This window comes from Ruegeria sp. AL1, from assembly GCF_056540905.1.
Genome location: NZ_JBQFXP010000004.1, coordinates 112468 through 168917, shown reverse-complemented (window position 1 = coordinate 168917; position 56450 = coordinate 112468). Strand labels below are relative to the sequence as shown.

At 59.0% G+C, this 56450-nt stretch carries 56 protein-coding genes and 1 riboswitch (2 of these 57 only partly in view); of the genes, 26 read left to right on the top strand and 30 right to left on the bottom strand.

The window, feature by feature from the left end:
* From ACRZ9X_RS08125 to ACRZ9X_RS08115, 3 genes are all read left to right on the top strand, one after another.
* Positions 1-111, top strand: the end of a protein-coding gene (locus ACRZ9X_RS08125) for a bifunctional allantoicase/(S)-ureidoglycine aminohydrolase (RefSeq protein WP_480517991.1). The gene continues 723 nt to the left of window position 1, outside the view; only the last 111 of its 834 coding nucleotides appear in the window; the start codon falls outside the window, past its left edge; the stop codon is at positions 109-111.
* 76 nt (positions 112-187) lie between these two features.
* Positions 188-511: a hypothetical protein gene (locus ACRZ9X_RS08120; protein ID WP_480517613.1), complete on the top strand. Its 324-nt coding sequence runs from the start codon at positions 188-190 to the stop codon at positions 509-511.
* Between the two features lie 54 nt (positions 512-565).
* The gene (locus ACRZ9X_RS08115) at positions 566-1552 is read left to right on the top strand and encodes a type I glyceraldehyde-3-phosphate dehydrogenase (protein WP_480517611.1); all 987 of its coding nucleotides are present in this window, start codon (positions 566-568) and stop codon (positions 1550-1552) included.
* Between the two features lie 23 nt (positions 1553-1575).
* Here ACRZ9X_RS08115 and ACRZ9X_RS08110 read toward each other — a convergent pair whose 3' ends face one another.
* Both ACRZ9X_RS08110 and puuE read right to left on the bottom strand, forming a co-directional pair.
* Positions 1576-2061, bottom strand: coding sequence for an ureidoglycolate lyase (locus tag ACRZ9X_RS08110; RefSeq protein ID WP_480517609.1), 486 nt, complete (start codon positions 2059-2061; stop codon positions 1576-1578).
* Positions 2058-3476: an allantoinase PuuE gene (gene puuE, locus ACRZ9X_RS08105; RefSeq protein ID WP_480517607.1), complete on the bottom strand. Its 1419-nt coding sequence runs from the start codon at positions 3474-3476 to the stop codon at positions 2058-2060. Before puuE ends, ACRZ9X_RS08110 begins: the two co-directional genes overlap by 4 nt.
* A gap of 213 nt (positions 3477-3689) precedes the next feature.
* Between puuE and uraH the strand changes: the two genes are divergently transcribed.
* Positions 3690-4046 (top strand): hydroxyisourate hydrolase, encoded by a 357-nt coding sequence (gene uraH, locus ACRZ9X_RS08100; protein ID WP_480517605.1) that lies wholly within the window; start codon positions 3690-3692, stop codon positions 4044-4046.
* 202 nt (positions 4047-4248) lie between these two features.
* On the opposite strand, the gene ACRZ9X_RS08095 is transcribed toward uraH, so the two are convergent.
* Positions 4249-5169, bottom strand: coding sequence for a LysR family transcriptional regulator (locus tag ACRZ9X_RS08095; protein ID WP_480517603.1), 921 nt, complete (start codon positions 5167-5169; stop codon positions 4249-4251).
* 96 nt (positions 5170-5265) lie between these two features.
* On the opposite strand from ACRZ9X_RS08095, the gene ACRZ9X_RS08090 reads away from it, so the two are divergent.
* The 3 genes from ACRZ9X_RS08090 to ACRZ9X_RS08080 all read left to right on the top strand — a co-directional run bounded on the left by ACRZ9X_RS08090 (position 5266) and on the right by ACRZ9X_RS08080 (position 12873).
* Positions 5266-6489: a urate hydroxylase PuuD gene (locus tag ACRZ9X_RS08090; protein WP_480517601.1), complete on the top strand. Its 1224-nt coding sequence runs from the start codon at positions 5266-5268 to the stop codon at positions 6487-6489.
* Positions 6490-6649: 160 nt separating this feature from the next.
* Positions 6650-8455 carry an autotransporter assembly complex protein TamA gene (locus tag ACRZ9X_RS08085; protein ID WP_480517989.1) on the top strand — a complete coding sequence of 602 codons (1806 nt, stop codon included), beginning with the start codon at positions 6650-6652 and terminating at the stop codon, positions 8453-8455.
* On the top strand, positions 8455-12873 hold the full coding sequence (locus ACRZ9X_RS08080) for a translocation/assembly module TamB domain-containing protein (protein WP_480517599.1): 4419 nt from the start codon (positions 8455-8457) through the stop codon (positions 12871-12873). The genes ACRZ9X_RS08085 and ACRZ9X_RS08080 overlap by 1 nt, the downstream gene beginning before the upstream one ends.
* 70 nt (positions 12874-12943) lie before the next feature.
* Here the strand turns inward: ACRZ9X_RS08080 and fdhF are convergent, their stop codons facing one another.
* The 3 genes from fdhF to ACRZ9X_RS08065 form a co-directional block, all read right to left on the bottom strand.
* Positions 12944-15727, bottom strand: coding sequence for a formate dehydrogenase subunit alpha (fdhF, locus tag ACRZ9X_RS08075; RefSeq protein ID WP_480517597.1), 2784 nt, complete (start codon positions 15725-15727; stop codon positions 12944-12946).
* Between the two features lie 14 nt (positions 15728-15741).
* Positions 15742-17445, bottom strand: coding sequence for an NAD(P)H-dependent oxidoreductase subunit E (locus ACRZ9X_RS08070; protein ID WP_480517595.1), 1704 nt, complete (start codon positions 17443-17445; stop codon positions 15742-15744).
* Between the two features lie 85 nt (positions 17446-17530).
* Positions 17531-18412, bottom strand: coding sequence for a LysR family transcriptional regulator (locus ACRZ9X_RS08065; RefSeq protein WP_480517593.1), 882 nt, complete (start codon positions 18410-18412; stop codon positions 17531-17533).
* Between the two features lie 275 nt (positions 18413-18687).
* On the opposite strand from ACRZ9X_RS08065, the gene ACRZ9X_RS08060 reads away from it, so the two are divergent.
* On the top strand, positions 18688-19296 hold the full coding sequence (locus tag ACRZ9X_RS08060) for a hypothetical protein (RefSeq protein WP_480517591.1): 609 nt from the start codon (positions 18688-18690) through the stop codon (positions 19294-19296).
* Between the two features lie 104 nt (positions 19297-19400).
* On the opposite strand, the gene ychF is transcribed toward ACRZ9X_RS08060, so the two are convergent.
* Positions 19401-20498: a redox-regulated ATPase YchF gene (gene ychF / locus ACRZ9X_RS08055; protein ID WP_480517589.1), complete on the bottom strand. Its 1098-nt coding sequence runs from the start codon at positions 20496-20498 to the stop codon at positions 19401-19403.
* A 206-nt stretch (positions 20499-20704) separates the two neighbouring features.
* On the opposite strand from ychF, the gene ACRZ9X_RS08050 reads away from it, so the two are divergent.
* From ACRZ9X_RS08050 to ACRZ9X_RS08020, 7 genes are all read left to right on the top strand, one after another.
* Positions 20705-21190: an acyloxyacyl hydrolase gene (locus ACRZ9X_RS08050; RefSeq protein ID WP_480517588.1), complete on the top strand. Its 486-nt coding sequence runs from the start codon at positions 20705-20707 to the stop codon at positions 21188-21190.
* 78 nt (positions 21191-21268) lie between these two features.
* A complete protein-coding gene (trpA, locus tag ACRZ9X_RS08045) occupies positions 21269-22060 on the top strand; it encodes a tryptophan synthase subunit alpha (RefSeq protein ID WP_480517586.1) in 792 nt (263 codons plus the stop codon).
* Between the two features lie 140 nt (positions 22061-22200).
* Positions 22201-23367: an alpha-hydroxy acid oxidase gene (locus ACRZ9X_RS08040; RefSeq protein ID WP_480517584.1), complete on the top strand. Its 1167-nt coding sequence runs from the start codon at positions 22201-22203 to the stop codon at positions 23365-23367.
* Positions 23368-23613: 246 nt separating this feature from the next.
* Positions 23614-24270 carry a 50S ribosomal protein L25/general stress protein Ctc gene (locus ACRZ9X_RS08035; RefSeq protein WP_480517582.1) on the top strand — a complete coding sequence of 219 codons (657 nt, stop codon included), beginning with the start codon at positions 23614-23616 and terminating at the stop codon, positions 24268-24270.
* Between the two features lie 128 nt (positions 24271-24398).
* Positions 24399-25079: an aminoacyl-tRNA hydrolase gene (gene pth, locus ACRZ9X_RS08030; RefSeq protein ID WP_480517580.1), complete on the top strand. Its 681-nt coding sequence runs from the start codon at positions 24399-24401 to the stop codon at positions 25077-25079.
* 82 nt (positions 25080-25161) lie between these two features.
* A complete protein-coding gene (locus ACRZ9X_RS08025; protein WP_480517578.1) occupies positions 25162-26325 on the top strand; it encodes a serine hydrolase domain-containing protein in 1164 nt (387 codons plus the stop codon).
* Positions 26326-26334: 9 nt separating this feature from the next.
* Entirely contained in the window at positions 26335-26709 is a 375-nt protein-coding gene (locus ACRZ9X_RS08020) for a DUF2237 family protein (RefSeq protein WP_480517576.1), read from the top strand.
* 1 nt (position 26710) lies between these two features.
* Here the strand turns inward: ACRZ9X_RS08020 and ACRZ9X_RS08015 are convergent, their stop codons facing one another.
* The 10 genes from ACRZ9X_RS08015 to ACRZ9X_RS07970 form a co-directional block, all read right to left on the bottom strand.
* A complete protein-coding gene (locus ACRZ9X_RS08015; RefSeq protein WP_480517574.1) occupies positions 26711-27262 on the bottom strand; it encodes a class I SAM-dependent methyltransferase in 552 nt (183 codons plus the stop codon).
* 109 nt (positions 27263-27371) lie between these two features.
* Complete coding sequence (locus tag ACRZ9X_RS08010; protein ID WP_480517572.1) at positions 27372-28778, bottom strand: autotransporter domain-containing protein; 1407 nt, start codon at positions 28776-28778, stop codon at positions 27372-27374.
* A 473-nt stretch (positions 28779-29251) separates the two neighbouring features.
* A complete protein-coding gene (gene trpB, locus ACRZ9X_RS08005; RefSeq protein WP_480517570.1) occupies positions 29252-30499 on the bottom strand; it encodes a tryptophan synthase subunit beta in 1248 nt (415 codons plus the stop codon).
* A gap of 67 nt (positions 30500-30566) precedes the next feature.
* Positions 30567-30902 carry a hypothetical protein gene (locus tag ACRZ9X_RS08000; protein ID WP_480517568.1) on the bottom strand — a complete coding sequence of 112 codons (336 nt, stop codon included), beginning with the start codon at positions 30900-30902 and terminating at the stop codon, positions 30567-30569.
* A 45-nt stretch (positions 30903-30947) separates the two neighbouring features.
* Positions 30948-31589, bottom strand: a complete 642-nt coding sequence (locus ACRZ9X_RS07995; RefSeq protein ID WP_480517566.1) for a phosphoribosylanthranilate isomerase — start codon at positions 31587-31589, stop codon at positions 30948-30950.
* Between the two features lie 9 nt (positions 31590-31598).
* Positions 31599-31949: a lipopolysaccharide assembly protein LapA domain-containing protein gene (locus ACRZ9X_RS07990; protein WP_480517987.1), complete on the bottom strand. Its 351-nt coding sequence runs from the start codon at positions 31947-31949 to the stop codon at positions 31599-31601.
* 7 nt (positions 31950-31956) lie between these two features.
* Positions 31957-32241, bottom strand: a complete 285-nt coding sequence (gene ihfB / locus ACRZ9X_RS07985; protein ID WP_008758048.1) for an integration host factor subunit beta — start codon at positions 32239-32241, stop codon at positions 31957-31959.
* 269 nt (positions 32242-32510) lie between these two features.
* Positions 32511-34187, bottom strand: coding sequence for a 30S ribosomal protein S1 (gene rpsA, locus ACRZ9X_RS07980; RefSeq protein ID WP_480517564.1), 1677 nt, complete (start codon positions 34185-34187; stop codon positions 32511-32513).
* Positions 34188-34432: 245 nt separating this feature from the next.
* Positions 34433-34672, bottom strand: coding sequence for a DUF6525 family protein (locus ACRZ9X_RS07975; protein WP_480517562.1), 240 nt, complete (start codon positions 34670-34672; stop codon positions 34433-34435).
* A gap of 155 nt (positions 34673-34827) precedes the next feature.
* Positions 34828-35364, bottom strand: coding sequence for a hypothetical protein (locus tag ACRZ9X_RS07970; RefSeq protein WP_480517560.1), 537 nt, complete (start codon positions 35362-35364; stop codon positions 34828-34830).
* Between the two features lie 217 nt (positions 35365-35581).
* Between ACRZ9X_RS07970 and ACRZ9X_RS07965 the strand changes: the two genes are divergently transcribed.
* Positions 35582-36061 carry a YHS domain-containing (seleno)protein gene (locus ACRZ9X_RS07965; RefSeq protein WP_480517558.1) on the top strand — a complete coding sequence of 160 codons (480 nt, stop codon included), beginning with the start codon at positions 35582-35584 and terminating at the stop codon, positions 36059-36061.
* 24 nt (positions 36062-36085) lie between these two features.
* Here ACRZ9X_RS07965 and ACRZ9X_RS07960 read toward each other — a convergent pair whose 3' ends face one another.
* From ACRZ9X_RS07960 to miaB, 10 genes are all read right to left on the bottom strand, one after another.
* A complete protein-coding gene (locus ACRZ9X_RS07960; protein ID WP_480517556.1) occupies positions 36086-36712 on the bottom strand; it encodes a (d)CMP kinase in 627 nt (208 codons plus the stop codon).
* On the bottom strand, positions 36712-38070 hold the full coding sequence (gene aroA, locus ACRZ9X_RS07955) for a 3-phosphoshikimate 1-carboxyvinyltransferase (RefSeq protein WP_480517554.1): 1359 nt from the start codon (positions 38068-38070) through the stop codon (positions 36712-36714). The genes ACRZ9X_RS07960 and aroA overlap by 1 nt, the downstream gene beginning before the upstream one ends.
* A 68-nt stretch (positions 38071-38138) precedes the next feature.
* Complete coding sequence (trmB, locus tag ACRZ9X_RS07950; RefSeq protein WP_480517552.1) at positions 38139-38849, bottom strand: tRNA (guanosine(46)-N7)-methyltransferase TrmB; 711 nt, start codon at positions 38847-38849, stop codon at positions 38139-38141.
* Positions 38850-38975: 126 nt separating this feature from the next.
* On the bottom strand, positions 38976-40157 hold the full coding sequence (gene metK, locus ACRZ9X_RS07945) for a methionine adenosyltransferase (protein ID WP_480517550.1): 1182 nt from the start codon (positions 40155-40157) through the stop codon (positions 38976-38978).
* 6 nt (positions 40158-40163) lie between these two features.
* Positions 40164-40212: riboswitch (SAM-SAH riboswitch) on the bottom strand.
* Positions 40213-40254: 42 nt separating this feature from the next.
* The gene (lnt, locus tag ACRZ9X_RS07940) at positions 40255-41760 is read right to left on the bottom strand and encodes an apolipoprotein N-acyltransferase (RefSeq protein WP_480517548.1); all 1506 of its coding nucleotides are present in this window, start codon (positions 41758-41760) and stop codon (positions 40255-40257) included.
* On the bottom strand, positions 41757-42641 hold the full coding sequence (locus ACRZ9X_RS07935; protein ID WP_480517546.1) for a hemolysin family protein: 885 nt from the start codon (positions 42639-42641) through the stop codon (positions 41757-41759). Before ACRZ9X_RS07935 ends, lnt begins: the two co-directional genes overlap by 4 nt.
* 36 nt (positions 42642-42677) lie before the next feature.
* Complete coding sequence (ybeY, locus tag ACRZ9X_RS07930; RefSeq protein WP_480517544.1) at positions 42678-43172, bottom strand: rRNA maturation RNase YbeY; 495 nt, start codon at positions 43170-43172, stop codon at positions 42678-42680.
* A 42-nt stretch (positions 43173-43214) separates the two neighbouring features.
* Positions 43215-44237: a PhoH family protein gene (locus tag ACRZ9X_RS07925; protein ID WP_480517542.1), complete on the bottom strand. Its 1023-nt coding sequence runs from the start codon at positions 44235-44237 to the stop codon at positions 43215-43217.
* A 144-nt stretch (positions 44238-44381) separates the two neighbouring features.
* Positions 44382-45137 (bottom strand): outer membrane protein, encoded by a 756-nt coding sequence (locus ACRZ9X_RS07920; RefSeq protein ID WP_480517540.1) that lies wholly within the window; start codon positions 45135-45137, stop codon positions 44382-44384.
* 168 nt (positions 45138-45305) lie between these two features.
* The gene (gene miaB, locus ACRZ9X_RS07915; RefSeq protein ID WP_480517538.1) at positions 45306-46625 is read right to left on the bottom strand and encodes a tRNA (N6-isopentenyl adenosine(37)-C2)-methylthiotransferase MiaB; all 1320 of its coding nucleotides are present in this window, start codon (positions 46623-46625) and stop codon (positions 45306-45308) included.
* Positions 46626-46745: 120 nt separating this feature from the next.
* On the opposite strand from miaB, the gene ACRZ9X_RS07910 reads away from it, so the two are divergent.
* Positions 46746-47609: a hypothetical protein gene (locus ACRZ9X_RS07910; protein WP_480517536.1), complete on the top strand. Its 864-nt coding sequence runs from the start codon at positions 46746-46748 to the stop codon at positions 47607-47609.
* A 57-nt stretch (positions 47610-47666) separates the two neighbouring features.
* Here the strand turns inward: ACRZ9X_RS07910 and ACRZ9X_RS07905 are convergent, their stop codons facing one another.
* Both ACRZ9X_RS07905 and irrA read right to left on the bottom strand, forming a co-directional pair.
* A complete protein-coding gene (locus ACRZ9X_RS07905; RefSeq protein WP_480517985.1) occupies positions 47667-48464 on the bottom strand; it encodes a phytanoyl-CoA dioxygenase family protein in 798 nt (265 codons plus the stop codon).
* A gap of 136 nt (positions 48465-48600) precedes the next feature.
* On the bottom strand, positions 48601-49017 hold the full coding sequence (irrA, locus tag ACRZ9X_RS07900) for an iron response transcriptional regulator IrrA (protein ID WP_480517534.1): 417 nt from the start codon (positions 49015-49017) through the stop codon (positions 48601-48603).
* 188 nt (positions 49018-49205) lie between these two features.
* Between irrA and fabA the strand changes: the two genes are divergently transcribed.
* Genes fabA through ACRZ9X_RS07880 form a run of 4 tightly spaced genes read left to right on the top strand, consistent with a single transcriptional unit; the run spans position 49206 to position 52024 of the window.
* Positions 49206-49715 (top strand): bifunctional 3-hydroxydecanoyl-ACP dehydratase/trans-2-decenoyl-ACP isomerase, encoded by a 510-nt coding sequence (fabA, locus tag ACRZ9X_RS07895; RefSeq protein ID WP_480517532.1) that lies wholly within the window; start codon positions 49206-49208, stop codon positions 49713-49715.
* A gap of 31 nt (positions 49716-49746) precedes the next feature.
* Complete coding sequence (gene fabB, locus ACRZ9X_RS07890; RefSeq protein ID WP_480517530.1) at positions 49747-50976, top strand: beta-ketoacyl-ACP synthase I; 1230 nt, start codon at positions 49747-49749, stop codon at positions 50974-50976.
* A gap of 5 nt (positions 50977-50981) precedes the next feature.
* Positions 50982-51773 (top strand): enoyl-ACP reductase FabI, encoded by a 792-nt coding sequence (locus ACRZ9X_RS07885; RefSeq protein ID WP_480517528.1) that lies wholly within the window; start codon positions 50982-50984, stop codon positions 51771-51773.
* Positions 51774-51832: 59 nt separating this feature from the next.
* A complete protein-coding gene (locus ACRZ9X_RS07880; RefSeq protein WP_480517526.1) occupies positions 51833-52024 on the top strand; it encodes a hypothetical protein in 192 nt (63 codons plus the stop codon).
* 9 nt (positions 52025-52033) lie between these two features.
* Here ACRZ9X_RS07880 and ACRZ9X_RS07875 read toward each other — a convergent pair whose 3' ends face one another.
* A complete protein-coding gene (locus ACRZ9X_RS07875; RefSeq protein WP_480517524.1) occupies positions 52034-52462 on the bottom strand; it encodes an FKBP-type peptidyl-prolyl cis-trans isomerase in 429 nt (142 codons plus the stop codon).
* Positions 52463-52586: 124 nt separating this feature from the next.
* Between ACRZ9X_RS07875 and ACRZ9X_RS07870 the strand changes: the two genes are divergently transcribed.
* The 5 genes from ACRZ9X_RS07870 to ACRZ9X_RS07850 all read left to right on the top strand — a co-directional run.
* Positions 52587-53273, top strand: a complete 687-nt coding sequence (locus ACRZ9X_RS07870; RefSeq protein ID WP_480517522.1) for a haloacid dehalogenase type II — start codon at positions 52587-52589, stop codon at positions 53271-53273.
* Positions 53273-54100, top strand: a complete 828-nt coding sequence (locus ACRZ9X_RS07865; RefSeq protein WP_480517520.1) for an alpha/beta fold hydrolase — start codon at positions 53273-53275, stop codon at positions 54098-54100. Before ACRZ9X_RS07870 ends, ACRZ9X_RS07865 begins: the two co-directional genes overlap by 1 nt.
* Positions 54097-55071 (top strand): threonine ammonia-lyase, encoded by a 975-nt coding sequence (locus ACRZ9X_RS07860; RefSeq protein ID WP_480517518.1) that lies wholly within the window; start codon positions 54097-54099, stop codon positions 55069-55071. The genes ACRZ9X_RS07865 and ACRZ9X_RS07860 overlap by 4 nt, the downstream gene beginning before the upstream one ends.
* 70 nt (positions 55072-55141) lie before the next feature.
* A complete protein-coding gene (gene pcaD, locus ACRZ9X_RS07855) occupies positions 55142-55930 on the top strand; it encodes a 3-oxoadipate enol-lactonase (protein WP_480517516.1) in 789 nt (262 codons plus the stop codon).
* A gap of 12 nt (positions 55931-55942) precedes the next feature.
* Positions 55943-56450: the 5' portion of an alpha/beta fold hydrolase gene (locus ACRZ9X_RS07850; RefSeq protein WP_480517514.1), read on the top strand. It continues 206 nt past the right edge of the window; 508 of the gene's 714 nt are visible here — the first part of the coding sequence; its start codon is at positions 55943-55945; the stop codon falls past the right edge of the window.

Genomic DNA, 56450 nt, shown 5'->3' with positions numbered 1-56450 from the left:
CTGCGCGCATTCTGCCCGCAGGCGTGTTATGCGGGCGGTCCGGGGCGTTTCCGCTATCTGCTATACAAGGATGTGAACCGGCACATGCCGCTGTCACTGGCCCACAGATAGGCCCTTTGACCGGCAGGGGTTCACATGAGCCCGGGAATCTGTTGAAATAACAGCAGTTTTAGCATCGGAGATTGTGATGGTACTGCGCGGAGCATTTGTGGCATTGGCAGCTGTAATCGGAACATTGGCGTTTGATGCCACGCCGGTAGCGGCCAAGGAAGAAACCAAATCGGTTTTCGTCATGAGCCGCACCTGGGCGGTGACGCAGGTCTCGGACGCGCCGGTCATCTACAGGGCCACACGCGACAACAACAATCTCAACCCGTTTGGCCCGCCGCCCCGTTTGCGCACCGTTCAGGCGATTGCCGCGATTCAGGAAGCGACCGGGTGCAAGCCGATTGTCTCAAGCATGTATCAGAACATCTCGGGGCAGTTTTTTTCTCAGGTCAGCTGCAACTGACCCCTGACTGAAAGCGGCATTGAGGTCTGACCGACCCGCTGCCATAGCGTGCTTATGAAACTTGCAATCAACGGATTCGGCCGGATTGGCCGCACGATTCTGCGGCAGCTGATGGCCCTGCCGCAGAACAGCAATGTCGAACTGGCACTGATCAACGACATCGCGCCGCTGGACACCTGTGCCTATCTGTTCAAATACGATAGCACCTTTGGCCCCTATCCCGGCGGTGTGGAACAAGGCACGGCCCATCTGCGGGTAGATGGGCGTTCTATCCCGATGACCCACAGTCCGGACCTGAGCAAGGTGGATTTGTCAGGCGTAGATGTGCTGATGGATTGTACCGGTGTTGCCCGAACCTCGGATGTGGCGCGACAGGGATTGGTTGCCGGGGCCGCAAAGGTCCTGATCTCGGGCCCGTCGCCTGCGACTGAAGTCACGATTGTCCTTGGCGCGAACGAGGATCAGCTGGACGACGCGCGGATTGTATCCAATGCATCATGCACCACAAACGGGCTGGCACCGCTGGTCAAGGTGCTGGACGGTTTAGGGGGGGTCGCGTCCGGTCATATGACGACGATCCATTGTTACACCAACAGCCAGCCTATGGTGGATGCGCCGCGCGGCGATCTGGCCCGGTCGCGGGCCGGTGCGCTGTCGATGGTGCCCACAACCACCAGCGCCATGCATCTGATTGATGAGGTTCTGCCCCATCTGGCGGGCCGGATTTCCGGCGCAGCGGTTCGGGTTCCGACCGCCAGCGTCTCAGCGGTTGATTTGATCGTGACGCTGGAGCGCGGGATGTCAGGTGCAGCATTTGACGCGGCCTTGCGCGACGCGGTCGACAGATCGCCGGTTCTGGGCTGGACAGATGAACCTCTGGTCTCAAGCGATCTGCGCACGCGGCCGGAATCGCTGGTGATTGCCGCCCCCGAGACCCGTCAGATCGGAAAGCATCAGGTGCGGGTTTTTGGCTGGTACGACAATGAATGGGGATTCTCGGCCCGGATGCTGGATGTCGCCCGCCTTATGGCGGCCAGCTAAGCCACACCGGATAGTCCAACCCCTCAGCGAGAGACAATTTCGAACGGGGCGTCGAACCAGAACTCCTCTAGGTTCGCGCCTGCGCCGATCCGGTCAACAACGGCAAACAGGCCCGGACCATGCAAAGGTGTCAGAACACCATGCCAGGTTCCACGGTGGAAGTTTATCGCCTGACCCGGCGAGGTTACGAATGCCTGCGGCTGCCCGGGCTTCCCGTTTTCGTCAGGTGCGGCGATCACCAGAAAGGGCTGATGGGTCATGGGAATGAACGCCTGACTGCCCAGCGGATGGCGCTCGACCATGTCCAGCTTATACGGCAAAAGTCGCGGATTTGCATTGAACAGGCTGATCCCGGCTCGGCCATCCGAAAACTCCATCTGCGCCAGATCGTGAAAACGCCCGCATTGGCCCTGATTGATGATCTTGTCCGGTTGCCCCGTGATCTCGATCACGTCTCCGAACAGGGCAAAGGCATCCGACGTCAGCGGTGCGGTCGCGATTTGTTTCATGACGGCAGCACATCTTGCAGACGGAATGCGGCAATGCGTTCGACCTGACGGCACGCCTCGGCGAACTCGGTGTCGCGGTCTTGCTCAATCCGCCGCTCGAACGCCTGCAGGATCGAGGCCTTGTCGTGATCCCGGACCGCTATGATGAAGGGAAATCCGAATTTCTGAGTGTAGCGCGTGTTCAGATCGGTGAAGGCCGCGCGCTCCGCGTCTGTCAACGCGTCCAACCCCGCGGATGCCTGCTCGGCGGTGCTCTCCTGCGTCAGCCGCCTGGCTTGCGCCAGCTTGCCTGCCAGATCGGGGTGCGCGGTCAAAACGCCCAGCCGCTCGGTCTCCGAGGCCGAACGGAACACGCGGGTCAACGCATTGTGCAGACCGCCCGCCGTATCATGGGCCGGACCCAGTTCCAGCGCAAATGCACATTCGGCGATCCAGGCTGAGTGTTCGAAAACACCGCCATAGGCGGCGACAAAGGTATCACGCTGCATACCGGATGGCTTTTCACGTGCCACCGGCGGATGCAATGCCGCCCAATGCTGCGCGATCTGCAGACGGGTGGCAAACCACACATCCGAGTAACCGCGCGCATAATCCAGAAACCGTTTCAGGGCCATGACCCGCCCGGGCCGCCCGATCAGACGGCAATGCAGACCGATCGACAACATCTTGGGGACACCCGCCTCACCCTCGGCATAAAGCGCGTCGAAGCTGTCCTTGAGATAGGTGTAAAACTGGTCGCCCGCGTTGAATCCCTGCGGAGTGGCAAAACGCATGTCGTTGCAATCCAGCGTATAGGGCACGATCAACTGATCTCGCCCGGCGATGTTCATCCAGTAGGGCAGATCGTCCGCATAGGTGTCGGCCACATAGTCAAAACCGCCCTCTTCAGCAACAAGACGCACGGTGTTTTCCGAGCAGCGCCCCGTATACCAGCCGCGCGGGCGGTCACCGACAACCTCGGCATGCAGTCGAATGGCCTCGGCGATCTGCGCACGTTCTTCGTCCTCAGGCATATCCTTGTGCTCGATCCATTTCAGACCGTGACTGGCAATCTCCCACCCTGCCGATGTCATCGCCGCGACCTGATCGGGCGAGCGGGCCAACGCCGTCGCGACCCCGTAAACCGTGATCGGCAGGTCTTGCATCAACCGGTGCAGCCGCCAGAACCCGGCCCGCGCGCCGTATTCGTAGATCGATTCCATGTTCCAATGGCGTTGCCCCGGCCATGGCACCGCACCGACGGTTTCGGACAAAAAGGCCTCGGAGGCGGCGTCGCCATGCAGCACGCAGTTTTCGCCGCCCTCTTCGTAGTTGAGCACGATCTGAACAGCCAGCCGGGCCCCGTTTGGCCACTGGGCATCCGGTGGATTGGCACCATAGCCGATCATGTCGCGGGGATAGCGAGGGGGAGTCATCTTATCAGTCATCCTGGCCAGTTCGTTTTACTAGCCTTAACCCAGAAACAGAGGCGGGATTATCAAATCAATCCGAACACTGTTTCCAACTGTTTCGGCATTCCCAATGCTTCCGGGTTTGTCACAGACTGTGTCAAACAAAAAAGACAAGGCGACGTGCCCGCCCGGCGCGGTCAGGACCTGTTTCACGCGACATACAATCAGGAGGTTTTCTTGGCTGGTTATCTGACGACCCATGTTCTGGACACGGCGCGCGGCTGCCCGGCCGGAGGGCTGAAAATCACGCTCTACCGAGTTTCGGGCGACACGCGCACGAAGCTTGCCGAGACCGAGACCAACGCGGACGGGCGCACCAACGCGCCGATCCTGCCGCAGGATATGTTTGAAACCGGCACTTATGAATTGGTTTTTTTCGCCGGGGACTACTTACGTGCATCTGGTCAGGACGGGGATGATCCCCTGTTTCTGGATCAGGTGCCAATTCGGTTCGGCATGTCAGACCCTCAGGCGCATTACCACGTGCCCTTGCTGCTGTCGCCCTACGGCTACTCCACCTATCGCGGAAGCTAGAGCGGCGCGCTCCCGCCCGTCGGAAGCCCCTGTCGGGGCCACCTCCCGTTGGGCCAGGCAGCGCGCCCTTCGGGCACGCTGCGGTACCGCCTGGATGAACGCGCACCTGTAATTCAATGCGCAACCGCGCCGCGGCTTTGCCGCGGCGCTTGGCCCAACGCTGTGAAGGGCCGGAACGGCACAAACAGGGGCGGGAGGTCGCCTAGGCTGATTGCTCCGAGGCGCGGACCACCTTACCGATCCGCTCGACCATGAAATCCATGAACAGGCGCGCCTTGGGATCCTGATGCCGCCGGTGCGTGTAAAGGCACGCCATCTGGACCGGAACAGGCGGAGTTTGCGTCGCTACGGCCACCAGGCGCCCTGCCTTGAGATGATCTGCCACTTCGAAAACCGGCTTCATCGCAATGCCCTGCCCCGACAGTGCCCAGTCGGTCAGCACATCCCCGTCGTCGCATTCAAACCGACCGGATACCGCAAACCGTTTCGGCCCCTCGGGCGTTTCCAGCATCCATTGAAACTCGGTCGCGCCCGGAAAGCGCAGGTTCAGGCATTCGTGTTTGTCGGCAATCAGCTCGGCTCCGGTCGCTGGCATGCCACGTCGCGCGGTATAGTCCGGCGCTGCGCACAGCACGCGCTGGCAATCGGCGATCTTGCGGATGCGCAAGGTGCTGTCCTCGGGTTGGCCAATGAAAAACGCCAGATCCAGCCCTTCGGTGGTCAGATCGACAGACCGGTCTGTCAGCCGCAGACGCACGTCGATCTCGGGATATTCAGACAGAAAATCAGGTACATGCGGCGCAAGCAACCGCCGCCCCACCCCCAGAGGCGCGGCCACGAACAGCGACCCGCGCGGCGCTTCGGTCAGATGGGTGACCTGCGCCTCGGCCTCGTCCACCGCATCCAGCACAGCGACCGCGCCGGGATAAAACGCCTTGCCCTGCTCGGTCGGAGACAGGTTCCGCGTGGTGCGCTGAAACAGGCGGACGCCCAGATGATCCTCAAGCTGCGAAATCCGCGCCGAGGTCACCGCCGGCGAAATTCGCAAATCGCGCCCGGCAGCAGACATGCTGCCCAGATCATAGACGCGAACAAAGGTGCGGATATTGTCGAGATAGGACATCTTATCGTTTTTTTTGATACAGTTTGACAATATACGGGAATACCGAAGAAAAGCCCCTTTGCCTAGTGTGACGGCAACTGATCGGAGAGAGCTTTCATGTACGACTTCGCCGTGTTCTGGGACTGGATGGCTTTTGGCGTGCGCTGGCTGCACGTCATCACCGCAATCGCCTGGATCGGATCATCGTTCTACTTCATCGCGCTGGATCTTGGCCTGAACCGCAACATCCCCGGCCCGGCGGATGGTGAGGAATGGCAGGTGCATGGCGGCGGCTTCTATCACATCCAGAAATACCTGGTCGCGCCAGAACGGATGCCGGACCATCTGACCTGGTTCAAATGGGAAAGCTATGCCACCTGGCTCAGTGGTGCCGCGTTGTTGATGATCGTTTATTGGGTCGGCGGAGAGCTGTATCTGATCGACGCCCAAAAGGCCGACCTGGCGCTGTGGCAGGGTATCCTGATCTCGGCCGCGTCACTGACCATCGGCTGGCTGATCTATGACTACCTGTGCAAATCCGGCTTGGGCGAACGCCCGACCCTGCTGATGGTTCTGCTGTTCGCGCTGCTGGTGGTCATGGGCTGGGGCTACAACCAGATTTTCACCGGGCGCGCGATGATGCTGCATCTGGGCGCGTTCACGGCCACAATCATGACCGCAAACGTGTTCTTCATCATCATGCCGAACCAGCGCATCGTGGTCGATGACCTCAAGAACGGGCGCACACCGGACCCGAAATACGGCAAGATCGCCAAGCTGCGGTCGACCCATAACAATTACCTGACGCTGCCGGTCGTGTTCCTGATGCTGTCGAACCATTATCCGCTGGCCTTCGCGACCCAGTACAACTGGATCATCGCCGCGCTGGTGTTCCTGATGGGTGTCACCATCCGGCATTACTTCAACACCCGCCACGCGCGGGCAGGCAACCCGACATGGACATGGGCGGTGACGGCGTTGCTGTTTATAGCCATCATGTGGCTGTCCACTGCGCCGATGTATGCGCCTCTGGAAGAGGCCGAAGCGCAGCCCCTGACCCCGTTCGAACAGAAATTCGCATCTGCCGAAGGCTTTGAAGAGGCGCATGACATTGTGCTGGGTCGATGCTCGATGTGCCATGCGCGCGAGCCTGTCTGGGATGGTATACTCTGGGCCCCCAAAGGCGTTTTGCTGGAAACCGAAGGCGATATCGCGCGAAACGCCCGGCAAATCTACCTGCAATCCGGTGTCAGCCATGCCATGCCACCGGCCAACGTCACCTTCATGGAGCCCGAAGACCGCCAGGCCATTGTCCGGTGGATCAGAAACGCCGGTCTCTAGGAAAGCGGGGCGTGGCGAACACAGCGGGTCCCAAAACACCGCTTTTCCCCGTTTAAGGTCTTTGCCTGATCGCCATCAGATGCTCTAACATGAAATCAATAAGCTGCGAGGTATGACACGCAGCACAACGATTTCGGCTTGGGGCAGTTGGAACCATATGATGACCTGGGGCAGTCCGCGTCGCCTTTTGAAAGGCTTGGTTCTGGGCGCATTGCTGGTGCTGTCCCCCGATATTGCCGCTGCGCTTGAAACCAGGCTGACGGCACGCGGGGCGCCCAAAGATCTGGTTGAACGACTCCGGGATACGTCATCCGTCCTGACTGCGGACTCTCGCGGGTTGGATACTCCGCTCGAAGTCTTGTCGGCCGCCCTGTCCGATTATCGTACCATCGTGCAGATCATGTATGACGAGGGTTATTTTGCACCCGTTGTCAGTATCAAACTGGACGGGCAGGAAGCTGCCGAAATCAACTCGCTGGAGGTTCCGGCTCAGTTCAAACGCGCGGTGATCCGCGTAACACCGGGACCGACATACAAGTTTGGCACGGCGGTCGTACAACCCGTCGCCCCCGGGACAACGCTGCCCGAAGGTTATGCAAGCGGTAAGCTGGCCACAACGGGCGCCATTCAACAGGCCGCGTCGGACGGTGTTCTGGGGTGGCGGAACGCAGGCCACGCCAAAGCCGTGGTCGCGGATCAGACGGTCATCGCCCGGCATGCGCAGGCACAACTGGACTCGACGATTGATCTGGACCCCGGGCCACAGCTGACCTTTGGCAAGATGATCATTCAGGGCGACACGAAAGTGCTCCACCGATCAATCGAGAAGATTGCGGGCTTTCCGTCGGGCGAGGTTTATTCCCCCGAGCAGCTGCAGAAGGTTGGCACCCGGCTTCGCCGGACCGGAACATTCAGCCTGGTTTCGCTCAAGGAACGCGAAACGCCCAACCCGGATGGAACGCTGGATTTCGACGCCACTTTTGAGGACCTTCCGCCGCGCCGCATCACGTTCGGGGCCGAGGTCGCTTCGCGCGAGGGGATCGACCTGACCGCGACCTGGACCCACCGCAACGTCTTTCGCCGGGCCCAGCGGCTGCGGTTCGAACTAGCCTTACGCAACATTGGTGGCACTGAAAATCTTGACGGTCGGATTGGCCTGCGCCTGGATCAGCCCGACCGGCTTGGACCGGATGACAACACCTTCTGGAATGCCTTGCTGGAACGGCGCAACACCGAAAACTACAACGTGTCCGTTGCATCGCTGGCCTATGGTTTGCGGCGCACGTTTTCCGACAGGCTATACGCCGAAGCTTCGGCTGGGTTTCAATTGTCCGACGCGGATGATGCCTTTGGATCGGGGCGGAAATTCAGGTATTTCATCCTGCCTTTCCGATCCGAATGGGATCAGCGCGACAACAAGGTCAGCGCGACCAGGGGCTACTATCTGGACGCACAGGCGATGCCTTTCGTGGGGCTCTCGGGCACGGATACCGGTATGCGTCTGTTCGCGGACGCACGTGCCTATACAAGCCTTGGCGGCAACGGCAACATTGTCTTTGCAGGACGCATTCAGGTGGGTTCGGTGTTCGGGCCGTCCATAGATGGGGTCACTCCGGACTTCCTGTTCTATTCCGGCGGGGCGGGCACTGTTCGCGGCCAGCCGTTTGAAAGCCTCGGGATTCCGGTCGGAAACGAAGTGGCAGGCGGATTGTCCTTCCTGGGCTTGTCCGGAGAAGTGCGGGGGCGTGTCACCGACAGCCTGTCTCTGGTCGGCTTCTACGATTACGGCGCGGTTGATTTGTCCTCGTTCGTTGGCAGCGGGTCGCAGGAACACTCTGGCGCCGGGATCGGGGTTCGTTATGATCTTGGTGGGTTTGGCCCCTTGCGGTTCGACCTGGCCGTGCCGGTTCAGGGCGACACGGGTGAAGGTCTGCAGTTTTACCTTGGGATCGGACAAGCGTTTTGATGCGTCGCACTGCATATCCTCTGCTGATCGCCACGACAGCGATCATCGCCCCTCTGCCTGCCGTTGCGCAGGACGAAGAAGGTGGCAGCATGATCGAACGGTTCCTGCAGGACACCTTGTCGGGCGATGACCAGAATGTACGTGTGGTCGGTCTGCAGGGTGCGCTGAGTTCCCGCGCCACGATACAAGAGATCACCGTCGCCGATGATCAGGGCGTCTGGTTGACCATCAAAGGTGCCGAACTGGACTGGAACCGGCTGGCCTTGTTGCGCGGCAGATTCTCGGTCAATGCGCTGGTGGCGCAGGAAATCGACATTGCGCGGGCTCCGGGCACAACAACCAAAGAGGCCCCGCCGCCTTCGGCGGAGACGCAGCCTTTTCAGTTACCGGAACTGCCGGTCGCCATCGAGATTGGCGAGCTTCGGATTGATGATCTTTCGCTGGGCCAGCCGTTGATCGGGGTTGCCGCCGATCTGAAAGTCGAGGGTAACCTAAATCTGGCAGATGGGACGCTGGATACCAAACTGGACATCGACCGTGTAGACCGTGCAGGTGACACGATCGATCTGACCGCCGGTTTTCAGAACGAAAGCAGCCAGATCGATCTGGACCTGACTGTGACCGAAGCCTCCGGCGGGTTGATTTCGACCGCGCTGGGTATTCCGGACAGCCCCCCCATCGCGCTGACGGCCAAAGGATCTGGGCCAGTGTCGGATTTTACCGCCGATATCGGGCTCAGCAGTGACGATCAGCTACGCGTGACGGGTCAGGTGCGGTTGCGTTCGGCCCCCACAGCAGCAGCAAGCGCCAGCGACGGCATCGCCTTTACCGCCGATCTGGGGGGCGATCTGACGCCATTTCTGACCGAGGATATGGACCCGTTCTTTGGCACCGACACCAAGCTGTTTGTTGATGGCCGGACCCAACCCGAAGGCGCGCTGGAGATTTCCGACATTGAAATCACGTCCGAGGCGCTGAAACTGGAAAGCCAGCTGAGCCTTGCGGCCGGAGGGGCGTTGCAATTGCTGGCGCTTCAGGGCCGGATCACGCCGCCAGATGGGGAAACCGTGGTCTTGCCTGTCAGTGGCGGCGACACATCCATCGGTGCCGCGCAAATCTCGGCCCTGTTTGATGCCCGAAATGGCAGCCTGTGGGATCTGAGTCTGACAGCCAATGAGGTTTCGACCCCACAGGTCACCCTTGAGCACGCCCGGATCAGCGGGCAGGGCACGCTGGATCAAAGCAGCGGGCTGGCACTGAATGGCGACATTCAGGCGGCACTGGACGGGATCGATATGTCCGACCCGCCGCTGAACACCGCCATAGGGGATCGCATCACGCTGGACGGTCAGTTTGACTATGGCAGCGACCAGTCCTTGCGTTTGTCCAGCGTCGAGCTGGGTGGCAGCGACTATGACCTGACGGCTGATGCGCTGATCAGCGGGCTGGCCAGCGGTCTGAAAATCGATGGATCGGCCGCGCTGAACGCCAGTGATCTAACACGGTTTTCGGATATCGCCGGGCTTGATCTGGGCGGCTCTGCCTCGGTTCAGATCAAGGGCGTCGGGTCGCCGCTTGAGCAGAGTTTCGACGGCACGGTCACCGTCGCCGGGCGCGACCTTGTCACCGGACGTGACGACATCGACCCGGTCATCAAAGGTGAAACCGATATCACTCTGGATGCGAAACGCGGCGCTGATGGCATCACGATCCGCACGTTCACGATCACGGGCGAAACGCTCACCGCGCAGGCCAGCGGAGACGTCACCACCCCGGACGGGAACCTGACCATAAATGGTCAGGCCAGCGTCAAGGCGGATGATCTGTCGACCTTTTCGGGACTGGCCAAGCAAGATCTCTCGGGCGCGGTCGAGGCCGAGCTTGACGGTACGGGAACGGTACAAACGCTGGAATTTGACGGAACTGCGCGTGTATCGGGGAAAAACATCCAGACCGGGCTGGCAGAGTTCGACCCGCTGTTGGAAGGCGATGTTCTGGTTGAGTTTGACGGCGCACGACAGGGCGAAACGGTCACTGTTCGCGATGCAAAGATCAATGCGCAGGTCCTGACCGCGCAAGTTGCAGCCACGATTGAGGACCCGACAGGCAAGATCGGGTTTGATGGCAACGCAAAGGTCAGTGCGCCAGACCTGTCAGTTTTCTCGGGACTGGCCAAACAGCAATTGTCGGGTGCCGTCGAGGCCGAAGTCGATGGGTCCGGCAATGCGCAATCGCTTGAATTCGATGGAACGGCAAAGCTGTCCGGCGACAATCTGCAGACCGGGCTTGCCGAGTTCGATCCCTTACTGGCGGGTCAGGTTCTGATCGAACTGGACGGTGCGCGTCAGGGCGATCAGATCACCATTCGCAACGCCACCGTCAATGGCAACGCGCTGACCGCGCAGGTCGCCGCAACCATCGATGACCCGACGGGTAATTTTGCCGTTGATGGCAAAGCACAGGTCTCGGCACCTGACCTGTCATTGTTCTCGGCGCTGGCCGGTCGCGATCTGGCCGGGTCGATCTCGGGCAATGTGGAAGGCTACGGCACAAAGGGAAGCACGAATTTCGACGTTCAGGGCAACGTCGTTGCCGATGATATCACGACCGGGATCAAACCGTTGGACGCCGTGATAAAGGGGCGCACGACGCTGACTGTAGATGCCGGAGAAGACAGCGAAAAGGGCATCGTCATCCGAACATTCCAACTGACCGGCACCGCGCTGACCGCCAACGCGTCAGGACATCTGGATCGCAGCGCCGGAGGGTTGGATTTCACCGCGCGCCTGGACGATTTGGGACGCCTGTCTCCGGTCATGTCAGGGCCATTGAGCCTGTCGGGCAATGCAGCCCCGACCGGGTCGGGCGTAGAAGGTGAAATCCGGGTCGATGGCCCCCAAAGCTCGTTCGCGGCCCTGACCGGAGCCGTGGACGCAAATGGCGATGCAGACCTGACCTTTAACGCCCGGCTGAACCGGATCGAGCGGTTTGCACCCGAATTTCCCGGCACAGTGACCTCGAACGGAACCGCCCGTAGGGAAAACGGGGTGTGGACGATTGAGTCCTCGGCTCAGGGTCCTGCGAATATCAACAGTACGGTCAACGGCACCTTCAATGAAGCTGAAGGCACCGCTGATCTGAAACTGCAAGGGGGCGCGAATATTGCTTTGGCGAACGCCTTCATCTCACCCAACACCCTGCAAGGGGCTGTCCGGTTTGACATGGCGCTGAAAGGTGCACCGTCTTTGGATGCGCTCAGCGGCACTATCACAACCTCGGGCACGTCTCTGGCTTTGCCCGAAGTTGGCCAGACCATTACCGGTATCGGCGGTTCCATCGACCTTGCACAAAGCCGCGCTACCATTTCGATGGAGGGCGGCGTGCGCGCGGGCGGCGGGTTCACGATCACCGGACCGGTGGATCTGACGCCGCCTTTCAACGCGCAGATCACCACCACGCTGAACGATCTGGTTCTGACAGACAAGCTGCTTTACGAAACGATCCTGAACGGCCAGATCGCCCTGACGGGTGCGCTGGCGGGGAACAGCAGCTTGGCGGGGCAAATCAATTTCGGAGAAACCAACATCAACCTCGCCGCAGCGACTGGCGCGATTGGCGCGGCCCCTATCCCCGAGATCGAGCATATCAACGAGAGCAATGCCAGTTTTGTCACGCGGGAGCGCGCAAACCTGGTGGCGAACGAAGAGACCACCAAAAGCGACTCGCGGATTGCTTTGAACATCGGTCTTTCTTTTCCCAAGGCGGTTTTTGTCCGGGGGCGCGGCGTGAATGCAGAATTGGGTGGGCGCATTCAGATCGGCGGTACGTCGACCGCTGTGGTCCCGTCCGGTCAGATCGAACTGATCCGCGGGAACTTCGACATTCTGGGCCGTCGTCTGGCTTTGACCAAGGGGATCGTCTCATTGCAGGGCGACCTGACGCCGTTTATCGAGTTTGCCTCGTCCACCAGCACCTCGGACGGCACTGCAACCATCGAAATTGTCGGCCCTTTGAATGCGCCCGAGATCGACGTGTTCTCGGATCCTGAACGCCCGACCGAGGAAGCTCTGGCAATGCTGCTGTTCGGCAACCGGTTCTCGGAACTATCGCCCTTCGTCATCGCTCAGATGGCCGCTTCTCTGGCACAGCTCAGCGGGGCCGGAGGAGATGCCACCAAAGGCGTGCGCGAGGCGACCGGTGTCGACACGATAGACATTGGTGCATCCGAAGGCGGCGCAGGCAGTCTTGGCGCGGGCGCCTATCTGAGCGACAATCTTTATACCGATTTCACCGTCAACACCGAGGGCAACACCGAGGTGAACCTGAACCTCGACGTAAGCGACAGCTTCACCGTTAAGGGAACGGTGGATGGTCAGGGTGAAACCGGGATCGGCATTTTCTTCGGTCGGGATTACTAGCGTTTGGGAAATCCAAAAAGAACGAAGGGCGGCCATAAGGCCGCCCTGTTCATTTTGGCTGTATAGTCGTTTATTCCGCCGCGATGGCGTCCTCGATCTTCTCGACACGGATGGCCGAGAACTTGAACTCGGGGATCTTACCATAGGGGTCGATGGCCGAGTTGGTCAGGATATTCGCCGCAGCCTCGACATAGGCGAACGGGATAAACACCATATCCTCGGCAATCGCCCGGTCGGCGCGTACCATGATCTCGATCGAGCCGCGGCGCGTCGTCAGGCGGATCGTCTCGCCCGGTTCGATCCCCATCAGCTTGAGCGTACGCGGGTTCATCGAACAGTTCGCCTCCGGTTCCACAGCATCCAGAACGTTGGACCGGCGGGTCATCGACCCGGTATGCCAGTGTTCCAGTTGCCGCCCCGTCGTGGCAATCATCGGGTATTCCTCATCCGGGGCCTCATCCGGCGGGATGACGCTGGCCGGGGTGAACTTGGCTTTGCCGCCCGCGCGCGGGAAGCCATCGCCAAACACGATAGACTGGCCCGGATCGGTATCGGACAGGGACGGATAGGTGATCGTCTCGGTTTCAAGCCGGTCCCAGGTGATGTTGTCGAGCGATTTCATCGTCAACTTCATCTCGGCAAAGACCTGAGACACATCGGTATAGTCCCAGTTCAGTCCGATCCGCTGTGCCAGTTCAACGGTAATCGACCAATCCTCGCGCGCCTCACCCGGAGGCGTCACGGCGGGGCGCACCCGCTGCACCTGGCGGTTGGTGTTCGAAACGGTGCCGTTCTTTTCATACAGTGCCGAGGCAGGCAGGATGATGTCGGCATAGTTTGCCGTTTCGGTCAGGAAGATATCCTGAACGATCATCAGGTCCAGCTTCGCCAGCGCTTCGCGGGCATGATTCACATCCGGGTCCGACATAGCCGGGTTTTCACCCAGGATATACATACCTTTGATGCTGCCCGCATAGATCTGGTCGATGATCTCGGTGACGGTCAGGCCCTTTTCATTCGAGAAGTCGTCCGAATTCCAGACCTCGTTGAACTTGGAGCGGATGCCATCGTCGGTGACAGTCTGATAGTCAGGCAGGAACATCGGGATAAGGCCAGCATCGGATGCACCCTGCACGTTGTTCTGACCGCGCAGCGGGTGCAGACCCGCGCCGGGTTTGCCAACGTTTCCGGTCATCAGAGCCAGAGAGATCAGGCAGCGCGAGTTGTCCGTGCCGTGGATATGCTGGCTGACGCCCATACCCCAAAAGATCAGACCAGCCTTGGCCTGCGCGAAGGTCCGAGCGACGCGGCGCAGCTGATCGGGTTCGATACCGCAGATTGGGGCCATCGCTTCGGGCGTGAACTGGCGCAGATGCTCTTTCTCGGCTTCCCAGTTCTCGGTCCAGCGGTGGATGTACTGGCTGTCATACAGCTCCTCTTCCACGATCACGTTCATGATCGCGTTGAGCATCGACACGTCCGCGCCCGGACGGAACTGCAGCATTTCGTCAGCGAATTTGCGCATGCCAACGCCACGCGGATCCATCACGATCAGCTTGCCGCCACGCTTGGCGAATTGCTTGAAATAGGTCGCCGCGACAGGGTGGTTTTCGATCGGGTTGGCCCCGATGATGATCGCCACATCCGCATCCTTGATGTCGTTAAACGCCGCTGTCACGCCGCCCGAGCCTGTGTTCTCGATCAGGGCTGCCACAGACGAGGCGTGGCACAGACGGGTGCAGTGGTCGACGTTGTTGTGGCCGAAGCCCTGACGGATGAACTTCTGGAACAGATAGGCTTCTTCGTTGGTGCATTTGGCCGAACCAAAGCCGGCCACGCTGCGCGGGTCTTCATCGCGCATCGCTTTCAGCTTGGTGGCGGCCAGGTCCATCGCTTCTTCCCAGGTCGCTTCGCGGAAATGGGTCGACAGGTTCGCGGGATCGACATTCAGGCCCTTGGCAGGCGCGTCCTCGCGCCGGATCAGCGGCTTGGTCAGGCGGTGCGGGTGATGGATATAGTCAAAGCCGAACCGACCTTTGACGCAAAGGCGGCCTTCGTTGGCGGGGCCGTTGATGCCCTCGACATACTTGACCTTGCCGTCCTTGACCTTCAGCGAGACCTTGCAGCCCACACCGCAGAACGGGCAGACGCTTTCGGTCTCGGAATCGTAGTCCTTGCTGTCTCCGCGCTGTTGGTCATCCAACACAGTGGCGGGCATCAGCGCGCCTGTCGGGCAGGCTTGAACGCATTCACCACAGGCCACACAGGTTGAATCGCCCATCGGATCGTTCTGGTCGAACACCACTTGCGCGGTATGGCCGCGACCGGCCATGCCGATCACGTCATTCACCTGAACCTCGCGGCAGGCGCGGACGCAGAGGTTGCAGTTGATGCAAGCATCCAGATTGACCCGCATCGCAACATGGCTGTCATCCAGCAGCGGAATTTTCTCGGCCTCTTTCGCCGGGAACCGGCTGTCGCTGACATCACTCAGCTTGGCCATGTCCCAGAAATGGCTTGAGGTATCGTGCGCCTCTTTCGGCTGATCCGCGACCAGCAGTTCCATGACCATGGCGCGCGATTTCTCGGCCCGGTCGCTGTCGGTTTTTACCACCATACCGTCTGCGGCAGGGCGGATACACGAGGCGACCAGCGTACGCTCGCCTTCCACCTCAACCATACAGGCGCGGCAGTTGCCGTCGGGGCGATAACCCGGCTGCGGTTTGTGGCACAGGTGCGGGATGGTGAACCCCTGCCCCTTGGCGGCTTCCCAGATGGTCCAGCCCTCGGGCACGGTGACATCTTCGCCGTTCAGGTTGAAGGTGACGGTCTTGGTTGGGCTTGCGTCTAGCATGGCTCTGTCTCCCTTCAGATTTCGTCAGCGAAATGTTTCATGACAAGGCGGATCGGGTTTGGAGCCGCCTGCCCCAGACCGCAGATCGAGGCATCGCCCATGACCTGGCACAGATCTTCCAGCAGATCCGTGTCCCACTTGTCGGCCTGCATCAGCTTAACCGCCTTTTCGCAGCCCGAGCGGCAGGGCGTACACTGGCCACAGCTTTCATCCTCGAAGAACCGCAACATGTTCAGAGCCGCATCGCGGGCCGTGACCTGATCGGACAGAACCACGACGGCGGCAGAGCCGATAAAGGTTCCGTGCGGTTGCAGCGTGTCGAAGTCCAGCGGGATATCATCCATCGACGCGGGCAGCAGGCCCGACGAGGGCCCACCCGGCTGATACGCCTTGAACGTCTGACCTTCGACCATACCTCCGGCAGCTTCGATCACGTCCAGAATGGTCGATCCGGCGGGCAGCAGATAGACACCGGGCTTCGCGACCCGGCCCGAAACCGAATAGCTTCGCAGGCCCTTGCGGCCATTCTTTTCGTTGCTGTTGAGGCATTCCGGCCCCTCGCGGCACACTTTGGTGACCCAATAGAGCGTCTCGACATTGTGCACCAAAGTCGGACGGTTGAACACGCCAACCTGCGCCACGAACGGAGGACGGTGACGCGGCAGGCCCTTCTTGCCCTCGATCGACTCGATCATCGCGGATTCTTCACCGCAGATATAGGCACCGGCCCCCCGGCGCAGATCGATATAACCGGACTCAACAATCCCGGCCTGCTCCAACGCGGCGATTTCACGGCGCAGGATTTCAAGCACCGCCGGATATTCGTCGCGCATGTAGATGAAGCAGGTCTCAGCCTCGACCGCCCAAGCGGCGATCAGCATGCCCTCAAGGAAGACATGCGGCGTGCGCTCCAGATAGTAACGGTCTTTGAATGTGCCGGGCTCGCCTTCATCCCCGTTGACGGCCAGATAACGCGGGCCTTCGTTCATGCGAACAAAGCCCCATTTCTTGCCGGACGGGAAGCCCGCCCCGCCCAGACCGCGCAGGCCCGAGGACAGGACGTCTTCCTGCACCTTCTCCCAGTCGCCGCCCGCGCGCAGCTCTTTCAGCTTGGCGTAACCGCCGTTGGCTTCATAATCGGTAAAGGCTTCATACTCCGGCACATGAGCATGGGTGTCTTCGGCAGCAATCGCGGCCTGCACCTTTTCCGGGGTCGCGTGGTCAATGTGATTGTGGCCAATCTCGAGTACCGGAGCAGTGTCGCAGCGCCCCATGCAGGGCGCGCGGAGGACACGCACCTGTGATGGATCAAGCCCGTCTTCCAGCGCTTTTTTCAGCTGCTGGGCACCGGCCATTTCACAGGAGAGAGAATCGCAGACACGGATCGTCAGTGCAGGCGGTGGCGTTTCATCCTCTTTCACCACATCGAAATGGGCATAGAAGGTCGCGGTCTCATAGATCTCGGCCTGTCCAATGCGCATCTCGACAGCCAGAGCGGCGATGTGGTCGGAACCGATATGGCCGTGTTCGTCCTGAATCAAATGCAGAAATTCGATCAACAGATCGCGGCGACGCGGGCGGTCGCCCAACAGGCGCGCAATCTCCGCCTGTGCTTCATCCGTGAACTGACGGCCTTTGGGCGTGTGCCGCCCCTTGCCTTTACCTGACTTCCAGACGCCTTTAGGTGCGCCCGATGGCTTGGTATCTAATGGTGCCATGATGCCCTCCGATTCAGGCCCCGTGTCTCATCAGATCAGCATATCGTCAAATCGCATATTTCAATCGCACGATAACGACATCTTATCACCGTAAGGAGGCGACAACGACCCGCAGCGCCTCGACCGTTGGCAATTCAGGATCACGGCTGAGCGTGGCCAGACAGATCGGCTTGCTGACCACAGGATCGATCAGAGGCAGCACCTTTGTCCCTCTCAGATCCCCCAGCGCCCGCACCAGAACCCGGGGCACAACCGTGGCTGCCAACCCCTCGCGCGCCATGACCATCGAGGCGGTGAAGCCGCTGGTTTCCGCCACCACATGGGGGTGCAGACCCTGTTCGGCGAATATACGGTCAAGAATACGCCGGTTCTGCATCTGTGGCTCAAGCAGGCTGATGGGAAATTCGGCAACCTGCGCCCATGGGATCGGACCGGTTTCCCCGGTCATATGGGATGGGATCAACAGAACATAGGTTTCTTCATAAAGCGGCTGAACTTCGCGCAAATCGGTTCCGATGCTGTCGCCATAGGTGATGCCCGCATCCAGACTGCCCTCATCCAGCCGGTGCTGAATGGCGGTGGCCGACATGGTCTCGATCCGCGCGACGATACGCGGATGGGCGTCGCGCAGCCGCTTGATGAGCCGGCCGGTAAACGCGATCGCAGTCGGAATCACGCCAAGGATCAGCGTACCGGTGATCTCCCCCTTCGAAGCCAGCACCTGCTGTTCCAGCGCCTTGGTCTCATCCAGAATGCGCCGCGCCCGCTGAACGATCATCTCGCCCTCTTCGGTCAGGCCCTGAAACCGGTTGGCGCGACGGACGATGGAGACGCCAAGCCGATCCTCAAGGTTGCGGATGCGCATCGAGAACGCAGGCTGAGAAATCCCGCACTCCTCGGCTGCCTTGGCAAAATGGCGATGCCGCGCCAAGGCGCTGAGCAGTTGGAGGTCGCGGATTTCGATCATTTGGGGGTTTCTCGTCTAGCAAAGGCAAAACCTAGACTAATGAGGTTCTTTTCTGAAAGGAAAGTTGATCGCTGAGAGTATTCCGTAATTGGTTCAGTAACTATATCTGTTTTTTCTCGCCTCAACAGTCCAAGAAATTCCCTTAAACATCTTCTATATAATCCAAACGAACATCTTTTTCTTGTCGACCGTAGTACTTGCGCCCGGTATCTAAACCGTCAATTGATGTGCCACGATGAGATCGGCAGCACCTTTTATGTTAAGGAGAGTTAGCAATGCCCCGGCATGTATTTATGATTGGCATTTGTACCTTAAGCTGGCTGCCAAATGGTACGTACGCCGACGTATCTTTGAGCGATGCATTTGCCGCATGCGAGGCCAGCGTCGTTGAAAACACGAACGAACCAGTGCTCAATCTCGGTGTCGAAATAGACCAAAATGAACGCCAGCAAAGGATTCGCGTAGATACCGTCGCGGGAACGCTTGTGGCGAGTGTTTCTCGTCCACCATTCGACAATGTGTTTAGTTGTATCTTGTGGGGAAGACACCCCGACCTAGAAGCTGAATTCGCAGACGTTTGGCAGGATTGGGCCGAGTGGGGCGAAGTCGAAGACGCAGCCCAGATTTGGTACAATGACAACCTAACGGTGGAGGGAAGTACAGATTTGACCGACAAAAAACAACCCGGGTACGTGGTCGCCCGGTGCGCAGAGCGTGAATACGGTATCGTTCTGGCCGCTCAACCCGCCAAAACTGGGTTTTTACGACAGGTCTACCCAAAACTAGACCAGCCTCCCAATCCGCGAACGTTTTTTCAGTTTGGTGTTCAGCGGGCTTTGCCGGGAAGATGCCAAGCTGCAGTTGATGCTCATTCGGACGGATAGGTGAGATCCAATGCACTTGCAGAAGTGTCAGCCAAGGGATTGTATCGTGGTTGATCCGCACGAAAGAACAGCCAAGAAACAGGCGCAACGCCCGGTGCACCGCACTACGTATTAAACAAAAAGTGCATCACATCGCCGTCCTTGACGATGTAGCCCTTGCCCTCGGCCCGCATCTTGCCTGCCTCTTTCGCGCCCTGTTCACCATTCGCGGCGATGTAGTCGTCATAGGCGATGGTTTCGGCGCGGATGAAACCCTTTTCGAAATCTCCATGGATCACGCCAGCGGCCTGCGGCGCGGCGGTGCCGGTGCGAATGGTCCAGGCGCGGGCCTCCTTCGGGCCGACGGTGAAATAGGTTTCCAAGTGCAGCAGGTCGTAACCGGCGCGGATCAGGCGGTCGAGGCCGGGTTCTTCCAGACCCATTTCCTCAAGGAACATTTGCGCCTCGTCCACTTCCAGCAGGCTGATCTCTTCTTCGATCTTGGCGCTGATGATGACGTGGGCGTTGCCCTGCGCAGCCGCCATTTCGGCGACCTTGGCGGAATATTCATTGCCCTCGGCGGCTTCTTCCTCGGACACGTTGCAGACATAGAGCACCGGCTTGGTGGTCAGCAGTTGCAGCATCTTCCACGCCTTGGCGTCTTCGGCCGAAACCTCGACCAGACGCGCTGGTTTGCCGCTCTCCAACATCGCCTGCGCCTCGGCCAGCAGGCGGTCCTGCTGCGCCGCTTCTTTGTCGTTGCCTTTCAGCTTGCGCACCAGATTGGCGCGGCGCTTTTCGATGCTTTCCAGATCGGCCAGCATAAGCTCGGTCTCAATCGTGTCGGCATCGGCCACCGGATCAACGCGACCGTCCACATGAGTCACGTCACCGTCTTCGAAACAGCGCAGCACATGGGCAATCGCGTCGGTTTCACGAATATTGGCCAGAAACTGGTTGCCCAACCCCTCGCCTTTCGACGCCCCTTTCACCAGACCCGCGATATCCACAAAGGTCATGCGGGTCGGGATGATCTGTTTGGACGACGCAATCGCCGCAAGTTTGTCGAGCCGGTCATCGGGTACGGCGACGTCACCCACATTGGGCTCGATCGTGCAAAACGGGAAGTTGGCCGCCTGTGCGGCTGCGGTCTTGGTCAACGCATTGAACAGGGTCGACTTGCCGACATTCGGCAGACCCACGATTCCCATTTTAAAGCCCATTGCGACCTCCTGAAGCGATACGACGGCGTCTTCTAGGCAGGTCCGCGCAAATGCGCAACCCGAACGCATGCAGGTCTGTGGTCATCTGACAGGCGAGTCCGCACGGCAACATCACGGCACTGTGATGCCCCAGTCCCATTGCGAGATGCCTAAAAATTGACCATTAGTCACAGGGTCACCACAACAAAACAAGTCGAAGCACCGTCATGAAATCTCTTTTAATCCTCGTGTTTACGATCTTTGCCGCATCCGCAGTTCAGGCCCAGTCGGTCATTTTTGGCGCGGGCTACGCAGATTTCTCCAGCAGCAACGGCGAAGATCAGGCCATCTTTTCGCTGGAATATCAGCATCGCCCATTTCACCAAGCGACGCGATTCAGCGCGGGCTGGGGTACGGCACTGACGGTGGACACCGATGGTGATACGCATATCGGTGCCGGGCTGTTTGGTATCTACACCTTCGCGGACCGCTGGTTCGCCGAAGTCAGCGTGTTCCCCGGCTATTACAATGCCTCGAATGATGACAATGATCTTGGCGGCAATTTCCAAATCCGCAGCCTTCTGGGCGTCGGCTACACTTTGGACAGCGGCAACAGTATCTCGTTGGCGATCACACACAAGTCAAACGCAAGCACAGAAAGCTTCAACCCCGGAGTAAATGCGCTGTTCCTGCGGTATCATTACGGGTTCTGAGGCAATCTGTCGGTGCGGGATTGATTTCCGGGCCAAGTTTTTGCACATCAGGGTCAAACCTGCATGCAAGGATCACAGATGACCCGTATCGACGCCAAATTCGCGGCCCTGACAGCCGAAGGCAAAAAGGCATTTGTTGCCTATATCATGGCCGGAGATCCGGATTACGACACCTCGCTTGAGATCGTCAAAGGCTTGCCCGGCGCAGGCGTGGATGTGATTGAACTGGGCCTGCCCTTCACCGACCCGATGGCGGACGGCCCGACGATTCAGGCAGCCGGACAGCGGGCGCTGGAAGCCGGCATGACGTTGCAGCGCACGCTCGATCTGGCCCGCGCATTTCGGGAAACGGATGACACGACGCCAATCGTTCTGATGGGGTATTACAATCCAATCTACAGCCGGGGCGTTGAGACCTTTCTGGCCGACGCCAAGGCTGCTGGAATTGACGGGCTGATCGTGGTCGACCTGCCCCCCGAAGAAGACGAAGAACTGTGCCTGCCCGCGCAAGCTGCGGGTTTGAACTTTATCCGCCTTGCCACGCCAACCACAGACGACACGCGCCTGCCGCGTGTTCTGCAAAACACATCGGGCTTTGTCTACTATGTGTCCATCACAGGCATTACCGGTGCCGCCGAAGCGCAGGCCACAGATGTCGGACCAGAGGTGGCGCGAATCAAGTCCGCCACCGATCTGCCTGTGATCGTGGGCTTTGGCATCAACACACCGGAAAAATCCCGTGCCATTGCAAGCGTCGCGGATGGCGCGGTTGTCGGGTCTGCCATTGTCAGCCAGATCGCCGCGGGAAAACCAGTCCCCGAGGTGCTGGAATTCGTAAAAACTCTGTCAGACGGAGCCCACTCGGCCTGACATCCCATCGCAGAAATGCCACCTTCCCGACGGGTACGCCCTTCTGTAGGGCTGCGCGGTCATATCGCGCCGGTGATCGTTGCGGGCCTTCCAAATGATTGGTAAACAAACCTCACCAATCCCGAGGAGGTCCAGAACACATGCCCATCATCACCAATATCGAGGACCTCAAGCGCATCTATGAACGCCGCGTTCCGCGCATGTTTTTCGACTACACCGAAAGCGGCAGCTGGACCGAGCAGACATTTCGCGAAAATTCCTCGGATTTCGATGACATCCGGCTGCGGCAAAGAGTGGCCGTTGACATGTCCGGACGCTCCACAGCGTCACAGATGATCGGACAAGATGTATCGATGCCCGTGGCTCTGGCTCCGGTCGGCCTGACCGGGATGCAACACGCCGATGGTGAGATCAAGGCCGCCCGGGCGGCTGAAGCGTTTGGCGTCCCTTTCACGCTCTCGACCATGTCGATCAATTCGATTGAGGACGTGGCCGAAGCGACAACACACCCGTTCTGGTTTCAGCTTTATACGATGAAAGACGAAGACTATGTCTCACGCCTGATCCAGCGGGCCAAGGACGCAAAGTGCTCGGCTCTTGTGATCACGCTTGACCTTCAGATTTTGGGCCAGCGGCACAAAGACCTGAAAAACGGCCTGTCTGCCCCGCCCAAACTGACCCCAAAGACAATTGCCAATCTCATGACCAAATGGGCCTGGGGTATCGAAATGCTTGGGGCTAAAAGGCGAGAATTCGGCAATATCGTCGGACATGTTGACAGCGTGTCCGACACCAGAGCACTGGGGGCCTGGACCGCAGAACAATTCGACCCCAGCCTCGACTGGAAAAAAGTCGAGAAGCTGATGGAACAATGGGGCGGGAAAGTCATCCTCAAGGGGATTCTGGACGCTGAAGATGCCAAGATGGCGGCCAAATTAGGTGCTGATGCCATCGTCGTCTCGAACCACGGGGGGCGTCAGCTGGACGGGGCGCTGAGTTCCATCCGGGTGCTGCCCGAAATCATGGATGCGGTGGGTGATGATGTCGAAGTGCATCTCGACAGCGGAATCCGCTCAGGTCAGGACGTACTCAAAGCCCTGGCTTTGGGGGCCAAGGGTACATTTATTGGTCGGGCCTTCATCTACGGATTGGGAGCGATGGGGCAAAAGGGTGTGACCACAGCGTTGGATGTCATCCAAAAAGAGCTCGATACAACCATGGCTTTATGTGGCGAACGAAAAGTCGATGATCTGGGGCGCCATAACCTGCTGGTGCCTCAGGATTTCGGAGGTCGGTGGCAAGATTGACCATCGGGCCATGGGGGCGCTGCCCCCGCCGCCCTTTGGGCGCCTCCCCCGGGATATTTTCAGCCAGATGAAGCAGGGGATCCGTTCTTCATCTGGCTATAAATATCCCGGAGCGCGAGGCAGAGCCTCGCTTTGGTCCCAAAGGTTCAAAAACCACTTTCCAAACTGGGTGAATCAAGCTAAGGACGCGGCTTCACGCGGGTATACAGCCTTGGAGGATGCCCGCCCTAACATTGGAGAATTATCATGGCTGGAGAGATTCCTGATCTCGTAGCTCTGGAACGGACGGGGACAGGCAAGGGCGCCGCTCGTCAGGCACGCCGCGACGGCATGGTTCCGGGCATTGTATTTGGTGGCGACAAAGAGCCGCTGCCGATCAACATCCCGTTCAACGTCCTGTTCAAGCGTCTGAAAGCAGGCCGTTTCAAGTCGACCCTGTGGAACCTGAAGGTTGAGGGACACGAAGACGTCCGCGTCATCTGCCGCGACGTTCAGCGTGACGTTGTCAAAGACCTGCCCACCCACCTGGACCTGATGCGTCTGCGTCGGACCACCAAGATCGCGTTGTTCATCCCCGTTGAATTCGTCAACGAAGAAGAAGCGCCCGGCATCAAGAAGGGCGGCGTTCTGACCGTTGTGCGCCCGGAAGTCGAACTGGTCTGCACTGCGGGTGACATTCCTGAGAAGATCATCGTTGATCTGACCGGCATGGAAATCAACGACGTCGCCACCATCTCGTCGGTTGATCTGCCCGCCGGCACCAAGCCGACGATCGACCGCGACTTTGTGATCGCCAACGTGTCGGCACCGACCGGCCTGTCGACCAGCGATGATGAAGAAGGCGACGAAGTGGCCGCGGACGAGGTTGAAGTCGTCGGCCAGGAAGAAGCCGCCGAAGAATAAGTTCGGATCGCATCCGAATGTGAAACGGGGTCCCTGAGGGACCCCGTTTTTTGTTGCCTTGTTGGGCTGGAAACCGGGCGGCAAATTGTGCCATCAACCGGGCAAGTAACGCAGTTGGGGACATTGCCATGAAACTGTTTGTCGGCTTGGGAAATCCGGGGCAGAAATATGCCCGGAACCGGCATAATATCGGGTTCATGGCTGTGGATCGGATCGCGCAGGATCACGGGTTTGGTCCTTGGAAGTCCAAGTTTCAGGCCGAGCTTGCAGAAGGGCGTTTGGGTGCTGAAAAAGTTCTGCTGATCAAACCACAAACTTTCATGAACCGCTCGGGCCAGTCCGTGGGCGAAGCGATGCGGTTTTACAAGCTCGACTCGACTGATGTGACGGTTTTCCACGACGAACTGGACCTGGCGCCAGGCAAAGTTCGGGTTAAAGCAGGTGGCGGGCATGCGGGGCATAACGGGCTCCGCTCGGTTCATGAACATATCAGCCCGGCCTATGATCGGGTGCGGTTGGGCATCGGGCATCCGGGGCGCAAGGAAATGGTCTCGCCCTATGTGCTGGGTGATTTTGCCAAAGCGGATGCCGATTGGCTGGATGACGTACTGCGCGGCGTGTCTGACGGGGCTGGCTATCTGGCTGACGGAGAAAGCGGCAAGTTCATGAACGCAGTTGCCCTGCGCACCGCACCGCCACGGTCTTCTAAATCGAAACCCGACAAGGCCGTGGTTGCCGGGAAACCGGCCCCTGCCGCAGAGGCGGACAATCGCTCAGCCATGCAAAAGCTGCTGGACAAATTCAAATAGAAACGCCCTCGTTGCCGTGACGTATCGTTTGCAGGCCGGACCCTGGCACGCTCCAATAAGATACGTGAAACGGAGGCTATTGATGAGAGCGTTCTTTAAATGGTTGCTGCGCATCGTGTTGATGCTGGTGCTGGCGGCAGCGGTTGTGGGATTCTGGAAACGCGAAGAAATTCAGCGTCTTATGGCGGTGAACGCGTTGTTTTCCGAAGACAAGATCGTTCACAACTTTTCTCATATGGATCAGGCGTTTCTGACGACAAATTTGTCGCGCGGCAATGGGCCAACGTGGGATCTGCCTTATGGGACGGGCTTTGATCTGCCGGACGGGATAGATCGCTGGATCGCGGATCGGGCGGTGACGTCATTGCTGGTGCTGCAGGATGGCCAGATCGAATTCGAGGCGTATTACCTCGGCACCTCTGCCGAAGACAAACGCATCGCTTGGTCCGTGTCCAAAAGCTATCTGTCTGCGCTGTTCGGCATTCTGGTGGCGGAAGGTGCAATCGAATCTCTGGACGATCCGGTCACCAAATATGCGCCCAAAATGAAAGGCAGCGCCTATGACACGGCCACGATCCGCAACGTGTTGAATATGGCAAGCGGCGTCACCTTCGACGAAGATTATCTGGACTATGATTCCGACATCAATCGGATGGGCCGGGTGATCGCTCTGGGCGGCGCGTTGGACGATTTTGCCGCCGATCTTCGCGACACGTTCGCCGCACCCGGTGAGACCTGGCAATATGTCTCGATCGACACACATGTCATTGCCATGGTGATCCGGGGTGCAACCGGCCGCAGTGTAACCGAGTTGATGGCCGAAAAGGTTATCACACCGCTAGGGCTAGAGCATGACGGATATTACCTGACGGATGGGGCCGGAGTGGCATTTGCGTTGGGAGGGCTGAATTTCACAACCCGCGATCTGGCACGGTTTGGGCAAATGATCCTGCAGAACGGCCAACATGATGGCCAGCAACTGGTGCCTGCTGACTGGATCGCTGAATCGGTTCAACCGTCAGCCCCGACAGCACCAGGGGAAATCGGTTATGGCTATCAATGGTGGATTCCCGTTGGCGCTCATGAAGGAGAGTTTCTGGCGCGTGGCATATATGGCCAGTACATCTATTTCGACCAGCCCAGAGGGGTCCTGATCGTCACCACCGGCGCCGACCGCAAGTTTCGGGAACCCGGCGTCAGCGACCAGAACATAGAAATGTTCCGCAAAATCGCCCAAAGCCTGTAAGGTGGCACCATGCAGAAACAGGACAGTATCAACGTTCTGGGCGGTGTTCTTGCCCATTGCTCGCGCGATCCGCTGACCGGGTTTTTCCGTGACGGGGCCTGCAACACCTGCCCCGAGGATCAGGGCAGCCACACGGTTTGCGCGGTCATGACGGCCGAGTTTCTGGCCTATTCGAAATATGTCGGCAACGATCTGAGCACAGCACGGCCCGAATTCAACTTTCCCGGCCTCAAGCCCGGCGACAGCTGGTGTTTGTGTGCGTCGCGTTTCCTTCAGGCGCATGAGGAAGGATGTGCACCCAAGGTTCATCTTGAGGCGACACACCAGCGCGCTCTGGAGATCGTTCCCCTTGTCGTTTTGCGGGAGCATGCGACAGAGGGGTAGATCACCCGGCGATTGCCACATACCCCCGAGAGGTTCGCGACGGCGGCCCGGTAGGGAAAGCGTGTTCGGACTTCAACTCCCAACCTGCCGCCGACAGCATCTCTGCGACAACGGTCGGCCGGTAGGCACGGTGGCGCCACTGGAACCAGATGATCGCATTGCACCAATGGGGTTTGCTGACCACCAGCCACAAGGTCGCGCCCGGCACTGCGAGGGCACGCATCCGGCGCAATGCGGCGACCGGGTCATCGCAATGTTCCAGCACATGAGCGGCCAGCAAACAGTCATACCGGTCCGGCGTGTCATAATCCTGCAGCGTCGCTTGAACCGCATCCGCTTTGACACCCCGACGGGTCAAAGCAGACACCGCCTGTTGCAGCATGGCTGCCGAGGGTTCCAGCAAGGTCAAATGCCCATCGGGGCGTAAAGCCGCGCGCGCGTCAGCAAACGCGCCAGTGCCGCAGCCGATGTCCAGCGCAGTGTCGCCCAAAGCGGCTTTGGGGTCAGCAGACAGAAAGCCAAGATAGGCATCGAAATAGCCAAGCAAGCGCATCTTGTCCGCCCAACCCGGGGCAGCGGCATCATATTTCTGATCTAATGTGGACGCTCGGGCCATCTTCGCAGATTGGCACATACGCCGATCATGCGAAACCGTGCCGGGATCAGAACTCAGCTTGCCAGGTCAAGCCAATGCTATAGCTTTCAAAATCGCTTTCGCCGAAGCCGTCGTAAAACAGATCAGCAGACAAGAGGCTTCTGTTTTCGAACCGGTAATCAAGCCCCATGTCCACACGCCCCCGCGTCGTATCGCCGATAGGGGAAACACCGGGCACGGTGCCGGTTCCGGATGTCGTGCTCCACACCCCCGAGAGACCACCGTTCAGCGTCAGCTCTCCACGCGTGACGGCCACAGGATAGCTGAAATCCATACCCAGTCTGGCTGTTGTCAAGCTGAAATCCTGTGCCGAAATGCGGTTTCCAAGGCCGTCCGTGTAGGCCTCCTGATCGTCACTGACATAGCTGACGTCAAGAAGCGGCAATAGGGTCAGATCTCCGCGCTGTACTTCGCCGGTGACACGGGATTGAATCAACCAGCGGTCACTGTCGAAACTGTCCTCGAAGGTGCCCAGCGGCGAAATGTCGTTGTCACTTTGCCCATAGAGCGCGCGACCTTCGAAGAAAATCGGCTGGCTGGGCAGCTTTGCCACCACATAGGGCCCGACGAACCATCCGGTCCCGTCGATCTCGGCATCCCCTTCGTCTGTTTCGGCATAATCCAGCTGTACCATCGCACCGAGCAGCAGGTTTTCATTGATCCGACGATGCGCCCCTATGGTGGCCAGCACATAAGAGCTGTCAAAATCGCCTTGCGAGCTCCGGTTGCCGGTCAGATTGAACCAAACCGGCAGGCTGGGATCGCTGGCGAAATTCAGGAAACTGGTCCCACGCGTCACCGAAGCGTTAAACGTTCCAGAGCGGGATTGTTGCAGGAAAGGCGTCAGGCCGGGTTGGTTCGATACAAGGCTGTTAGCACGGGCGAACTGGAAGGCCTCGATCAGACGCCGGGCTTCGGCTTCTGCGTCTTCGTCGGGGGTACTCAACGGGGTTCTTGTATTAATGAGGCGCGTCGTGGCAACACCCGTAAGCGCGATTTCGTAACGGAAGAACGGACCGTCCGCTGCCTCTCTCGCGTTGAACACGATACCAAGGTAACCGTCTGTCGCATAAGTACTATCGGCCCCATTTTGGCTTAAGATGGTTGCATCTAGATAGCCAAGAATTGCCAAATCGGCCGGCGTGACTGGAGAGAGAGTTAAGATTCCACCATTAAAATATGCGGTGCCACCAGGAAATGTAGCCGATGGGAATCCGATCGAGATAAATGCGGTAGATGTAATAGGATCGTTGTTGATCGTTATTGAGTTGCCATTCGGCGTTGGTATCTGAACCGGAATCGGATCAGAAGGTGATGCTGGCCCGAAAGCCAACCCCTTGTCGGCGCTCGCAAGGACAAACAACGGCATCAACCACAAAACTAAGAAAACTGTCCGCACAACTGACCAAACCATCACTACCTCCCAGTGCACCAAGACGTGCAAACATCCGAGCATAGCGGTCAGGTCTGACCGTCAAAACGCTGCTCGTTATCCCGTTTGTTTCGGGGTTCCCCAAAGTTCCGGCCGTTGAGCGCGACCGGTTAATATTCGGTTAATCTAAAGCGCAGCATTTGTATAGAACGGTGCAAAAATTTGGTTAAACCTGAAGCCACGACACAACATCCCGGTGCGGTTCCAGCTTGAGACATGCACGTTGATTGCCGGCTATTCATGCCTGAAATATAGATTTTTCCCGGCATTTGATCATGACGCACGCGCTATATGAAATTTCCGTTTCTCAAGAACGTCGCCTCGCCTGTCAAAAACAGTTTCCAAAAAGACGACAATGCCTTCATTGAGGTGGAATTGCATCAGTCAAAAGTTGATAAACGCGAGGCTGACGGAAGGAGGACGTCGCCCTCCCCCCACAATTTTTTCAATTTTGCTTAACCGGCGTCTCGCCCTTCGGTATCAGACATGTCGAAATTGAGGTATTTCGCAACCGTCTGCACGTCCTTATCGCCGCGTCCGCACATGTTCATGCAAATCAGATGATCCTTGGGCAATTCGGGAGCAATCTTCATGACATGCGCCAACGCGTGGCAGGGCTCAAGTGCGGGGATGATGCCTTCGGTCGAACAGCACAACTGGAACGCCTCAAGCGCCTCTTTGTCGGTGATCGAGACATAGTTGGCGCGTCCTATGTCATGCAGCCACGAATGCTCGGGGCCAATGCCGGGATAGTCCAGACCTGCCGAAATCGAATAGCCCTCGAGAATCTGCCCGTCATCATCCTGCAGCAGATAGGTGCGGTTGCCGTGCAGTACACCCGGACGACCGCCGGTCAGCGAGGCGCAATGCTCCATCTTCTCGTTCACGCCCTTGCCGCCCGCCTCGACACCGATGATGTTCACATCCTTGTCGTCGAGGAACGGATAGAACAGGCCCATCGCGTTTGACCCACCGCCAATGGCGGCGATGATCGTGTCGGGCAGACGGCCTTCGGCCTTTTGCATCTGTTCCTTGGCTTCCTTGCCGATGATCGACTGGAAATCCCGCACCATCGCAGGGTACGGGTGCGGACCGGCCACAGTGCCGATACAGTAGAACGTGTCACGCACATTCGTCACCCAATCGCGCAGCGCATCATTCATCGCGTCTTTCAACGTGCCACGACCTGAGGTCACCGGGATCACTTCGGCCCCCAACAGACGCATACGGAACACATTCGGAGCCTGCCGCTGCACGTCATGCGCACCCATATAGACGATGCACTTCAAACCGAACTTGGCACAAACAGTGGCGGTGGCCACGCCGTGCTGCCCTGCCCCGGTTTCGGCGATGATCCGCGTCTTTCCCATGCGACGTGCCAGAATGATCTGGCCCAACACGTTGTTGATCTTGTGTGCGCCGGTATGGTTCAACTCATCCCGTTTGAGGTAAATCTTCGCCCCGCCCAGATGCTCGGTCAGGCGTTCGGCGTAGTACAGAGGCGAGGGGCGGCCCACGTAGTTGGCCCAAAGATCATCCATCTCGGCCCAGAAGGTCGGATCGTCCTTGGCTTTGTCATATTCCTCTTCCAGCGACAGGATCAGCGGCATCAGCGTTTCGCTGACAAACCGCCCGCCGAAAATGCCAAAACGGCCCTGTTCGTCGGGGCCGGACATGAAGGAATTGAAAAGATCGTTGGCCATGGAAGTCTCCGTCATCTTACCCGTTGTTCATAGGAGGTGATGGCGCGATTGACCATCGCAAAACGCATCATTCCGCAGCCTGAAGTCGCTGTTCCCAAACCTGCAGAGCCTGGCCCCGGCTGGGAACAGCGATGCAGGAAAACTGGCAGAACACGTTGACATCCGCCAGTCGCGGAGCGGCCTGAACGATCCGGCGGTGCGGGCCGGACTGCGTAAAGGTCAGCATCGCCTCGATATCCTGCCAGACGGAATAGGAGAAATAGAGCCCTGCGTGGGGAAACACCTCGGCGTGCAGGCACAATGCATCTCCGCGGGCCTGAAGCAGGGCTTTATGAGCGCGCCAGAAAAACTCTGGCGCGTGATACCATCGTCTGAGTGAAACTCCGCCAATTGCAGCCAGCATACAGCGCCCCTAAAAACCGGGATACGCATCAGGACGGCGTTCAGATCACCTTGTGGCGTCGAGGAACGCGTGGATCAGCGCCGCATCTTTAACGCCCGGCGCGCTTTCCACGCCCGAAGACACATCGATCTGCTGCGCGCCGGTCATCCGAACCGCCTCGGCCACATTGTCGGGGGTCAGGCCGCCGGCCAGCATCCACGGCTTGCGCCAATATTTCCGGCCCGCAAGCAGACGCCAATCAAAAGCTAGACCATTGCCGCCGGGCAGATCGGACATGCGCGGCGGTTTGGCGTCGATCAGCAATTGGTCTGCAACGTCGGAATACGCATCAATCGCGTCCAAATCTTCGGGTTCGTCAATGCCGATGGCCTTCATCACCGGCAATCCGTATCGGTGCCGAATGCCAGCCACACGTTCCGGGCTTTCCTTGCCATGTAATTGCAACATATCCACGGGAACAGTCGACGTGATCCGGTCCAGGTCGTCATCGGTTGCATTCACCGTCAACGCCACTTTTGCAACGCCAGCAGGCACCAAATGTGCAAGCTGTGCTGCATCGTCCCGGGCAAGGTGACGCGGCGATTTCGGAAAGAACACAAAACCCACATAGCGCGCGCCCGCCTCAACCGCCGCGCGCACGTGTTCCGGAGCGGTCAGGCCGCAAATCTTGACAGATACATCGGGCATTTGAACGCCTCAGCTGGCTTCGTCCAACAAGGCCAGAACCTCGTCCTTGCCTTCGTTCTGCTTTTTCTTGAGCTTGTTGACCTCACGCTCAAGCTTGCGCACTTCGCTTTTCTTGACAGTGGCGTCCTTGCGGTGCTTGTGCTCGCGCAGCCATTCCCACAGGAATCCGATCACCAGACCGGCAATCACCCCGCCCAGCACCACGATGAACAGCGGCAGCGACGTGGTGAGATTAAAGCCCAACAGCTCGGCCAGAGCATCGGGCATCAGCTTGAGTTCGACGATCTGCCGGTTGGCCAGCGAGACCGATACCAGAATGATCCCAAGGATCGCGAGAAAGGCGTAACGAATATAGCGCATCATGAGGTCAGGCTTTACCGTTCAATCGATCCCTTAGCAACTTGCCCGTCTTGAAAAACGGAACACATTTTTCTTCAACCTGAACCGTCTCGCCGGTTCTGGGATTCCGACCCACGCGGGCATCCCGTTTTTTGACGGAAAACGCGCCAAAACCACGAAGTTCTACTCGGTCGCCGCGTGACATCGCATCGGTCACTTCTTCGAACACTGTGTTCACGATCCGCTCGACATCACGTTGATACAAATGCGGGTTTTCGTCTGCAATTTTTTGAATCAATTCAGAACGGATCATGCGCGCTACCCTCCCAGGCGACCGGTTTACCATCTCTAGTGTTCTGACCAGTATAGAAAAAAACCCAGTTCGGGGGAACGTAAACTCTGTGTGTTGGCGGGTATATTTACGCCAATCTGACCCGATTTTCCGCCGAATGGCCTGAATCCGCCTTCATGTATGCACGATACATATTTTAACCGGCGAATATGGAACACATTGATTCGCAACAAAAACGGCCCCGCACAGATGTACGGGGCCGTTGAATTGTATCGAGTCATGGACCCGGTTTAGTCGCCGGATTTCAGCGCGGCACCCAGGATATCGCCCAGCGATGCACCCGAGTCGGACGAGCCGTACTGTTGCACAGCCTCTTTCTCTTCCGCGATTTCGCGTGCCTTGATCGACAGGCCCAGACGGCGGGTTTTGCTGTCGACATTGGTGACACGAACGTCGACCTTGTCACCAACCGAGAAACGCTCGGGGCGCTGTTCGGCACGGTCACGGCTCAGGTCGGAACGACGGATGAACGACTTCATGCCTTCGTATTCCACTTCGATGCCGCCATCTTCGATCGCGGTGACGCCAACGGTGATGACCGAGCCACGCTTCACGCCGCCCACGGCTTCGGCGAACTTGTCACCGCCCAGGGCTTTGATCGACAGCGAGATACGCTCTTTCTCGACATCCACTTCCGAGACAACCGCCTGAACGACGTCGCCTTTGCGGTAGTTCTGGATCGCATCCTCGCCACGCTCGTCCCAGGAAAGGTCGGACAGGTGAACCATGCCGTCGATGTCGCCGTCGAGGCCAATGAACAGACCGAATTCGGTGATGTTCTTGACTTCGCCTTCGACCTCGGTGCCCTCGGGGTGGGTTTCTGCAAACACTTCCCACGGGTTGCGCTGAGTCTGCTTCAGGCCCAGAGATACGCGACGCTTCGCGCCGTCGATTTCCAGAACCATGACGTCGACTTCCTGGCTGGTCGAAACGATCTTGCCGGGGTGGACGTTTTTCTTGGTCCAGGACATCTCGGAGACGTGCACCAGACCTTCGACACCGGCTTCCAGCTCGACGAACGCGCCGTAGTCGGTGATGTTGGTGACGCGACCCTGATGGACCGAGCCCAGCGGGTACTTGGCAGCAACCAGATCCCACGGATCTTCCTGCAGCTGCTTCATGCCCAGGCTGATGCGGTGGGTCTCTTTGTTGATCTTGATGACCTGAACCTTGATGGTTTCGCCGATCGTCAGGATCTCGGACGGGTGGTTTACACGACGCCATGCCATGTCGGTGACGTGCAGCAGGCCGTCAACGCCGCCCAGGTCAACGAATGCACCGTATTCGGTGATGTTCTTGACAACACCTTCGACGGTCTGACCTTCGGACAGGTTGCCGATAACCTCGGCACGCTGTTCGGCACGCGATTCTTCCAGGATAGCGCGACGCGACACAACGATGTTGCCACGGCGGCGGTCCATTTTCAGGATCTGGAACGGTTGCTTCAGACCCATCAGCGGGCCAGCGTCGCGCACAGGACGCACGTCAACCTGCGAACCGGGCAGGAACGCAACTGCGCCACCCAGATCGACGGTGAAGCCACCTTTGACGCGACCAAAGATTGCACCTTCGACGCGCTGGTCGTCGGCATATGCTTTTTCCAGACGGTCCCATGCCTCTTCACGGCGGGCCATCTCGCGCGAGATGACGGCTTCGCCACGGGCGTTTTCTGCGGCGCGCAGGTAAACTTCGACCTCGTCACCGACAGCGATTTCAGGGGCTTCGCCGGGATTTGCGAATTCTTTCAGATCAACGCGGCCTTCCATTTTGTAGCCTACGTCGATGATGGCTTGGCCGGCTTCGATCGCCAGAACCTTACCTTTGACAACAGAACCCTCTTCGGGTGTGTCCATTTCGAAGCTTTCATTCAGGAGGGCTTCGAATTCCTCCATGGATGCGTTAGCCATGTGGCGTTGTTTTCCTTTACATACGTTTTTGCTGGCCGAGCGGTTGTCTCCGCCGGTCTTGTTTCATGGTGCCTGAGGACGTGACCCGGAACGCGCCTGAGCTAACCAACACAAAGGGCCGAGGTAACCCGGCCCTGCTCAGATACGTCCTCCGGACGTTAACCGCCCTTGTTCAGACAGCGCGCGTATAGGCGGAATTCCGGCAAGGTGCAAGGGCCAAGCAATGATTTGCGGGCATTTCACGCCTAGCTGCCGTGCCAAATCCCGGCATCACGTCGCAACATCGACTTTTCGATGGCGTTCAATTTTTCAATGGCCACCGCAGGACGGCTGGCTCCCCCTTCGCGCATCCATATCCTGAGTGCGGATGCGGGGCTCCATGGCAAACAGGCCGTGGCGAGCCAATGCCGCAGGTCTTTGGGAAGGGCATCATAGGCGCGCATGGGGGATTCTCGCCGCCGTCGACGTTTCAGGCCGCTTCGCATGTTGCGACCAGAGTTTCGCCGCCCGCCAGTTTCTTTTGGATATGAGCTTTTGTACCGTTGACCCGACGTGACCAACCTCCGCCTGTTTATATATGTTATGACATTACATATACGTTACCGCGGCACAAGGTCAGCTTTTACCGGTAATCGCGCTCTTAGATTTCCTCGCCCTTCTTCAACAGATCCTCGATCAGCTCGCGCTGTAGGTTGTTGCTGTCGCCGCCGCCAAACTGTTGTGCGCCGCCGGAGTAAAGCGAGCCGTAGGTCTTGGCGATGTTCACTGTCTGCGCCAACCCCGAGATCAACTGGTCCTTTTCCAGAGGCGATAATGGGTGAATGAATGCAGCCCACAACGTTCCGTTGGCAATGGCATAGCGTGCATCCAGTGCGCTGTCGAAATTGGCCTGCATCATGCGACGCATATCATCGGCGCTCAGTTCTTCGGCGCTGCGTATGGGTACCATCGCGCGCATTCGATCCGCTGTCGCGTCTGTTATGACCAGAACCGGCACGTCCGAGACCGTCAGTTGAAACCCGCCCAAACCGCGCGGTTCTGCTTCGGGATCAAGGGCGAAAATGATCTTGCCCAAGCGCTCATAGCTCATCGGAGGCTCAAGCTCAGGGGTCTCTTCGACCTCTTGTGCAGCCAGACTTCCGGCTAGAAACATCAGAAAAAGGACTAGTCGGATCATGGTATCGCTCCTGCAGGTTGCCTGCTTACCTTACGCGCCGGGTTTCGGAGTGACCACACAAAGCTTGGTGAAGAGCGCCTCTCGATAGGACAACACTTGGAACGATCTGCAAAATAACAAGATCTAATCAGCATAGGTCATTCCACATAAGGGCCATAGATATGTTTCAGCGGCCACCTCCCCCGCCGCTCGAAACTTCAACATGGAAGGAAACGCAATGAAAACCCTGATCCTGACCACCCTGGTCGCAACTCTGCCTCTGATCGCCGCACCGGCCTTTGCCGCAGATGAAATCAATGTCTCGAACGGCATCTCGGCCGCAGGCGCGCCGCTGGCCGCGCATGGGGTCGATCTGATCGCTCTGGTTACCAACGGCAATCCGGTCGAAGGCTTCGCCACTCATTCCGCAACATATGACGGCGCTTCGTACTACTTCACCAGCGCCGAGAACCGCGAAGCGTTCGAAGCCAACCCGGCCGCGTATCTGCCACAGCATGGCGGATTCTGCTCGTTCGGCGTTTCGGTCGGCAAGAAGTTCGACGGTGACCCGGATCAATACCTGCTGGCAGATGGCAAGCTGTACCTGTTCCTGAACGCGGAAACCCGGGCTGCGTTTCTGAAAGACGTCACCGGCACGGCAAAAAAGGCCGATGGTCAGTGGGCTAACATCAAAAGCATCGCAGTCGGCGAATTGTAAAGCGCATGAAAGCAGCGCGCGGCGTCAGGACGTCGCGCGTTGTTTTTGCACGATAACCGCCACGGCCTGCGCCAGTGCGTCATCGATACTGAGATCAGTCGTATCCAGCAAAACCGCGTCCTCGGCAGGTTTCATAGGCGCGGTGCTGCGGTCGGCGTCGCGCGCATCGCGTTCGCGTACGTCGGCCAGAACCTGTTCACGCGTGATCTCAGTCGCTTTGACCTTCAATTCAAGAAACCGTCGCTCAGCCCGAATTTCGGCGCTGGCGGTGACAAACAGCTTCACCTCGGCCCGGGGGCAAATCACCGTCCCGATATCGCGCCCGTCCAGCACCGCCCCACCAGCGCGACGCGCAAAAGCGCGTTGGAAATCGACAAGGGCGGAACGGACTTCGGGGATAACCGCCACTTTCGACGCGGCTTGCGCAATTTCTGCCGTTCGTAAATCACCCTGCGTAAGCTCATCCGCCGTCAACGCCTGTGCGGCATCCAACGGTTTCATCCCGTCCAGCGTGCGTCGACCAACTGCGCGATACAACAGACCGGTATCAAGATGGGCAAAGCCGAAATGCGCGGCCACGCCTTTGGAGATGGTCCCCTTACCGGCTGCAGCCGGACCGTCGATCGCAATGGTGAAACTCTCGTGCGACATCACACTGGCCTGTTATTTCGCACAAGCTTGGCGCCCAGCCGGGACATCAGAGGCTCGAAGATGGGGAACGAAGTGGCGATGGGGCCACCATCATCCACAGTGACCGGCTTTTTAGCGCCCATCCCCATCACCATGAAGGACATAGCGATGCGGTGATCCAGAAAACTCTCGCAGGTGCCGCCGCCAGGGATGTTGCCGATGCCCAGCCCATCGACCGACCACCAATCCTCGCCCTCATCCACGGTCACGCCATTGGCGCGCAAACCGCGGGCCATCGCGTCGATGCGGTCGCTTTCTTTGACGCGCAGCTCTTTCACGCCACCCATCATCGTTGTTCCGGCCGCGTTGGCCGCAACCACCGACAGAACGGGGTACTCATCGATCATCGAGGCCGCACGTTCGGGCGGTACTTCGATCCCTTTCATGTCGGGCGAGTATTTGGCGCGCAGATCAGCAACCGGTTCACCGCCCTCTTCGCGCTCATTTTCATAGATCAGATCGGCACCCATCTCGCGCAGCGTTGTAAACAGGCCCGCGCGGGTCGGATTCAAGCCGATGCCCGGAACCAACACGTCCGAGCCGGGTGTGATCAGCGCCGCACAGACCGGGAAGGCCGCGCTGGACGGGTCTCGCGGCACGGCGATGACCTGCGGCTTTAGCTCGGGGCGACCGGTCAGCGTGATCACCCGCCCCTCATCCGTGTCTTCGACGGTGATCTCTGCGCCAAAACCCGCCAACATCCGCTCAGAGTGGTCGCGGGTGGCCTCTTTCTCGATCACGACCGTCTTGCCGGGGGCGTTCAGACCGGCGAGCAGAACGGCGGATTTTACCTGCGCCGATGGCACCGGCACCTCATAGCGCACCGGGGTCGGGTCCGCTGCCCCGACGAGTGTCATGGGCAGACGCCCACCGGACCGCCCAACGGATTGCGTTCCAAACAACGCGAGCGGGTCGGTCACGCGCGCCATTGGACGTTTGTTCAGGCTGGCATCGCCGGTGAATGTCGCCGTGATCGGACAGGTCGCCATTGCGCCCATGATCAGCCGCACTCCGGTTCCCGAGTTACCGCAGTCGATCACCTGATCCGGCTCGGCAAAGCCGCCGACACCCACACCATGCACGGTCCATTCGACGCCACCATGGTCGGTCACCTCGGCCCCGAAAGCGCGCATCGCCTTGGCAGTGTCCAGAACGTCCTCGCCTTCCAGCAGGCCGGTGATCCGGGTCTCGCCCACCGCCATCGCACCCAGAATCAACGACCGGTGCGAGATCGACTTGTCACCAGGCACCTCTGCCGTGCCGGTCAGCGGGCCGCAGGGATGCGAGGTCATCGGGATGGGCGTGCCGTGTCCGGACATGGGGGCTCCTGTTTTCGCTATCAGTTCAAGGCGGATTAGCGAATTGGGGCCGGTTGGTCCAGCGGCAATCAGCCTTTGCGGCAGAAGGTCAGATAATGCGGTGTCCGACCTTCGCGCAGAGCCTTTTGTTCGTAGCGTGTTGATATCCAGTCATCCCACGGCGCGCGCCAATCAACGGGGCGTTCAGCCAGCCACTCAAACCCGGCGCGCGGAACTTCTTCCAATGTCTGGCGCACATAGTCGGGAATATCCGTTGCCACACGAAAGATCGCACCCGGTTTCAACGCGCGCGCAAGCGGCTCCAGGTGTTCGGGTGTGACAAACCGGCGTCTGTGGTGCCGGTTTTTCGGCCACGGATCGGGATAGAGCAGAAAGGCGCGCGATATGCTGGCCTCGGGCAGCACGTCGAACAGGTCACGAGCATCACCGGGATGCACCGCCAGGTTTTCGACACCGGCCCGACGGATTTTTCCCAGCAGCATGGCGACACCATTGATATAGGGCTCTGCCCCGATGATGCCGATATCGGGGTTGTTTTCCGCCTGATGCACCAGATGCTCACCACCGCCAAAGCCGACCTCAAGCCAGACCGGCTTGCCCTTAAACAGTGCGTTCAGATCCAACGGAATGCGCTCTGGGTTGGCATCCCAATCCACGGCTCCGGGGGACAAGGCCGCGAGATCTTCGTTCAGATAGGCCTTTTGGCTGGGTTTCAGGGCCTTGCCCTTGAAGCGGCCATAGAAGTTTCTGCGCGGGCGTTGTGGAGTCTGGGTGCTCATGGCGGTGCCCATACTGCGGGCATCGCCTTGTGGCAAGAGGTGGTAGTGGGGGCCAGCCCCCACACCCCCGGAGTATTTGTCAAAAGATGAAGAGCGCGCCCGAAGGGGCGCGCCTTTTGATTGCGATCAGACTGCGGCTTTGAGGGCGTCGACCAGATCGGTGCGTTCCCAGCTGAAACCGCCATCTGCTTCGGGGTCGCGGCCAAAGTGGCCGTAGGCCGCAGTCCGTTGATAAATCGGCTTGTTCATTTGAAGATGCTCGCGAATACCGCGCGGGGTCAGATCCATCACTTGCCCAACGGCCTTTTCGATCTCGGCGTCGGCAACCTGTCCGGTGCCATAGGTTTCCGCATAGATCGACAGAGGTTTGGAGACGCCGATCGCATAGCTCAGTTGGATGGTGCAGCGCTCAGCCATGCCCGCGGCCACCACGTTTTTCGCCAGATACCGCGCGGCATAGGCCGCCGAGCGGTCTACCTTGGTTGGATCCTTGCCCGAGAATGCGCCACCACCATGCGGGGCGGCGCCGCCATAGGTGTCCACGATGATCTTGCGACCGGTCAGACCGGCATCGCCGTCGGGTCCGCCAATCACGAATTTTCCGGTCGGGTTGACGTGCCATTCGGTTGCGTCCGTCAGCCAGCCGTCGGGCAGGGTTTCGCGAATATAGGGTTCGACAATGGCGCGGATGTCGTTCGAGGTCAGCGCTTCGTCCAGATGTTGCGTGGACAGAACGACCGAGCTGACGCCCACCGGTTTTCCGTCTCGATACAGCACGGACAACTGGGATTTGGCATCGGGTCCCAGTGCGGGCTCGGTCCCATTTTTGCGCACTTCTGCGAGACGGCGCAGAATTGCGTGCGAATATTGGATCGGAGCCGGCATCAACGCTGGCGTTTCCGTCGTTGCGTAGCCGAACATGATCCCCTGATCGCCCGCGCCTTCGTCCTTGTTGTCCGATGCATCGACGCCCTGTGCGATATGGGCGGATTGTTCGTGCAGCAGGTTCGTCACCTCGACCGTTTCGTGGTGAAACTTGTCCTGCTCATAGCCGATATCCTTGATACAGGCGCGCGCGATGTCATCGATATGCGCCATGTAATCATGCAGCTTTTCCTGATCCGACAGGCCAACTTCGCCGCCGACAACCACACGGTTGGTGGTGGCAAAGGTTTCGCAGGCCACGCGCGCTTCGGGTTCTTCGTTCAGAAATGCATCAAGGACGGCATCCGAGATTCGATCGCAGACCTTATCGGGATGCCCTTCGGAAACGGATTCCGAGGTAAAGGTATAGTTCTGTCGGGACATGAATAGTGCTCCATTAAGATTTCCCCATCACGCCAGGAAGCCGTTGTGGCGGGCATCAGAGGGGATACGGCGCGCGCTGCGGCGGGTCAATCGCAAATCAGCGACGACCCCATCGAGCGTGACACCAAAGCACCGAAAAAAGGAACAATAAGACGGAAAACACCGGATAATCACCAATGCGGGAATAAACTGTAGGCGGGTGCGGCTGGGGCAAAGACACATCCAGATAACCCGCCTGCCCCAGCGGCAAGGACGCCACGATCCGACCCAAGGGATCAATCATTGCCGAAACGCCGGTATTGGCCGAGCGCATCAAGGGAAGGCCCTGTTCGATCGCCCGCATTTGCGCTTGCGCCAGGTGCTGAAACGGGCCAGAGCGCGTGCCGAACCACGCGTCATTTGTGATCTGCAACAAGAAATCGCTACGTCCCGGTGCGGACAAGACGTCCTGCGTGAAGACCGCTTCGTAACAAATCAGCGGCAACGCTGCTCCCAAGGGGCCCAGATCCAGCAATGCCGCGCCAGGACCCGCGCTGAACCCGTTGCCGTCCGAAGCGGCCAGACCGTGAATTCCGAAACGCGCCATAAGGTTTCCAAACGGCACGTATTCGCCAAATGGTGCCAGGTGGTGCTTGTCATAGAGCCCTTCTTGTTGTCCCTGCGCGTTCAGATGGATCATCGAGTTATAGATACGCGGTCCCTCTGCGCGCCGAATCCCGACGATGACCTGTGCCCCCTGCGCCGCATCCGCAATGACATCAAGAATAGGTTGCGCGCTGCCCAGCCACGCCTGAACCGAGGTTTCCGGCCAGACAATCAGATCCGGTCTCGGTTGCGCTGCGGTAAACTCGATCTGGCGCGCGAAAAACAAAGGCGCAAAATCGGGGTCCCATTTTTGGTGTTGGGGCGCATTGGGTTGTATCAGCCGAACCGTGTGATCGGTCTCGACCACAGATGGCCGTGTCGCGGCATAGCCGAACGACAGAAGGGCGAATCCCATCGACAAGGACCCGGCCATCAAGAGCTTGCGCCCGGACTGTTCGCTCCCCAAGACCGCCCCCGGAGGGAGTGTGGTCAAAAAGGTCAGGGCCGCCAGACCGTATGGGCCCACCAGGGACAACACTTGTGCCGCCGGAGTGCCAACCCAAACCTGCGCGACGCCTGCCCATGGGAAGCCGGTGAGCAGGTAACCTCGACCGAACTCGACCACAGCAAGCGCGATGGCCAGTGCTATTCCCTGGGCCAGCGGCGCGGCTTCGGGTTTGCGTGCGACCCGGAACGCGACAGCCCAGAACAGGGCCAGCCCTCCGGCCATGAAAACCAGTGCAAAGGGCGCCATCCAGGCGTGGCGTTCCGCGTCAACCTGAAATGGCTCGATGATCCAACTAAGCGCATGGGCAAAATACCCGGTCGCAAAAACCCATCCCAGCCAGCCTGCCTGCGTCGGTGTTGCAGTGGACAGGTATATTGGCCCAATCAGGACAAAGGCCACAAGCGTCAGCGGCCAGTAGCCCAGCGGCGCCAGCCCGCAAGCGGCAACTGCACCCAGCAGACCCGCTGCGCCAAGCCGCAGCCAGAAGGGCCAGCGCTGTATTAAGTTCATGCAAAGCTATCCGGCAGCATTACCCGCAGACGCTTGATCCGGCGAGGATCGGCGTCGATCACTTCGAACTCGGGGCCTTCGGGATGCAGAACAACCTCGCCCCGCGCCGGAACCCGGCCAGACAACATGAACACGAGCCCGCCAAGCGTGTCGATTTCTTCCTCGTCGACATCCTCGTGGCTGGTCAGCGACCGACCGATCTCTGCCTCGAAGTCCTCGAGCGGAACACGAGCCTGGACGATATAACAGCCCGGTTTTTCCTGCAGCCAAAGCTGGTCTTCGTCCGCATCATGCTCGTCCGCAATCTCTCCGACCACCTGTTCGATCAGGTCTTCGATGGTCAGCAATCCATCGACACCGCCATATTCGTCAATGACCAGCGCCATGTGGCGGCGTTCGGTCTGCATCTTGGTCAGCAGAACGCCTATGGGCATCGATGGTGGTACAAACAGCAAGGTTCGCAGCATCGAGCGCAAGTCAAACTCGGTCGTGTCACCATTGAAGCCATGGGTCAGCGCAAAGTCCTTGAGGTGGACAAAGCCAAGCGGCGTGTCCAGCGTTCCGTCATAGACCGGGATGCGCGACAAACCGCTTTCGCGAAATAACTGCGCCAATTCCTCTTTGGTCGAGGCTGAAGAAACCGAAATAATTTCCGCCGTCGGGATGGCCACGTCTTCCACCCGCATCCGGCGCAGGTTGATCATGCCCCGTGGCTGGGGGTCCGTTGTTCGATGTCCGTTGACCGAGCCGGTCTCTTCTTCGTCCTGCGACGAGAAGGCATCAATAATCCGAGAAAAAAATCCGCTTTTCTCTGTGCTGTCGTTGGTGTCCTGCGGGTGCGCGCTCTGCGCCGCCCTAGAACTGCCGTCTGTATCGTCCATTTTCCTGTTCCAATTGGTCGGACAAATCTGCCCACATCACCCATTATATGGGTTATTAACACCCAGTTTGCCAAGTATCTCGACCTCGACCCTCTCCATCAAAGTGGCGTCGGGGTCACGAATGTGATCATAGCCCAGCAAATGCAACACTCCGTGAACCAGCAAATGGGTGACGTGATCAGTCATGGGTTTTGCGGCTTCGTCCGCCTCACGCGCGCAGGTGTCGTAGGAAATCGCGATATCACCCAAGCTGATTTCTCCGGTAAAATCGGCCTGTGGCCGCGCGGGTACGGCACCGGGCTGTTCCGGAGCCAGATCCTCGGAGGGCCAGCTTAGAACGTTGGTCGGGGACGGCTTTTGCCGAAACTCGGCATTCAGCAAGGCAATTCGCGTGTCATCACAGCCCAAGACACTGATTTCACATTCATCGGGATCAAGATCGCAATGAGCGAGGGTTGCCGAGATGGCGCGGTGGGACAATGCCTCCAGTTCCCGCCAGCGGGTGTCCTCAAGAGTGATTTCCAGGTTCATACCAGTTGTCCGACACTGTGGCGCACGCGCGCCGCGTCAGGTCTAACCTGTTTCGCGGCCCGCATCGGCCTCATACGCTTCGATGATGGCGGCGACAAGCGGATGGCGCACCACATCTTTCGAGGTGAAATAGTTGAAACTGATATTCGGAAGCGTTTTCAGCAACCGTTCCGCATCGGCCAGACCTGATTGGACACCGCGCGGCAAATCAACCTGCGAGCGGTCGCCGGTGATCACCATGCGGCTACCCTCACCCAATCGGGTCAGGAACATCTTCATCTGCATGGTCGTGGCATTCTGCGCCTCGTCCAGCACAACAAACGCATTCGCCAGTGTCCGCCCCCGCATAAAGGCCAGAGGCGCGATTTCGATTCGCTTTTCCTCGATCAACTTGGCGAGTTGCTTGCCCGGCAGAAAATCGTTCAGCGCGTCATAGAGCGGCTGCATATAGGGATCCACCTTGTCCTTCATGTCGCCCGGCAGGTACCCCAGTTTTTCCCCGGCTTCGACCGCCGGGCGGCTGAGAATGATTCTATCGACATGCCCACCGATGAACATCGACACGCCCACCGCCACGGCCAGATAAGTTTTGCCGGTACCCGCAGGCCCGATGCCGAATGCGAGTTCATTGCTGAACAGGGACTGAACATATGCTTTCTGCGCGTCGGTGCGCGGTTCAACCAGTTTCTTGCGCGTTTTGATCTCGACTGTGCCGCCCTTGAACATCTCAAGCTGATCGCCATCACGGGTGCCGGTTCCAACCTCGGAATTGCCCATGCGCAATTCGCGGTCCACATCTGCGGCTTCAACATCGCGCCCGCCTTCCAGCCGCGCATAAAGCGCCTGCAGCACTTCGACGGCCTGCTTTTGCGCCTCTTCTTCGCCCATGACGACCAATTGGTTGCCGCGTCGCAGAATCTGGACTGAAAGCTTCTGTTCGATCTCAGCAAGATTGCGGTCATATTCGCCGCAAAGGTCAATCAGCAGTCGGTTATCGGGAAATTCAACAAGCGCCTCTTGCGGGGGCATGTCATCTTGCGGTGGGGTCAGGGCACCGATGGCCAATCCGTTCTCCTGTCTTGGCGTTACACCCCGAGCGTAGACAGGATTTCCAAGCGGATGCAAGCGGCAGATAAAATATTTGCAAAGTGAATGGCAAAAGCACCGAACACCTCTGGTCACGTCCTTGGAACGGCACCACCCGGCGCGTCAGAACGTGTAATTCAGACCGAAGCGCAGGCCGCGATAGTTGGGTGTCGATTTCGTTGCCAGCCCGGTACCCAGATCCACGCGTTCCGATTCGAATTGCAGATACTCAATCTCGCCCGTAATCGACCAGTTTTCGTTGATCTTGTGTTCGGCCCCCAGACTGGCCGAAAACCCGTTCCGCGTATCAATATCTTCAGCCGTGTCCGAAATGCCCCCGGCCGTCAGAGTATTACGCGTGGTAATCTCGCCCTGTACGTATCCGACAGTTACGAAATACAGGATATTGCCGCTTCGATTGGTAACACCGTTGCGAAGCCGCACAGACCATATGTCCGAGATTTCCGAGGCAGCATCGACGATTGTTCCGCCGATCTGGGTGGTCACATCGTCTTCCAGCGTGCCAAAGTCGTAGCCGACCTCGATCCCATATACATATTCGCGTCCACCAAAGGTCGGTAAATAACCCCGCCATCCACCGCGAACGCCACCATAAGTCCCCTGCGGCTCCAACTCACCAACCGGAAAAGTATTGCCTGCCACGGACAGGCCAAAGCGATCCGACCCGCCGTCGCCATAGCCCGCACTTAGTCCCAGATAAAACGCGCTTACGTCTTCGGCAATCCTGGTGGGGGCGATAATATCGGGCTCAGCTATCTCCCCGATCACGTCACCCGCAAAAGCCGGACAGGCGATCACCAGCAAAGCTGCGGAAGCCAAACAACGCTGTATGAAACTCTGGACAAGCAACTGGTTCACTATACCCACCCTCCGCAACGTTGTGACCAACACCGCCGACCAACGCCAATTATTACACCTCAGGGACCCGGCCCTGAAAAACTAGCCATGCTCGGAACATAGTTCCGAATCATAAATCAAGGGTAAATTTCGGGTGACCGTTTCACTCTGACTGGGTGGCAGCCCGACTCAGAGCAATTCGCCGGCCAACGAGTTCGCTCCGGATGCCGTAATCTTTACCTTGCGTAAGTCACCTGCAGCCACATCTGCGCCGGAAACGTGAACTGCATGAAGATATTCGGACTTCCCGACCATCTGGCCGTTCAGCCGCCCCGGTTTCTCGAACAACACGCTAACCGTACGCCCCACCATCGAATCCTGAATTTCACGCTGATGGCGCGTGATCACGGATTGCAGCCGTTGTAAGCGGTCATCCGCCACTTCGGCCTCGACCTGTGGCCGTTCTGCCGCAGGTGTGCCCGGTCGCGTCGAGTATTTAAACGAATAGGCATAGCCGTACCTGACCCGTTCGACCAGTTCCAGCGTGGCCTGGAAATCCTCTTCGGTCTCCTCCGGGAACCCGACGATAAAATCACCTGACATAAGAATATCAGGTCGTGCTGTCCGGATGCGCTCGATCAGGCGCAGATAGCTTTCGGCGGTATGACTGCGGTTCATCCTTTTCAGGATTTTATCCGAACCGGACTGCACCGGAAGATGCAGATAAGGCATCAGCTTGTCGCAGGTCCCGTGCGCTTCGATCAGATCATCGGCCATGTCATTGGGGTGCGATGTGGTAAACCGGATGCGCTCCAGCCCGTCGACCTTGTTCAACTCCCAGATCAGACCAGCCAGGGTCATGTCACCATCTGGGCCCGCACCATGATAGGCGTTGACATTCTGGCCCAGCAACGTGATTTCCCGCACCCCGCGCTCGACCAGATCACGCGCCTCGCGCAGGATACGATCAGCGGGGCGTGAAACCTCGGCGCCACGCGTATAGGGCACCACGCAGAACGCGCAGAACTTGTCGCAGCCCTCCTGCACAGTCAAAAACGCCGTTGGTCCGCGCTTGGCCTTGGGACGGTTTCTGAGTTTTTCGAACTTGTCCTCTTCGGGAAAATCGGTGTCCAGCGCCTTGGCGCCCTCCCGCGTTTTCGCCTCCATCTCGGGCAGTCGGTGATAGCTTTGCGGCCCGACCACCAGATCGACCAGAGGCTGCCTGCGCATGATCTCTTCGCCCTCGGCTTGCGCCACGCACCCGGCGACGCCGATCTTGAGGTCCGGCTTGTCCGCCTTCAACCCCTTGAACCGGCCCAACTCGGAATAGACCTTCTCGGCCGCTTTCTCGCGAATATGGCAAGTGTTCAGCAGAATCATATCCGCGTCATCAGGGCTTTGGGTTTCGACATAACCCTGCCCGCCCAGCGTTTCAGCCATACGCTCGCTGTCATAGACATTCATTTGACAGCCATAGGTCTTGATATACAGCTTTTTCGGGTCTGACATGAAAACGGCCTTTGCGTTCGCGGGATCGGCGTCATCTATACATATCGAACGCCGCTTGCAATGGCGCGCGGTTTACCCGATTTTGGCGAAAAACCGCAGCGCGATACATCCTGACAGGCAATGACCTACGACACGCTCCAAGCATTCTTGCAAACCGGCCAGACAGCGCTGCTCACAGGTCCGGTCGCCCTGATCTTTGCCGAAGATGATGTCGAGGTCGACAGCACCATCCGCCACCACCTGAATCTGGGCTTCAAATCCGTGATCGCCTTCATGCCCGGATCGTTCAACCTCGACCCCGAGCTTGCCCGGCGCATCCATCGCGTGACCATGACCTGCGCCCCCCGCACAACTGTGTTCGACGCGATCAACCAGATTGTCAAATCCGCGCCCGGCCTGTGGATGTATTACTGCTATAACGCTGAGTATCTGTTCTTCCCGTTTTGTGAAACGCGGACGGTGGGCGAAATGCTGACTTTCCACACAGAAGAACGCAGACAGGCCATGCTCTGCCACGTTGTGGACCTTTACGCCGATGATCTGGACATGTTTCCAAATGGCGTCGCCCCCGACCGCGCCCTGCTGGACAGCACCGGCTACTACGCACATTCCCGCCACGACACCGAGGGCCACCCGCTCGACCGGCAGCTTGAGATGTCCGGCGGTTTGCGTTGGCGGTTCGAGGATCACATCCCCTATGAGCGCCGTCGCATCGACCGTATCGCCATCTTCAAATCCCAAAAGGACATCCTGCTGCGGCCCGATCACACCTTCACCGAGCCGGAATACAACACCTATTCCTGCCCGTGGCATCACAACATGACAGCAGCAATCTGCTCTTTCCGCGCCGCCAAGGCGCTGAAATCCAACGCAGGATCCACATTCGACATCCGCACGTTTCGCTGGCAACACTCAAGACCGTTCGAGTGGTCTTCCACGCAATTGCTCGACCTCGGCCTGATCGAATCCGGCCAATGGTTTTGATCCGCATTTCTTCTGTTTGAAAATACCTCGGGGGAGTCGCGGCGGGGGCAGAGCCCCCTATCGCCGCAACAAAACCGGAAACCAGTCTTCTCTCAAACGCTGACCAGGCTCCATGCCATGCCCCGGAAACGGCGGCGACGTGCGTCCGGGGCGCTCGACATACCGCGCGTCATCGCCAAGCAGACGCAACGAAAACGCCCGTCGCCGACAGTCCGACCGATTGCCACGCGCCCCGTGCAATGTCCGATAGTTGAACGCCGCCGCATCGCCCGGTGACATATCAAACTCGACGACCCGCATGCCCTCGGCATCCGGGTCCGGAACCGGAATATACTGCCCTTCATCTGGGAAGTACCCCTCTTCCGAAACCCAGCGGGTCGGCAATACCTCTTTCTCCCACCGATGCGACCCGGCGACACACCGCAATGTCGCTTCGGTCACTGGGTCCAGCGGAGACCAGAAACTGATCGTCTGCCGTCCTTCGACAAAGTAATACGGTCCGTCCTGATGCCAGGGGGTCGCCATCGACGTGCCGGGCTCTTTGACCAGGACATGATCGTGAAACATCTGTACGGTCTGCGACTGCATCAGATCAGCGGCAACTTCGGCAACCGGAGAGGTCCGGATCACCTCCTGAAACGGCGCGATGCGTGACCAGTTGCAATAGTCGTCGAAAAACCGACCCGTCTCACCCTGTTTCTGGTTCTCCGAAGCATATGGGCCGGGCTCGGCCATATTCATTGCGACCCCATCGCGCAATGCATCAACGTGATCCGCGAACAATCCCCGGACCAGCACAACACCATCTTGCTGATAAGCGCCAATCATTTCCTGTGAAACCAAAGGGTGCATTATTTCTGCCTCCATGCCCGTTCCGCGATAATCTGCTCATGAGAGCTGTAGTTGTTCAAGCCATTTCAGCGCATATCGAAATACAGGACACACCTGTCCCGCGCATCAGCGGGAACGTAGTCATCGATTTCAAACGGGATTATTTCTTGCGCAGACGGATCACGACATCGACCGATGCAATCTCGACACCTTCAGGAGCCTTGGGAAGACGTTGAATCACCAGTTCTTCGGATGGGGCGTCGCTCAGCCGCGCCTCTTCTTCCCAATAAAAATGGGGATGGTCATGCGTGTTGGTGTCAAAATAGCTTTTTGACCCGTCCACCGTGATTTCCTGCAGAACGCCTGCGTCACAAAAGGCGCGCAGCGTATTGTAGACCGTCGCCAGAGACACGGCATCGCCATTCTCTTTCGCCGATTCAAACAGGCTTTCGGCCGTGACATGGCGATGCCGCCCGTCACCCACCAGCAACTCGGCCAGAGCCACGCGCTGCCGTGTCGGGCGCAAACCGGCGTCAACCAACCAATTCGTGGCTATGCTTTGGCTTTCAGGTGTCATGAATCCGATACCATTTTGTTGCTGACTTATATATAAGTGCTTTGGTCAGGTAATTTCAAATGAAATTCATTCGCAAAGAACGCCCTGAACACAACATGATGTAGGCCGCCGCTCTTGCAGGACCTTGCAAACGGGTGCTAGACGAGGCCAGATTGAATGAACGGACCCCTGGCAGGAGAGGCGGCAGAATGGCCCAATTCCCGAGCAGCTTTGATAAGGACGATCTGCTGAAATGCGCCCGTGGCGAGTTATTCGGCCCAGGCAATGCGCAGTTGCCCGCCCCGCCGATGCTGATGATGGACCGTATCACCGATATCTCGGCCGATGGCGGCGAACATGGCAAAGGGCATGTTCTGGCCGAATTCGACATCACGCCGGACCTGTGGTTCTTTGATTGCCACTTTCCCGGCAACCCGATCATGCCCGGCTGTCTGGGCCTTGATGGTCTGTGGCAGTTGACGGGGTTCAACCTGGGCTGGCGTGGCTGGCAGGGGCGCGGCATGGCCGTGGGTGTGGGCGAGGTCAAACTGACCGGCATGGTGCGCCCGGACCGCAAAATGCTGACTTATAAAATTGATTTCAAAAAGGCGATCCAGACCCGCCGCCTGACCATGGGCGTGGCGGATGGAATCGTCGAAGCGGACGGTGAAATGATATACGACGTCAAGGATATGAAAGTCGTCCTGTCCGAAGCCTGAGCCTGACCGGCCCGAAATAAGGAGCACGCACATGCGTCGAGTAGTTGTCACCGGTTTGGGGGTCGTGTCCTCCATCGGGAACAATGCCGAAGAGGTTCTCGCCTCGCTGAAAGCTGGCAAATCCGGCATCGAAGCGAACGCGCAGATGGCCGAACACGGCTTTCGCAGCCAGATCGCCGGATCGCTCAAGATTGATGTGGCCGAACATGTGGACAAGCGCACCCTTCGCTTCATGGGGCCCGGTGCCGCCTATGCCCATATCGCCATGAGCCAGGCGATCGCCGATTCCGGCCTGACCGAAGATCAGGTGGTGAACCCGCGCACTGGTCTGGTGGCCGGATCCGGTGGGCCTTCGACCAGCGCCATGCTGACCGCCCACCAGACTGTGCTGAAAAACGGCGCAACCAAGCGGATCGGGCCGTTTGCGGTGCCGAAATGCATGTGTTCGACTATTTCCGCGAACTTGGCGACTGCGTTCAAGATCAAGGGCATCAACTATTCCATCACCTCGGCCTGCTCGACCTCGCTGCATTGCATCGGCAACGCGGCAGAACAGATCATGCTGGGCAAGCAGGACGTAATGTTTGCAGGCGGCGGTGAGGAGCTGGACTGGACGCTGTCCTGCCTGTTCGACGCGATGGGCGCGATGTCATCCAAATATAACGACACGCCCGACAAAGCATCACGCGCATTCGATCAGAATCGCGATGGGTTCGTGATTTCGGGCGGCGGCGGCATCGTTGTGCTGGAAGACCTCGACCACGCTCTGGCCCGTGGCGCCAAGATATACGCCGAGGTCACCGGCTATGCCGCCACATCCGACGGCCATGACATGGTCGCCCCGTCTGGTGAGGGCGGCGAGCGTGCGATGCGGCTGGCCCTGTCCACCGTACCCGAAGGCCGCAAGGTGGGCTATATCAACGCCCACGGAACCTCGACCCCGGTCGGAGATGTGGGCGAGGTCGAAGCCGTGCGCCGCATCTTTGGCGAAGGTGGCGTGCCGCCAATTTCATCGACCAAATCGATGACCGGACACGCGCAAGGCGCGGCAGGCGCATTGGAGGCGATCTTCTGCCTGCTGATGCTGCATCATGATTTCATTACGCCCTCGATTAACGTCGAGACTCTCGCCGAAGGCATCCTGCCCGGTGAAATTGCAACGCAATTGGTTGAAAACGCAGGTTTGGACAGTGTCATGACCAACAGCTTCGGCTTTGGTGGCACGAACGGGTCCATGGTTCTGTCCAAGTATAACGGGTGAATAAGATGTCGGAACTTCTCAAGGGCAAACGCGGCCTGATCATGGGCGTGGCCAATGACCGCTCGATCGCGTGGGGCATTGCCAAGGCCATGCACGAAGCCGGCGCTGAACTGGCCTTCACCTATCAGGGCGAAGCCTTCGGCAAACGGCTGGAGCCGCTGGCCCAGAGCCTGGGCAGCGATTTCATGGTCGACGCAGATGTCACCGATGACGAATCGCTGGACCGGGCGTTTGATGAGCTTGGGAAGCGCTGGCCGACCATCGACTTCGTGGTTCACGCCATCGCCTATTCGGACAAGTCCGAACTGACAGGGCGGTTTTTGAACACCACGCGCGCGAACTTCAAACACTCGCTGGACGTCTCGGCCTATTCCTTCATCGAGGTTGCGCGCCGCGCCTATCCGTTGATGAAAGACAATGGCGGCACACTGCTGACCCTGACCTATCAGGGGTCAAACAAGGTTGTGCCGAACTACAACGTCATGGGTGTTGCCAAGGCGGCGCTGGAATCAGCCACACGCTATCTGGCCAACGATCTGGGCCCCGAAGGCATCCGGGTGAACGCGATCTCGCCCGGCCCGATGAAAACGCTGGCCGGTGCGGCCATCGGCGGTGCACGCAAGACCTACAAGTTCTGCGACCAGAACGCGCCCATGCGCTCGAACGCGACGCTTGAGGCAGTGGGCGGCACTGCTGTCTATCTGGCCTCGGATGCCGGCACCTATACGTCGGGCGAGATCATTCGCGTCGACGGCGGCTATCACATTCTGGGCATGCCGCAGCCCGAGGCCATGTGACCATATCTTTCCCTGTGACCGCCCAGATTTGACCATCTTTGGGTTGCAGGGATTGCATTATGAGCAAGTTTGAACACATCCTCGCAAGCACCGGGCATTCTGCCCCGAAACCGCGATCCGGTATGAAAAGCAGCCGCGCGCGTGTGCTGCTTTTGACCCTGACAATCATGTTGATTGCGTTTGCGTTCCTGACCCAGCCGCAAATCCGTGCGGCAGTCGAACCCTGGCTCGGGCAACTGCCGGGGATTTGATCCGGGTCCTCAGTTGATCGACACGATCTCGATATCGAAAATCAGGTCCTGACCTGCAAGCGGGTGATTGGCGTCCAATGTCACGGTGGCTTCGTCAACTTCGACAACAGTCACTGGCAGGGCCTGCCCGTCGGGGGTTTGCATCTGCAACTGCGTGCCCGGCTCCAGCGGAATGTCATCGGGGATACCTTCGCGCGGAATGCTTTGCCGTGCACCGGGATTGATCGGGCCATAGGCTTCTGCGCACGGAACCTCGACCCGTTTCTTCTCACCGATTTCCATACCCGGCAGCGCCGCATCCAGACCGGGAATGATCTGGCCCGAGCCCACCGCAAATTCCAACGGATCGCGACCATCCGAGCTGTCAAAGACTTTGCCGTCCAGCAGGGTGCCAGTGTAGTGGATGCGAACCGTGTCGCCTTGTTTGATTGCGGTCATTGTGGCCTCCGGGCCGTTAGGGCTTGAAGTGCGCACCCTAAAGTTCTGCACGACATTGTAAACCCTGGCCCCTTTCCCCCTGCGGGATGTTGTGCAAGTCTGCGCCCGATTAGCGGAGGACCCAATGCCCATCACCACATGCGTTTTCGATGCCTACGGCACCTTGTTTGACGTCGCCGCCGCCGCGCGGCAGGCCGCGGCAGAACCCGGCTTTGAGGCGTTGCAGGACAAATGGCCCGAACTGGCCAACCACTGGCGCCTGAAACAGCTCCAATATACCTGGCTGCGCGCCGTGGCCGACGCCCATGCAGATTTCTGGGACGTCACGCAGGACGGACTGGATTGGGCGCTGGAGGCGGCTGGGCTGCAAGGCGACGCGAAGCTGCGGCAGCGGCTGTTGGATTTGTATTGGGAACTGCAGGCCTATCCAGAAGTTCCCGCGATGCTGAAGGCGCTCAAGGATGGGGGGATGCAAACCGCGATTCTGTCGAATGGCTCCCCACCGATGTTGGACGGCGCGGTACAGTCGGCCGGGATTGGCGATGTATTGGATGATGTACTGTCCGTCGAAAGCGTGGGTGTCTTCAAACCGCATGCCCGCGTCTATGATCTGGTGCAAGGCCGGTTCGGCTGCGCCCGCGACGAGGTACTGTTCGTCAGCTCCAACGGATGGGACGCCGCAGGAGCCAGCGGGTACGGGTTCGTCACCGCCTGGGTCAATCGTGCGGGCGAGCCGATGGATCGGTTGCCGTGGAAACCGGCGCAGGTCTTGTCTGACCTTACGACGATCCCGAAACTCGCAGGTCTTTGATGGCGTTTTTCACCACCTCGGATGGAAAGCAGATTTACTTCGAAGACAGCGGCACGGGCGCACCGTTATTGTGCCTGGCCGGGTTGACGCGCAATACACGCGACTTTTCGTATCTTGCACCGCATGTGCGGGACTTGCGTATGATATCCATGGACTACCGGGGGCGTGGCCAGTCGGACCATGATCCGGATTACGCAAACTACAATGTTATCCGCGAAGCGCAGGATGTGGTGGAACTGCTGAACCATCTCGGTCTGGAAAAGGTCAACATATTAGGCACTTCGCGCGGCGGCCTGATCGCAATGGTGCTGGCTGCAGGCCACGCGGACCGGCTGGCCAGTGTGGTCCTGAACGATGTCGGGCCGGTGATCGAACCGTCAGCCATCGACAGGATCATGACCTATGTGGGCAAGCAGCCCAACGCCAGAACCTATGACGAGGCAGCACAGTCCCTGAAACACATGATGGAGCCCGCCTTTCCCGGCGTGCCACTGGATCGCTGGCGTCAGATGGCTACGTTTCAATATGCCGAAACCAGCAATGGCCTGACATTGCGTTATGACCCGGCCTTGCGCTCTGCGCTGATCGAGCAGGCCAAAACGGGAGAATCGCCCGATTTATGGCCGTTGTTCGACGCGTTACGCGCCGTGCCCACTGGCGTGATCCGGGGCGCGAATTCTGATCTGCTCAGCGCTGCGACACTGGCGGACATGCAGAGCCGAAATCCCGGGCTGATCTCGGCCGAGGTTCCGGATCGCGGTCACGTTCCCTTTCTGGACGAACCCGAGGCGCTGGAAGTGCTTCGCAAAACCATGAGGCCCGTATGAGCAATATCGACATGATCGAAGCCGCAGCGCAGCGGCTGCAGGGGCATGTGCGGCAAACGCCGATCCTGACCTCTCCGTTCCTGGACGACATCGCCGGGCGGCGTGTTCTGGTGAAACCCGAATGTCTGCAGCACACCGGCAGTTTCAAGTTTCGCGGCGCGTGGTCGGCAATCTCGGCGCTGGATGAGGAGGCCCGCCAACGCGGGGTCATCGCCTATTCCTCGGGCAATCACGCGCAGGGTGTCGCCCATGCTGCCACGCGCCACGGCATTTCGTCCGTGATCGTCATGCCGTCGGATGCGCCGCAGCTAAAGATCGACAACACGCGCGCACTGGGGGGTGAGGTCGTTTTGTATGATCGCGCCAATGAAAGCCGGGAAGAGATTGGTGAGGCGCTGGCCCAGCAGCGCGGTCTGACTTTGATCCGGCCCTATGACGAACCGCAAGTCATCGCCGGACAAGGCACAGCAGGGCTCGAGATCGCCGCGCAGGCGCGCGAACTGGGCGTGACCGAAGGCGACGTTCTGGTTTGTTGCGGTGGTGGCGGTCTGATCTCGGGCGTCGCACTGGCGCTTGAAAAACACGCGCCCGGACTGCGTGCCCGCCCGTGCGAGCCCGAAGGGTTCGATGACGTCAAACGGTCCTTGTTGTCGGGCCGCATTCAAAGCAATGCCGAGACGTCCGGCAACATCTGCGACGCCATCCTGACCCCCCAGCCGGGGCAGATCACCTTTCCGATCCTGCAGCGGTTGTGCGGGCCGGGGTTTTCCGTGTCCGAGCATGAGGCGATGCACGCCATGGCCCTTGCCTTTTTGCGGCTGAAAATCGTGCTGGAACCCGGCGGAGCCGTTTCGCTGGCCGCAGCCTTGTTTCGCAAAGATCAGATCGACGGGGACGCCGTCATCGTCCTTGCCTCGGGCGGAAACGTTGATCCGGAAATTTTTACCAGATCAACAGAGTTCTTAACCTGACATTCAGCGGGAATAAGGGCATTTTACGCGCGAACAGAGTCCAGACGCTCGAATTCAGAGGCCGAATGCCATGCATATCGCCGACCTTGGTGACGTAAAGCTGCACTACCGGATCGATGGCGACCCGGCTGGGGTGCCTTTGGTCTTTGCCAACTCGCTTGGAACCGATCTGCGCCTGTGGGATCAGGTGCTGCCGCATCTGCCCGGCGGACTACGCATCATAAGATATGACAAGCGCGGTCACGGGTTGTCCTCGGAACCGGCTGGGCGGTATTCCATGGGGGCTTTGGTGCGCGATGCCGAACGTCTCCTTGATTATCTTGAAGTCCGAGATTGCGTGTTTGTCGGGTTGTCCATTGGCGGCATGATCGCGCAAGGGCTGGCCGTGAAACGGATGGACCAGATTCGCGCTTTGGTGTTGTCAAACACGGCGGCCAAGATCGGCACCCCGGCAATGTGGCAAGACCGCATGACCGCCATCGAACAAGGCGGGATCGAGGCGCTGGCCGATGCGACCATGGAGCGGTGGTTCTCAAAGTCTTTCCGAGACACGCCAGAGCTGCAGCTGTGGCGCAACATGATGGCCCGGCAACCGACCCAGGGGTATCTGGGGTGCTGCGCCGCTATATCCGGCACCGATTTCTATACGCCGACCAGCGGGTTGCGGCTGCCGACGCTTGGGATCGCAGGCAGCGAAGATGGTTCAACCCCGCCCGATCTTGTGCGCGAAACCGTCGATCTGATCGCTGGCTCACGCTTTGCCCTGATGCGACGCGCCGGACACTTGCCTTGTGTTGAGCACCCGAAAGAGTACGCCGGGTTGCTGTCGGGGTTTCTGGCCGACATCGGGCATATCTAAAGGAGACGCATGATGGCAGATTTCCTTTTGGTTCACGGATCGTGTCACGGCGCGTGGTGCTGGCGCGACCTGATCCCCGAACTGACGGCGCTGGGGCATTCCGCGCGCGCCATTGATCTGCCCAGCCACGGCTCGGACCCGACGCCGATCGCGGATGTCACACTGGATCTGTGTCGGGACAAAATCCTGTGTGCATGTGACGCCAACACCATCGTTGTGGGGCATTCCTGGGGCGGCTATCCAATCAGCGCCGCAGCCGAGGCCGCGCCGGATGCGATCAAAGGGCTGGTCTACCTGTGCGCCTATGTCCCGCAGGATGGTCTGTCGATGATCCAAATGCGCAAACGCGCGCCCCGGCAGCTGATCGGCGATGCGGTCGAGAAATCGGCTGACGGCCTGTCCTATTTCGTCCTGCCAGACCGGATTCAGGGGCTGTTCTATCACGATTGCGATGCAGATATTCTGGCCTATGCGCTTGCCCGGTTAAGCCCGCAGGCCATCGCGCCGCAGGACACGCCGC

Excerpts from the sequence above, each read along its gene's own strand:
- ACRZ9X_RS07995 (WP_480517566.1), bottom strand. The coding sequence starts at position 31,589 with ATGCCCGATGTATCTGTCAAGATTTGCGGCCTGACCGCTCCGGAACAC.
- ACRZ9X_RS08000 (WP_480517568.1), bottom strand. The coding sequence starts at position 30,902 with ATGCTGGCTGCAATTGGCGGAGTTTCACTCAGACGATGGTATCACGCG.
- ACRZ9X_RS07935 (WP_480517546.1), bottom strand. The coding sequence starts at position 42,641 with ATGGACGATACAGACGGCAGTTCTAGGGCGGCGCAGAGCGCGCACCCG.
- ACRZ9X_RS08070 (WP_480517595.1), bottom strand. The coding sequence starts at position 17,445 with ATGGCACCATTAGATACCAAGCCATCGGGCGCACCTAAAGGCGTCTGG.
- ACRZ9X_RS07860 (WP_480517518.1), top strand. The coding sequence starts at position 54,097 with ATGAGCAATATCGACATGATCGAAGCCGCAGCGCAGCGGCTGCAGGGG.
- ACRZ9X_RS08035 (WP_480517582.1), top strand. The coding sequence starts at position 23,614 with ATGGCTGGAGAGATTCCTGATCTCGTAGCTCTGGAACGGACGGGGACA.
- miaB (WP_480517538.1), bottom strand. The coding sequence starts at position 46,625 with ATGTCAGACCCGAAAAAGCTGTATATCAAGACCTATGGCTGTCAAATG.
- ACRZ9X_RS07865 (WP_480517520.1), top strand. The coding sequence starts at position 53,273 with ATGGCGTTTTTCACCACCTCGGATGGAAAGCAGATTTACTTCGAAGAC.
- ACRZ9X_RS08120 (WP_480517613.1), top strand. The coding sequence starts at position 188 with ATGGTACTGCGCGGAGCATTTGTGGCATTGGCAGCTGTAATCGGAACA.
- ACRZ9X_RS08025 (WP_480517578.1), top strand. The coding sequence starts at position 25,162 with ATGAGAGCGTTCTTTAAATGGTTGCTGCGCATCGTGTTGATGCTGGTG.
- ACRZ9X_RS07970 (WP_480517560.1), bottom strand. The coding sequence starts at position 35,364 with ATGATCCGACTAGTCCTTTTTCTGATGTTTCTAGCCGGAAGTCTGGCT.
- ACRZ9X_RS07870 (WP_480517522.1), top strand. The coding sequence starts at position 52,587 with ATGCCCATCACCACATGCGTTTTCGATGCCTACGGCACCTTGTTTGAC.
- ACRZ9X_RS08040 (WP_480517584.1), top strand. The coding sequence starts at position 22,201 with ATGCCCATCATCACCAATATCGAGGACCTCAAGCGCATCTATGAACGC.
- ACRZ9X_RS07965 (WP_480517558.1), top strand. The coding sequence starts at position 35,582 with ATGAAAACCCTGATCCTGACCACCCTGGTCGCAACTCTGCCTCTGATC.
- puuE (WP_480517607.1), bottom strand. The coding sequence starts at position 3,476 with ATGACTCCCCCTCGCTATCCCCGCGACATGATCGGCTATGGTGCCAAT.
- ACRZ9X_RS07910 (WP_480517536.1), top strand. The coding sequence starts at position 46,746 with ATGACCTACGACACGCTCCAAGCATTCTTGCAAACCGGCCAGACAGCG.
- ychF (WP_480517589.1), bottom strand. The coding sequence starts at position 20,498 with ATGGGCTTTAAAATGGGAATCGTGGGTCTGCCGAATGTCGGCAAGTCG.
- ACRZ9X_RS08065 (WP_480517593.1), bottom strand. The coding sequence starts at position 18,412 with ATGATCGAAATCCGCGACCTCCAACTGCTCAGCGCCTTGGCGCGGCAT.
- ACRZ9X_RS08080 (WP_480517599.1), top strand. The coding sequence starts at position 8,455 with ATGCGTCGCACTGCATATCCTCTGCTGATCGCCACGACAGCGATCATC.
- ACRZ9X_RS08050 (WP_480517588.1), top strand. The coding sequence starts at position 20,705 with ATGAAATCTCTTTTAATCCTCGTGTTTACGATCTTTGCCGCATCCGCA.
- ihfB (WP_008758048.1), bottom strand. The coding sequence starts at position 32,241 with ATGATCCGTTCTGAATTGATTCAAAAAATTGCAGACGAAAACCCGCAT.
- ACRZ9X_RS08090 (WP_480517601.1), top strand. The coding sequence starts at position 5,266 with ATGTACGACTTCGCCGTGTTCTGGGACTGGATGGCTTTTGGCGTGCGC.
- ybeY (WP_480517544.1), bottom strand. The coding sequence starts at position 43,172 with ATGAACCTGGAAATCACTCTTGAGGACACCCGCTGGCGGGAACTGGAG.
- ACRZ9X_RS07885 (WP_480517528.1), top strand. The coding sequence starts at position 50,982 with ATGTCGGAACTTCTCAAGGGCAAACGCGGCCTGATCATGGGCGTGGCC.
- rpsA (WP_480517564.1), bottom strand. The coding sequence starts at position 34,187 with ATGGCTAACGCATCCATGGAGGAATTCGAAGCCCTCCTGAATGAAAGC.
- ACRZ9X_RS08115 (WP_480517611.1), top strand. The coding sequence starts at position 566 with ATGAAACTTGCAATCAACGGATTCGGCCGGATTGGCCGCACGATTCTG.
- metK (WP_480517550.1), bottom strand. The coding sequence starts at position 40,157 with ATGTCCCGACAGAACTATACCTTTACCTCGGAATCCGTTTCCGAAGGG.
- aroA (WP_480517554.1), bottom strand. The coding sequence starts at position 38,070 with ATGTCCGGACACGGCACGCCCATCCCGATGACCTCGCATCCCTGCGGC.
- ACRZ9X_RS07875 (WP_480517524.1), bottom strand. The coding sequence starts at position 52,462 with ATGACCGCAATCAAACAAGGCGACACGGTTCGCATCCACTACACTGGC.
- ACRZ9X_RS08060 (WP_480517591.1), top strand. The coding sequence starts at position 18,688 with ATGCCCCGGCATGTATTTATGATTGGCATTTGTACCTTAAGCTGGCTG.
- ACRZ9X_RS08010 (WP_480517572.1), bottom strand. The coding sequence starts at position 28,778 with ATGGTTTGGTCAGTTGTGCGGACAGTTTTCTTAGTTTTGTGGTTGATG.
- ACRZ9X_RS08020 (WP_480517576.1), top strand. The coding sequence starts at position 26,335 with ATGCAGAAACAGGACAGTATCAACGTTCTGGGCGGTGTTCTTGCCCAT.
- fabA (WP_480517532.1), top strand. The coding sequence starts at position 49,206 with ATGGCCCAATTCCCGAGCAGCTTTGATAAGGACGATCTGCTGAAATGC.
- ACRZ9X_RS07990 (WP_480517987.1), bottom strand. The coding sequence starts at position 31,949 with ATGCGCTATATTCGTTACGCCTTTCTCGCGATCCTTGGGATCATTCTG.
- lnt (WP_480517548.1), bottom strand. The coding sequence starts at position 41,760 with ATGAACTTAATACAGCGCTGGCCCTTCTGGCTGCGGCTTGGCGCAGCG.
- trmB (WP_480517552.1), bottom strand. The coding sequence starts at position 38,849 with ATGAGCACCCAGACTCCACAACGCCCGCGCAGAAACTTCTATGGCCGC.
- ACRZ9X_RS08110 (WP_480517609.1), bottom strand. The coding sequence starts at position 2,061 with ATGAAACAAATCGCGACCGCACCGCTGACGTCGGATGCCTTTGCCCTG.
- ACRZ9X_RS07880 (WP_480517526.1), top strand. The coding sequence starts at position 51,833 with ATGAGCAAGTTTGAACACATCCTCGCAAGCACCGGGCATTCTGCCCCG.
- trpB (WP_480517570.1), bottom strand. The coding sequence starts at position 30,499 with ATGGCCAACGATCTTTTCAATTCCTTCATGTCCGGCCCCGACGAACAG.
- irrA (WP_480517534.1), bottom strand. The coding sequence starts at position 49,017 with ATGACACCTGAAAGCCAAAGCATAGCCACGAATTGGTTGGTTGACGCC.
- ACRZ9X_RS07960 (WP_480517556.1), bottom strand. The coding sequence starts at position 36,712 with ATGTCGCACGAGAGTTTCACCATTGCGATCGACGGTCCGGCTGCAGCC.
- fdhF (WP_480517597.1), bottom strand. The coding sequence starts at position 15,727 with ATGCTAGACGCAAGCCCAACCAAGACCGTCACCTTCAACCTGAACGGC.
- pth (WP_480517580.1), top strand. The coding sequence starts at position 24,399 with ATGAAACTGTTTGTCGGCTTGGGAAATCCGGGGCAGAAATATGCCCGG.
- ACRZ9X_RS08085 (WP_480517989.1), top strand. The coding sequence starts at position 6,650 with ATGACCTGGGGCAGTCCGCGTCGCCTTTTGAAAGGCTTGGTTCTGGGC.
- fabB (WP_480517530.1), top strand. The coding sequence starts at position 49,747 with ATGCGTCGAGTAGTTGTCACCGGTTTGGGGGTCGTGTCCTCCATCGGG.
- pcaD (WP_480517516.1), top strand. The coding sequence starts at position 55,142 with ATGCATATCGCCGACCTTGGTGACGTAAAGCTGCACTACCGGATCGAT.
- ACRZ9X_RS08015 (WP_480517574.1), bottom strand. The coding sequence starts at position 27,262 with ATGCGCTTGCTTGGCTATTTCGATGCCTATCTTGGCTTTCTGTCTGCT.
- trpA (WP_480517586.1), top strand. The coding sequence starts at position 21,269 with ATGACCCGTATCGACGCCAAATTCGCGGCCCTGACAGCCGAAGGCAAA.
- ACRZ9X_RS08095 (WP_480517603.1), bottom strand. The coding sequence starts at position 5,169 with ATGTCCTATCTCGACAATATCCGCACCTTTGTTCGCGTCTATGATCTG.
- ACRZ9X_RS07975 (WP_480517562.1), bottom strand. The coding sequence starts at position 34,672 with ATGCGAAGCGGCCTGAAACGTCGACGGCGGCGAGAATCCCCCATGCGC.